The organism is Nonomuraea sp. NPDC048892, from assembly GCF_040649735.1.
In the GTDB taxonomy this organism is placed as follows: Bacteria; Actinomycetota; Actinomycetes; order Streptosporangiales; family Streptosporangiaceae; genus Nonomuraea; species Nonomuraea maheshkhaliensis.
On the sequence record NZ_JBEZFZ010000005.1, the window covers coordinates 57,672 to 113,780 of the forward strand.

At 71.9% G+C, this 56,109-nt stretch carries 47 protein-coding genes and 2 pseudogenes (2 of these 49 running past the window's edge); 29 read left to right on the forward strand and 20 right to left on the reverse strand.

Annotation, left to right across the window (positions count from 1 at the left end; translation table 11 throughout):
• On the reverse strand, window positions 1-484 hold the beginning of the coding sequence (locus AB0C28_RS17665; RefSeq protein ID WP_357862391.1) for a TOMM precursor leader peptide-binding protein. 629 nt of this gene lie to the left of the window's left edge; 484 of the gene's 1,113 nt are visible here — the first part of the coding sequence; the start codon lies at window positions 482-484; the stop codon falls past the left edge of the window.
• Between the two features lie 72 nt (window positions 485-556).
• The gene (locus AB0C28_RS17670) at window positions 557-745 is read right to left on the reverse strand and encodes a hypothetical protein (RefSeq protein WP_357862393.1); all 189 of its coding nucleotides are present in this window, start codon (window positions 743-745) and stop codon (window positions 557-559) included.
• Window positions 746-845: 100 nt separating this feature from the next.
• On the opposite strand from AB0C28_RS17670, the gene AB0C28_RS17675 reads away from it, so the two are divergent.
• Window positions 846-1,280 carry an HIT family protein gene (locus AB0C28_RS17675; protein WP_358075582.1) on the forward strand — a complete coding sequence of 145 codons (435 nt, stop codon included), beginning with the start codon at window positions 846-848 and terminating at the stop codon, window positions 1,278-1,280.
• On the opposite strand, the gene AB0C28_RS17680 is transcribed toward AB0C28_RS17675, so the two are convergent.
• Window positions 1,243-2,160, reverse strand: a complete 918-nt coding sequence (locus AB0C28_RS17680; protein WP_358075585.1) for an aldo/keto reductase — start codon at window positions 2,158-2,160, stop codon at window positions 1,243-1,245. The two genes, AB0C28_RS17675 and AB0C28_RS17680, sit on opposite strands and share 38 nt — an antisense overlap.
• Window positions 2,161-2,281: 121 nt before the next feature.
• On the opposite strand from AB0C28_RS17680, the gene AB0C28_RS17685 reads away from it, so the two are divergent.
• Window positions 2,282-2,797, forward strand: coding sequence for a helix-turn-helix transcriptional regulator (locus AB0C28_RS17685; protein WP_358075588.1), 516 nt, complete (start codon window positions 2,282-2,284; stop codon window positions 2,795-2,797).
• A gap of 87 nt (window positions 2,798-2,884) precedes the next feature.
• On the opposite strand, the gene AB0C28_RS17690 is transcribed toward AB0C28_RS17685, so the two are convergent.
• A complete protein-coding gene (locus tag AB0C28_RS17690) occupies window positions 2,885-3,349 on the reverse strand; it encodes a hypothetical protein (protein ID WP_357862401.1) in 465 nt (154 codons plus the stop codon).
• Window positions 3,350-3,598: 249 nt separating this feature from the next.
• On the reverse strand, window positions 3,599-4,615 hold the full coding sequence (locus AB0C28_RS17695; RefSeq protein ID WP_357862403.1) for an alcohol dehydrogenase catalytic domain-containing protein: 1,017 nt from the start codon (window positions 4,613-4,615) through the stop codon (window positions 3,599-3,601).
• Window positions 4,616-4,755: 140 nt separating this feature from the next.
• Between AB0C28_RS17695 and AB0C28_RS17700 the strand changes: the two genes are divergently transcribed.
• On the forward strand, window positions 4,756-5,640 hold the full coding sequence (locus AB0C28_RS17700) for a helix-turn-helix transcriptional regulator (protein WP_358075591.1): 885 nt from the start codon (window positions 4,756-4,758) through the stop codon (window positions 5,638-5,640).
• A 42-nt stretch (window positions 5,641-5,682) separates the two neighbouring features.
• On the opposite strand, the gene AB0C28_RS17705 is transcribed toward AB0C28_RS17700, so the two are convergent.
• The 3 genes from AB0C28_RS17705 to AB0C28_RS17715 are packed head-to-tail and all read right to left on the reverse strand — an operon-like array spanning window position 5,683 to window position 13,117.
• Window positions 5,683-8,538, reverse strand: a complete 2,856-nt coding sequence (locus AB0C28_RS17705; protein ID WP_358075594.1) for a hypothetical protein — start codon at window positions 8,536-8,538, stop codon at window positions 5,683-5,685.
• Complete coding sequence (locus AB0C28_RS17710) at window positions 8,535-11,792, reverse strand: DUF6493 family protein (protein WP_358075597.1); 3,258 nt, start codon at window positions 11,790-11,792, stop codon at window positions 8,535-8,537. Before AB0C28_RS17710 ends, AB0C28_RS17705 begins: the two co-directional genes overlap by 4 nt.
• Window positions 11,789-13,117, reverse strand: a complete 1,329-nt coding sequence (locus AB0C28_RS17715) for an SWIM zinc finger family protein (RefSeq protein WP_358075600.1) — start codon at window positions 13,115-13,117, stop codon at window positions 11,789-11,791. Before AB0C28_RS17715 ends, AB0C28_RS17710 begins: the two co-directional genes overlap by 4 nt.
• Before the next feature lie 198 nt (window positions 13,118-13,315).
• Here AB0C28_RS17715 and AB0C28_RS17720 point away from each other — a divergent pair, with 198 nt between their 5' ends.
• The 3 genes and pseudogenes from AB0C28_RS17720 to AB0C28_RS17730 all read left to right on the forward strand — a co-directional run bounded on the left by AB0C28_RS17720 (window position 13,316) and on the right by AB0C28_RS17730 (window position 17,555).
• Window positions 13,316-16,339 carry a BTAD domain-containing putative transcriptional regulator gene (locus tag AB0C28_RS17720; RefSeq protein ID WP_358075603.1) on the forward strand — a complete coding sequence of 1,008 codons (3,024 nt, stop codon included), beginning with the start codon at window positions 13,316-13,318 and terminating at the stop codon, window positions 16,337-16,339.
• Between the two features lie 147 nt (window positions 16,340-16,486).
• A pseudogene (locus AB0C28_RS17725) lies at window positions 16,487-16,663 on the forward strand (NAD-binding protein); the annotation flags it as partial.
• 49 nt (window positions 16,664-16,712) lie between these two features.
• Entirely contained in the window at window positions 16,713-17,555 is an 843-nt protein-coding gene (locus tag AB0C28_RS17730) for a hypothetical protein (RefSeq protein ID WP_358075606.1), read from the forward strand.
• Between the two features lie 16 nt (window positions 17,556-17,571).
• On the opposite strand, the gene AB0C28_RS17735 is transcribed toward AB0C28_RS17730, so the two are convergent.
• The gene (locus AB0C28_RS17735; protein ID WP_358075610.1) at window positions 17,572-18,582 is read right to left on the reverse strand and encodes a LacI family DNA-binding transcriptional regulator; all 1,011 of its coding nucleotides are present in this window, start codon (window positions 18,580-18,582) and stop codon (window positions 17,572-17,574) included.
• Window positions 18,583-19,161: 579 nt separating this feature from the next.
• On the opposite strand from AB0C28_RS17735, the pseudogene AB0C28_RS17740 reads away from it, so the two are divergent.
• From AB0C28_RS17740 to AB0C28_RS17760, 5 genes and pseudogenes are all read left to right on the forward strand, one after another.
• A pseudogene (locus AB0C28_RS17740) lies at window positions 19,162-19,353 on the forward strand (extracellular solute-binding protein); the annotation flags it as partial.
• Window positions 19,354-19,436: 83 nt separating this feature from the next.
• Window positions 19,437-19,904, forward strand: coding sequence for a hypothetical protein (locus AB0C28_RS17745; protein ID WP_358075613.1), 468 nt, complete (start codon window positions 19,437-19,439; stop codon window positions 19,902-19,904).
• 32 nt (window positions 19,905-19,936) lie between these two features.
• Complete coding sequence (locus AB0C28_RS17750; protein WP_358075616.1) at window positions 19,937-20,557, forward strand: sugar ABC transporter permease; 621 nt, start codon at window positions 19,937-19,939, stop codon at window positions 20,555-20,557.
• On the forward strand, window positions 20,554-21,396 hold the full coding sequence (locus AB0C28_RS17755; protein WP_358075618.1) for a carbohydrate ABC transporter permease: 843 nt from the start codon (window positions 20,554-20,556) through the stop codon (window positions 21,394-21,396). The genes AB0C28_RS17750 and AB0C28_RS17755 overlap by 4 nt, the downstream gene beginning before the upstream one ends.
• A 57-nt stretch (window positions 21,397-21,453) precedes the next feature.
• Entirely contained in the window at window positions 21,454-22,896 is a 1,443-nt protein-coding gene (locus tag AB0C28_RS17760; protein ID WP_358075621.1) for a sulfatase-like hydrolase/transferase, read from the forward strand.
• Between the two features lie 32 nt (window positions 22,897-22,928).
• On the opposite strand, the gene AB0C28_RS17765 is transcribed toward AB0C28_RS17760, so the two are convergent.
• The 3 genes from AB0C28_RS17765 to AB0C28_RS17775 all read right to left on the reverse strand — a co-directional run bounded on the left by AB0C28_RS17765 (window position 22,929) and on the right by AB0C28_RS17775 (window position 27,253).
• Window positions 22,929-25,145: a glycosyl hydrolase family 28-related protein gene (locus AB0C28_RS17765; protein WP_358075623.1), complete on the reverse strand. Its 2,217-nt coding sequence runs from the start codon at window positions 25,143-25,145 to the stop codon at window positions 22,929-22,931.
• A 66-nt stretch (window positions 25,146-25,211) separates the two neighbouring features.
• On the reverse strand, window positions 25,212-26,240 hold the full coding sequence (locus tag AB0C28_RS17770; RefSeq protein WP_358075626.1) for a LacI family DNA-binding transcriptional regulator: 1,029 nt from the start codon (window positions 26,238-26,240) through the stop codon (window positions 25,212-25,214).
• 119 nt (window positions 26,241-26,359) lie between these two features.
• A complete protein-coding gene (locus AB0C28_RS17775; RefSeq protein WP_358075629.1) occupies window positions 26,360-27,253 on the reverse strand; it encodes an AraC family transcriptional regulator in 894 nt (297 codons plus the stop codon).
• Window positions 27,254-27,413: 160 nt separating this feature from the next.
• Here AB0C28_RS17775 and AB0C28_RS17780 point away from each other — a divergent pair, with 160 nt between their 5' ends.
• Together AB0C28_RS17780 and AB0C28_RS17785 are read left to right on the forward strand one after the other, a co-directional pair.
• Window positions 27,414-27,731 (forward strand): antibiotic biosynthesis monooxygenase, encoded by a 318-nt coding sequence (locus AB0C28_RS17780; protein WP_357862435.1) that lies wholly within the window; start codon window positions 27,414-27,416, stop codon window positions 27,729-27,731.
• Window positions 27,732-27,868: 137 nt separating this feature from the next.
• Window positions 27,869-28,879, forward strand: a complete 1,011-nt coding sequence (locus AB0C28_RS17785) for an alpha/beta hydrolase (protein WP_358075632.1) — start codon at window positions 27,869-27,871, stop codon at window positions 28,877-28,879.
• Window positions 28,880-28,932: 53 nt separating this feature from the next.
• On the opposite strand, the gene AB0C28_RS17790 is transcribed toward AB0C28_RS17785, so the two are convergent.
• The gene (locus AB0C28_RS17790) at window positions 28,933-29,934 is read right to left on the reverse strand and encodes a LacI family DNA-binding transcriptional regulator (RefSeq protein WP_358075635.1); all 1,002 of its coding nucleotides are present in this window, start codon (window positions 29,932-29,934) and stop codon (window positions 28,933-28,935) included.
• A gap of 371 nt (window positions 29,935-30,305) precedes the next feature.
• On the opposite strand from AB0C28_RS17790, the gene AB0C28_RS17795 reads away from it, so the two are divergent.
• The 3 genes from AB0C28_RS17795 to AB0C28_RS17805 are packed head-to-tail and all read left to right on the forward strand — an operon-like array spanning window position 30,306 to window position 31,840.
• On the forward strand, window positions 30,306-30,503 hold the full coding sequence (locus tag AB0C28_RS17795; protein ID WP_357862440.1) for a hypothetical protein: 198 nt from the start codon (window positions 30,306-30,308) through the stop codon (window positions 30,501-30,503).
• Between the two features lie 52 nt (window positions 30,504-30,555).
• Window positions 30,556-30,939, forward strand: coding sequence for a peptidase inhibitor family I36 protein (locus AB0C28_RS17800; protein ID WP_358075638.1), 384 nt, complete (start codon window positions 30,556-30,558; stop codon window positions 30,937-30,939).
• A 22-nt stretch (window positions 30,940-30,961) separates the two neighbouring features.
• Window positions 30,962-31,840, forward strand: a complete 879-nt coding sequence (locus AB0C28_RS17805) for a hypothetical protein (RefSeq protein WP_358075641.1) — start codon at window positions 30,962-30,964, stop codon at window positions 31,838-31,840.
• On the opposite strand, the gene AB0C28_RS17810 is transcribed toward AB0C28_RS17805, so the two are convergent.
• Window positions 31,821-32,759, reverse strand: a complete 939-nt coding sequence (locus AB0C28_RS17810; protein WP_358075644.1) for a helix-turn-helix transcriptional regulator — start codon at window positions 32,757-32,759, stop codon at window positions 31,821-31,823. The genes AB0C28_RS17805 and AB0C28_RS17810 overlap by 20 nt on opposite strands.
• A 135-nt stretch (window positions 32,760-32,894) precedes the next feature.
• On the opposite strand from AB0C28_RS17810, the gene AB0C28_RS17815 reads away from it, so the two are divergent.
• From AB0C28_RS17815 to AB0C28_RS17830, 4 genes are all read left to right on the forward strand, one after another.
• The gene (locus AB0C28_RS17815; RefSeq protein WP_358075647.1) at window positions 32,895-33,620 is read left to right on the forward strand and encodes an alpha/beta fold hydrolase; all 726 of its coding nucleotides are present in this window, start codon (window positions 32,895-32,897) and stop codon (window positions 33,618-33,620) included.
• A 267-nt stretch (window positions 33,621-33,887) separates the two neighbouring features.
• On the forward strand, window positions 33,888-35,312 hold the full coding sequence (locus tag AB0C28_RS17820; RefSeq protein ID WP_358075650.1) for an MFS transporter: 1,425 nt from the start codon (window positions 33,888-33,890) through the stop codon (window positions 35,310-35,312).
• 226 nt (window positions 35,313-35,538) lie between these two features.
• Window positions 35,539-36,693, forward strand: a complete 1,155-nt coding sequence (locus AB0C28_RS17825; protein WP_357863189.1) for an FxsB family cyclophane-forming radical SAM/SPASM peptide maturase — start codon at window positions 35,539-35,541, stop codon at window positions 36,691-36,693.
• Between the two features lie 10 nt (window positions 36,694-36,703).
• Window positions 36,704-38,029, forward strand: a complete 1,326-nt coding sequence (locus AB0C28_RS17830) for an HEXXH motif domain-containing protein (RefSeq protein ID WP_358075653.1) — start codon at window positions 36,704-36,706, stop codon at window positions 38,027-38,029.
• Here the strand turns inward: AB0C28_RS17830 and fxsT are convergent.
• A complete protein-coding gene (gene fxsT / locus AB0C28_RS17835) occupies window positions 38,017-40,521 on the reverse strand; it encodes an FxSxx-COOH system tetratricopeptide repeat protein (protein WP_358076475.1) in 2,505 nt (834 codons plus the stop codon). The two genes, AB0C28_RS17830 and fxsT, sit on opposite strands and share 13 nt — an antisense overlap.
• A gap of 186 nt (window positions 40,522-40,707) precedes the next feature.
• Here fxsT and AB0C28_RS17840 point away from each other — a divergent pair, with 186 nt between their 5' ends.
• The 4 genes from AB0C28_RS17840 to AB0C28_RS17855 all read left to right on the forward strand — a co-directional run bounded on the left by AB0C28_RS17840 (window position 40,708) and on the right by AB0C28_RS17855 (window position 47,606).
• The gene (locus tag AB0C28_RS17840) at window positions 40,708-40,857 is read left to right on the forward strand and encodes a hypothetical protein (RefSeq protein WP_358075656.1); all 150 of its coding nucleotides are present in this window, start codon (window positions 40,708-40,710) and stop codon (window positions 40,855-40,857) included.
• Window positions 40,858-41,053: 196 nt separating this feature from the next.
• On the forward strand, window positions 41,054-42,955 hold the full coding sequence (locus AB0C28_RS17845; protein ID WP_358075658.1) for a tetratricopeptide repeat protein: 1,902 nt from the start codon (window positions 41,054-41,056) through the stop codon (window positions 42,953-42,955).
• A 183-nt stretch (window positions 42,956-43,138) separates the two neighbouring features.
• Window positions 43,139-44,584, forward strand: coding sequence for an MFS transporter (locus AB0C28_RS17850; protein WP_358076478.1), 1,446 nt, complete (start codon window positions 43,139-43,141; stop codon window positions 44,582-44,584).
• Window positions 44,585-44,636: 52 nt separating this feature from the next.
• Window positions 44,637-47,606: a P-loop NTPase fold protein gene (locus AB0C28_RS17855; RefSeq protein WP_358075661.1), complete on the forward strand. Its 2,970-nt coding sequence runs from the start codon at window positions 44,637-44,639 to the stop codon at window positions 47,604-47,606.
• Between the two features lie 173 nt (window positions 47,607-47,779).
• On the opposite strand, the gene gdhA is transcribed toward AB0C28_RS17855, so the two are convergent.
• Window positions 47,780-49,120: an NADP-specific glutamate dehydrogenase gene (gene gdhA / locus AB0C28_RS17860; RefSeq protein ID WP_358075664.1), complete on the reverse strand. Its 1,341-nt coding sequence runs from the start codon at window positions 49,118-49,120 to the stop codon at window positions 47,780-47,782.
• Between the two features lie 268 nt (window positions 49,121-49,388).
• Between gdhA and AB0C28_RS17865 the strand changes: the two genes are divergently transcribed.
• Complete coding sequence (locus AB0C28_RS17865; RefSeq protein ID WP_358075667.1) at window positions 49,389-49,676, forward strand: DUF3040 domain-containing protein; 288 nt, start codon at window positions 49,389-49,391, stop codon at window positions 49,674-49,676.
• A 26-nt stretch (window positions 49,677-49,702) separates the two neighbouring features.
• Here AB0C28_RS17865 and AB0C28_RS17870 read toward each other — a convergent pair whose 3' ends face one another.
• Window positions 49,703-50,134 (reverse strand): hemerythrin domain-containing protein, encoded by a 432-nt coding sequence (locus AB0C28_RS17870; RefSeq protein ID WP_357863152.1) that lies wholly within the window; start codon window positions 50,132-50,134, stop codon window positions 49,703-49,705.
• Window positions 50,135-50,326: 192 nt separating this feature from the next.
• On the opposite strand from AB0C28_RS17870, the gene AB0C28_RS17875 reads away from it, so the two are divergent.
• Window positions 50,327-50,701: an STAS domain-containing protein gene (locus tag AB0C28_RS17875; protein ID WP_357863149.1), complete on the forward strand. Its 375-nt coding sequence runs from the start codon at window positions 50,327-50,329 to the stop codon at window positions 50,699-50,701.
• 67 nt (window positions 50,702-50,768) lie between these two features.
• A complete protein-coding gene (locus tag AB0C28_RS17880; RefSeq protein WP_358075670.1) occupies window positions 50,769-51,569 on the forward strand; it encodes a hypothetical protein in 801 nt (266 codons plus the stop codon).
• 46 nt (window positions 51,570-51,615) lie between these two features.
• On the opposite strand, the gene AB0C28_RS17885 is transcribed toward AB0C28_RS17880, so the two are convergent.
• A complete protein-coding gene (locus AB0C28_RS17885) occupies window positions 51,616-52,275 on the reverse strand; it encodes a response regulator transcription factor (RefSeq protein ID WP_357863143.1) in 660 nt (219 codons plus the stop codon).
• Window positions 52,272-53,429 carry a histidine kinase gene (locus AB0C28_RS17890; RefSeq protein WP_357863181.1) on the reverse strand — a complete coding sequence of 386 codons (1,158 nt, stop codon included), beginning with the start codon at window positions 53,427-53,429 and terminating at the stop codon, window positions 52,272-52,274. Before AB0C28_RS17890 ends, AB0C28_RS17885 begins: the two co-directional genes overlap by 4 nt.
• 380 nt (window positions 53,430-53,809) lie before the next feature.
• Here AB0C28_RS17890 and AB0C28_RS17895 point away from each other — a divergent pair, with 380 nt between their 5' ends.
• Window positions 53,810-54,649 (forward strand): alpha/beta hydrolase, encoded by an 840-nt coding sequence (locus tag AB0C28_RS17895; protein ID WP_358075673.1) that lies wholly within the window; start codon window positions 53,810-53,812, stop codon window positions 54,647-54,649.
• A 95-nt stretch (window positions 54,650-54,744) separates the two neighbouring features.
• Here the strand turns inward: AB0C28_RS17895 and AB0C28_RS17900 are convergent, their stop codons facing one another.
• A complete protein-coding gene (locus AB0C28_RS17900) occupies window positions 54,745-55,491 on the reverse strand; it encodes a TetR/AcrR family transcriptional regulator (RefSeq protein ID WP_358075676.1) in 747 nt (248 codons plus the stop codon).
• Between the two features lie 65 nt (window positions 55,492-55,556).
• Here AB0C28_RS17900 and AB0C28_RS17905 point away from each other — a divergent pair, with 65 nt between their 5' ends.
• Window positions 55,557-56,109: the 5' portion of an SDR family NAD(P)-dependent oxidoreductase gene (locus AB0C28_RS17905; RefSeq protein WP_358075679.1), read on the forward strand. 290 nt of this gene lie beyond the right edge of the window; 553 of the gene's 843 nt are visible here — the first part of the coding sequence; its start codon is at window positions 55,557-55,559; the stop codon falls past the right edge of the window.

Below are 56,109 nucleotides of genomic sequence, written 5' to 3' on the forward strand. Positions count from 1 at the left end.
CGATCCGCAGCGCTCCGATGCCGCTCGACACCAGTCCCGCCGCCACGGCGGAGCCGGTGCCGCCCACGCCGAGCAGGCTCACCCGGGCCGCCTTGATCCTGGACTGGACCTCGTGCGGTGACGTACGCGGCGTGGTGTCGATCCAGCTGAAGAAGTGGCGCGCCGATTCGTGCCGGGCGAGGTCGCGCTCGGTGAGGTTCTCCGGCACGGGCGCTCCGGCGTCCTCGATGAAGCCGCCCTCGATCAGGCCGGCGACGACGTCGCGCACGCTGTCGTCGTCCACGTCGGGACGGGTCGCGGTGAAGTCGGCGCAGATCTGGTCGACCGTCCTGGTGCCGTCCATGAGGGCCACGATCGCGGCGATGCTGCCCTCGTCGTCGTCGGCTATCTCGGAGGCCACCCCGAACTGGGACAGTCCGATGACGATGCGGTTGCCCGGCAGCAGGAACGGCTGGTGAACGCGTTTGACCCTGGGCAGGCGCACTCGTCACCTTCTCCTTCCCATGAAAAGCGGAACCGGCCGGATCTTCTCCGGCCGGTTCCGTGTGTCAGTAGATCAACCGCTCTGTCCGCCGCGGTTGATGGTGGTCTCGATCTTCTCGAGCTTCCTGATCTTGACTTCGAGCTTCTTCTTCTTCATCGACATCTCCTCGCTCTCGACCTCAAGCCGGGGAGACTCCCCGTACGACGACCGGCGAAGGACACGAGAAACAACGTGAGTCCCGCTCGCCACTCTTGTGAGCAAGATCCTGACACCTGCACGATATGGCCGTCAATGCCGTAATTTTTCGGACAACCGCAGTGGAAACGGCGGGCGGCGCGACCGAGTGAGAGGAAGGCCCGACATGGCCGGCACCTGTACGTTCTGCGGCATCATCGCCGGCGACATCCCGGCCGAGATCGTCCACTCCGACGAGCACGTGGTCGCCTTCCTCGACATCTCGCAGGCGACCCGCGGCCACACCCTGGTCGTCCCGCGAGAGCACTGCCGCGACCTGACCGACATCGGCCCGGACCGCGCGGGCCTGCTGATGCGCGGCGCCGTACACACCGCCGACCTGCTGCGGCGCGCGCTGGAACCGGGTGGGATGAACATCTGGCACGCCACCGGCGCCACGGCCTGGCAGAGCGTGTTCCACTTCCACCTGCACCTGCTGCCCCGTTACGCCACCGACGACCTGCGGCAGGCTTGGACGCACCGGGAGCTGCCGCTGTCGTCGCTGGCCCCCCTGGCCGACCAGATCAGGACCGCGGCGGAACAGCGGCCGGCGCAGAGCTGAACGGCGCCCCCGTCCGCGTCGAACGCGGCCAGGGAGGTCGGCGGCGCCCGACCTGGGCAGGTGTACCGCCCACCTCCTTGGCGATCTCCCGCACCACGTCCACGATGGCGAAATTGCGTTCGGTGAGCGAGCCGCCGGCGATGGTGACGCTCCTGCGGGTGCCGTCGCCGGCCGCCCGGTCCGCGGCGGTCACGTCGCCGGAGCTGTACTTGCCGGTGAGCACCCCGCCGGCCAGCGGCGAATACGGCACCACGCCCAGCCCCAGCTCGCGCGCCATGGGAATCAGGTCACATTCGCCGGTACGGTCGATCAGGCTGTAGCCGATCTGCAGCGCGACCAGCGGCGCCCAGCCACGCAGGTCGGCGATGGCCTGCATGCGCGAGATCTGCCAGGCCGGGACGTTCGACATCGCCACGTACAGGACCTTGCCCTGCCGGACCAGATCGTCCATCCCGCGCATGATCTCCTCGACCGGCGTGGTGTAGTCCCACACGTGCAGGTAGAGCAGGTCGATGTAGTCGGTGTTCAGCCGGCGCAGGCTGCTCTCCACCGACGCGAACAGGTTCTTGCGGTGCGGCCCGCCGGAGTTGGGGTCGCCGGGCCGGCGCAGCGTCGTGTACTTCGTCGCCAGCACCAGGCGCTCGCGGTCGTCGCCGACGAACTCGCCCAGAATGCGCTCGGAGCTGCCGCCGGTGTACGTGCTGGCGGTGTCGATGAAGTTGCCGCCGCGCTCGACGTACCGGTCGAACAGCTTGCGCGCGTCGTCCCGCTCGGCGCCCCAGCCCCACTCGGTGCCGAACGTCGCCGCGCCCAGCGCCAGCGGCGAGACCCGCAGCCCGGAGCGGCCCAGCAGCCGGTAGGTGTCGAGGGTGAGGGACATCGTGTCCTCCTGAGCTCGTGATCCGTTGTCGAGCTCCGAGTCTGCGACGGCCCTGAGCAGGGGGTAAGGGAAGGAAATGCCTGGGAAGGATTTTCCCACCCTCGCGGCAAAATCGAAGGCGATGACCGGCACCGTGGACACGACCCAGGAGCTGGCCGCCTTCCTGCGGTCCCGGCGCGAACGCCTCGACCCGCGCGACCTCGGTTTGCCGCCGCGCCGGCAGGCACGCCGGACCCCGGGGCTGCGCCGCGAAGAGGTCGCCGAGCTGGCCGGGGTCAGCATCGACTACATCGTCCGCCTGGAGCAGGGCCGCGGGCTGCGACCCTCGGCCGGCGTGGCGGAGGCGCTGGCGCGGGCGCTGCGCCTGGCCCCCGACGAGCGCGCCTACCTCTTCAACCTGTCCCGGCAGCGGCCGAGCGACGCGGGCGAGCCCGCCACCACCGCGCCGCCGCCGCTGGCCCAGCTGGTCGCCGACCTGTCACCGCGGCCGGCCATGCTGATGAACCACCGCTGCCAAGGCGTCGGCAGTGCTCCGCCTTTCAGGACGCTGTTGCCCAATTCGGTGGGTCATGCGGTGAGTGCCAGGTCGAGGCGCGCGGAGTGTGAGACTCGGGTCGCGCCGGGGGTGTCTCGGTGAGCCAGGCGTCTAGGCGGATGAGGTTGATCGCGGCAGCTGACAGCGCGTTGGCCAGGTGGGTCTTGTTCAGGCCGAGGTATCCGCCGATCAGACGGTCTCGTCCAGCTGGGCAGCCAGTTGTTCCAGGCCGCCCTTGATGAGCCGACCGTAGTCGTCGTCGCCGAGCGCGCCGATCCCGTCCCGAGCCTGCTGGAGGTGCGCACGGGCGCGGTCGAGCTCGCCCAGCTTGCGGTAGCACTCGGTCAGGTTGAGGTGCAGCGACGGATACAGGCCGGCCACCGACAGCGGCACCCCGGCCTGGGCCACCCGCTCGTCCGTGATGGAGCCGACGGCGGCGAGCGCGCGCAGATCCCAGATCAGCTCCTCGCGCACGTCGTCCTGCACGTCGGCCATCGAGTGGGCGAGGACGCAGACGTGCAGCGGATCGCCCTGCTCGCCGCCGATGTCGTCCCAGATCCGCGCGAACAGCTCGCGGGCGTCGTCACGGCGGCCCTGCTGGTGGTTCAGCTCCACGCCCTGGGCGATCCGGGCCATCGTCGGGTCGGCGGTCATGCGCGGCTCCTTCACGGTCGCGGAACGGTCGCGGCACAGCCTACTCGGGCCTCATTCAGCCCGACGATCTTTCACCGACCGGCGGACGACCCCACCGGCCTGCCGTCCCGTCCCGGCGCCACCGGGCCGCCCGATCCGGTGCGTTCGGGCCGGTCTCCGGTGGTGCGCGCCGAGCGGCAACGGGCCTGGTCGGCTCGGGCCGGTTGCCCGTGGCGAGCACCTGGCGGCAACGGACCTGGTGCTCGCGGGTCAGTTTCCCGTGGTGAGGACCACGCGGTAGCGGGCCTGGTTGTCCACCACGCGCTGGTACGCCTCGTTGATCTGCTCCAGCGGACGCTCCTCGGTGATGGGCCGCACGCCGGTCAGCGCGGCGAAGCGCAGGGTGTCCTCCACGTCCTTGGCGGTCCCGGACGGGTGGCCGTGCACCGACTTCGAGCTCGGCAGGATCTGGAACGGGCTGACCTCGATCGGCTCGGGCGTGGCGCCGACCACGAGCAGTTCGCCGTTGTACTTCAGCCCGTCGATCGCCGCGCTCATCGCGGCGGAGCTCATGGCCGTGGCGAGCACGACCTGTGCACCGCCGAGAGCCTGCAGCGCCTCGGCCGGGTCGTTCGCCGTGGAGTCGATGTAGTGGTGCGCGCCGAGCCGCTTGGCCAGGTCGGCCTTCTCGGTGCCGCGCGAGATCGCCACCACCTCGAAGCCCATCTTCGCGGCGAACTGGATGCCCAGGTGGCCGAGCCCGCCGATGCCGAGCACCGCGACCAGGTCGCCGGGGCGGGCGGAGCTGCGGCGCAGGGAGTTGAAGGTCGCGACGCCCGCGCAGCCCATGGGCGCGGCGTCGACCGCCGAGAACCCTTCGGGGATCCGGGCCAGCGCCGTGGCCGGGACGATCGTGGCATCGGCGTATCCGCCGGCGTAGTGCCAGCCCGGCACCTTGACCTGGGCGCAGTGGATGAAGTCGCCCGCGCGGCAGGCGTCGCAGGACCCGCAGTTACCGCCGAACCAGCCGACCTCGACGCGGTCGCCGACCGTCCAGCCGGTCACGCCCGCACCGAGGGCGTCGATGCGGCCGGCGATCTCGTGGCCGAACACGGCCGGCCACTCCACGGGGTAGCCGCCGTTGACGAAGTAGTGGTCGGTGTGGCAGACGCCGACGGCCTCGACCTTGACGCGGACCTCGCCGCGCCCCGGCTCGGGCAGGTCAGCCTCGACGAAGGTGAAGCCGCCGCCGACCTCGGTCACCTGGGCGGAACGAATCTTGGTCATGATGTACCTCGCTGCTCTGTCGTGTTGACACTCATCAGTTTTCCCTCGTCAGAGGCCCTTATGAGGGTCACCATCGGCCCTGCGCGACCTAGGACTCTCAGACCCAGGCACGACGGCGGCCCGCTTGGCACCATGGGGGTATGAGCGTCAATCGTGAGCTGGCCGACTTCCTGCGTCGTGCCCGGAGCAAGGTGGATCCGGCGCGGGCCGGGCTGCCGCCCGACGACCGGATCCGGCGCGTCCCAGGACTGCGCCGGGAGGAGGTCGCGCTGCTGGCCGGCGTGTCCACCGACTACTACACGCGGCTGGAGCAGGGGCGCCGCATCACGCCGTCGGACCAGGTGCTCGACGCCGTCGCGAACGCGCTCGACCTCGACGACGCCGGCCGGACGTACCTGCGCGAGCTGGTCGGCGCGACGACGCGCACCACGCGCCGGCGCGCGCCGAGCGTCCAGCGGGTGCGGCCCGGGCTCTACCAGCTGCTCGACAGCCTCGACGGAAATCCGGTGCTCATCCTGGGCAGGCGGACGGACGTGCTCGCCGCCAACCGGCTGGCCCGCGCGCTGTTCACCGACTTCGACGCGATGCCGCCCAGGGAGCGGAACTACTCGCGCTGGATGTTCCTCGACCCGGCCGCCCGAGACCTGTTCGTCGACTGGGAGGAGCACGCCCGCAACTGCGTCGAGAGCCTCCGCCTCGACCTGGCCGCCAACCCCGACGACCCGCTCGCCCGCGACCTGCTGGCGACCCTGTCGGAGCACAGCGGGGAGTTCCGCGCCTGGTGGGACGCCCACGGTGTCTACCAGCGCACGTTCGGCAGCAAGACCCTGCGCCATCCCGTCGTCGGTGAGCTGACCGTCGAGTTCGAGACCTTCACCATGCCGGGCGACAACGACCAGACCATGTTCGTCTACACCACCGAGCCGGGGACGGCGTCCCGCGAGGCCCTCAACCTGCTCGCTAGCTGGACCCTGACCAGACCGGGGACAGACCCGGCACCCGCACCCCCACCGCCAGGACGGTAGGGGCCGGGTGGTGGCCGGCCCCCTTCGCGGGAGCTGCGCCGGTCAGGGATTTCGGGTCAGGAACTCGTGCAGGCTGCGGCAGGCCCTGGTCAGCGAGGTCGAACCGCGTCTCTTCGCGTGGGCGGCCACCTCGGCGATCTCGCCGCGCGCTCCGGCCCAGGTTGCGATGGTGGTGGCCAGGACGACGGCGTCGGTGTGCGGGCGCTGGGCCCGTTCGCCCTCTCCCGGGAGGAAGGCGGCCAGGAAGTGGCGCAGGATCGTCCAGACCTCGGCGTGCGCGCCCTGCCTGGCGGCCAGCTCCAGCGAGGGCAACGCCGGGCCGGCCGGAAAGCGGGTGCGCCGGTCCAGCAGTCCCAGCAGCCGGCCCGTCTCGGCGGCGGGCAGCGCGTCCTTGGCCGCCAGCCGCAGCAGCGGGGGCACCGCCTCGTCGCCCTCCAAGGTGAGGAAGTAGGCCAGGATCAGGGCGGTCGCCGGTCCCGACGTGCCTTCGGCCTGGGCCAGGGCATGGAGGTCGTCGATCGTGAGCTGGGGCAGGTGGTAGCCGTCGATCAGGCCGATCGCCAGGTGGGCCGCTGCCAGCTCCCGGTGATGAGGCGTCATACCGGGCCAGAACTCCCGTGACCCGCGCCGGAACGAGATCGTCCTGGGCGCAGTCAGCAGGGTGTCGAGGCGGGCGAGGCCCGTGGGCGGGATCGGCTCCCAGCTCACCTGGACGCTGCCGCGCCGGTCGCGGGCGTCTCCGCCGTAGGTGCCATCGCCTGGGGACCAGGTCAGCTCCACCCGTGGGGACGGCGGCGCGCCGCGCCCGAACCAGTGGGCCACGGTCGCGGCGGCGGCCGTCCCGATGGCTCTCGCGCGTTCGGCCAGGTCGGGGGAGGGGCCGGGCGGGACGCGCAACAGGGCCTGCTGCAGGTCCAGCGGCAGCGGTTCGCGGCCGGACGCCGCGCACACGATCAGGCGATCGAGCAGCGTCTCCGGGCCGAGGTGGCCGTCGGCGCGGGTGGGGGTGGCCAGCAGGAGCGGGGGCAGAGTGCCGGCCTTCGCCGCGCGCAGCAGCTCGTCGAGGCGGGACAGCAGGAAGAGGTCGGGGTGGGCGCACCGCCGCGACGGCGGGAGACGGCTCCAGGGGGCGGACGCGGGCCGGGTTCGCGGGTCGTAGAGATCCTCTGGGGCGGCCTCTGGTTCGTGCGGATCGGTCCTGGAATCGGCCGTCCGCAGGAACTGCTCCTGGAAGGAGTCGGGCATCTCGTGCAGCGGGAAGAGCGGGCGCAGGCCGGGGAACAGCTCGTACGCGGTGACCGCGACGTTCATCATGCTGTCGTACAGGGTCTGGCCAAGATCGCCCAGGCCGGCCTGAGTCGCGCCGGTCCGCTGGTCGGACGTCGTCCCCCAGGACGAGGCGCGCCGCCTCGGCGGACGCGCGTCCGGCGGGCCCGGATCCTCGCCGGGATTGACGAGTTCCCTGGCCAGCGCGGTGCACCAGTCACGAGGCGAACGCCACTCCGGCATGTCGTAGAGCACCGGCCGCAGCTCCTCGCCGAACTGGCGGGCCAGCGTCCGCTTCAGGGCGGCCGGGTCGGTGTACGCCTGCCGCGTGACCGCCGCCAGCCACGCCTCCACACCGATCCACCCGGCCTCCGCCGACCGGCCGCTCTCCGCACCTGAACCGGAGAACGAGCCGAGCTCCGCGTCCACGTTCGGGAACGGGCCTGGGACGGTGGTTTCGGGCAGGCGGCCGGGGGTGAAGTCGCCGGTCCAGCCCTCCGCGAAGCGCTCGAAGAGCCGGCGGGCCGAGGCGGGGGGCAGCAGTTCGGCCGCCTCCAGGATCGGGGCCGCGTCCGTGAGGTGGGCGGCGTGCTTGAGGGTGAGGGTGACCGCGCGGTCGCGTACCTCGTGCGCGGCGTGCCCGTAGGCGTGGGTCAGCGCCGTGACGTGGTCGGACACCCGTTCCGGATGCTCGCCGAGGTGACGGTCGAGCCAGGTCAGGCCCTTCACGGCGAGCCCGGTCTCCTGGCGGAAGGTCATCGCCTCGACGGCCTCGGCGACGTCCGCGGGATCGAGCCGAGCCCCGCGCACCTGCCGCCAGGCCAGCTCGGCCACCGGGCCCGGCGCGACGGGCAGCAGCCGCAGGTAGTCGCGCAGCCGCCCGGCCGACTCCTGCGGCGTGGGCGCGACGAGCGTGTGCAGCCGGACGAAGAAGCGCAGGTCGCGCACGTCGCCGCCGCGCAGGAACCGGCTCACGCAGCCGTCGATGACCTGCTCGCGCGGCAGCGTGCGGGCGGTCAGGGCCAGCCAGTGGGACGGCTCAGGGGTGAGCGTCTCGCCGGACAGGGCCCGGCCCGCGCCGGCCGCATCGAAGATCTTCGGCAGCAGGTGCGGTGTCAGCGGGTCGCCGGGCACGCCCGCCGCCGACAGCCAGGCCGCCACCAGCGGCTCGTGGTCGGGCGGAATGACGTCGGCGTCGCGCAGCAGCTCCAGGGCCAGCGGCACGATCCGGTCGTCGGTACGGCGGACGCGGCGCGCCAGCCGTACCGCGAGATCGGCACGCCAGGACGCCGGGCGGCCGGAGATCGCCCGCACCACCCGGTGCGGGCTCGGCGCGCCGGCCCAACGGGGGAGGTTGAAGTCGCGCCGCATCAGCCAGGTGGCCGCCCCGGCCGGCCCCGGCAGGGTCGCCGCGCCCACCATCATCAGCACCTCGGCCGCGACGGCGTCCAGGTCGAGCGTGTCCCAACCGGCGGGCCGGTTGGCGCGGAGCACGGCGAGCAGGCCGGGCGCGTCGGCGGCGACGGCGGCCCGCTCGGCGTCGGTGAGCCGCGGTAATCGCCCGGCCAGCCCCTCGGCGTCGTGGTCGAGAACGAGAGCCCTGATCTCTGTACGAACGCCGTCAATGGTCATGACGTGGCCTCCGTGAGCTGGGCGTGCAGGCGGCGGCATTCGTGGGCGAAGCGGCTCGTGCGCCGGCTTCCCGTGAACGCGGCCACGGCCGGGATCTCCCCGCGCGCGCCGGTCCAGCCGGCCACGTCGGCGGCGAAGGCGACGAGCTCGGTGTGGGTCACGCTCGCCCGCTGCCCCTCGCGCGGCAGCAGCTCGGGCAGCAGGACACGCAGGATGCGCCACACCTCGTGGTGGCCGCCGGCGTCGGCCAGCTCGGTCAGGACCGCGATGGCGGGACGGGTCTGCAGCCAGGTGCGGCGCAGCACCAGCGCGAGCTGGCGGCCGATCGCCTCGGCGGGCAGCTCGCTCTTGGCGGCCATGCGCAGGATCAGCGGGATCATGTCCGGCACGCCGCTGACGAGGAGGTAGGCGAGGATCACCGCGGTGGCCTCGCCGAGCGGGCCCTGGGCGAGCTCCAGGTCGGCGATCTCCACCGGAGCCGCCCACGTGCCCCAGTGGCCGCGCAGCAGATAGGGGAGCAGGTTGACGGCCACGATCTCGCGATGCGAGGGCACCATGGCGGGCCAGACCCCGATCGTGCTGTTGTACTGGTCGAACAGCCATTCGGACGGCTCGCGCAGCAGCACCTCGTCGATCAGCCGGTGGCCGGTCGGGGCCGTCACCCGCAGCACGGGCCGCAGCCTGACCTCGGTGAAGTGGTCCGGCTCCGTGTCGCCGAACTCGACCATGGTCGCGCCGACCATGTGGCGCCACACCAGGCCGCACTCGGGGTCGGCCAGGCCGTCACCGGCGAGCCAGCGGGCGGCCGAGCGCGCCGCCTCCGAGTCGACCTTGGCCGCCCGGTCGGCCGCGGCCTGGTGGCGGCCCCTGGGCAACCGCAGCAGCGCCTGCGCCAGGTCGGACGGGACCGGCTCGACACCCGCGGCGGCGCAGGTCTCCAGCCGGTCGACCAGCACGTCGGGGTCGAGATGGCCGCTCATCCAGGTAGGCGTGGCCAGCAGCACCGGCTGCAGGGCGCCGTCGCGGAGGGCTGCGAGGAGCTCGGCGTAGCGGTGGAGCAGGAAGTCGTGCGGCGGGGGGACCTGGTTGGGAGAGGGCAGGTAATTGCGCCGCCGCCACTCCTCGTGCTCGGGCAGCGGCTCCGGCATGAAGGAACGCAGCCGGGGCGGGACGAAGACCACGGTCACCTGCACGAGCGGTTCGTCCGCGCCCGGCGGGGGCACCGGGCGGCCTGATCGCATCGCCTTGATCCTGGCGGGGTCGACGCCGAGCTCGGCCATCCGCTCATAGGCGATGTCCAGGACGCGGGACGGCATGGCCTTCGCGGAGCCGTCGTAAAGGCCGCGGGGCCCCGCCGGACGATCCGGACGCGGGTCGCCATGGCGGTCCTCGTCGTGCTCCGGCGGCAGCTCGGTGCCGGTGGAGTCGGTGCCGGTGGTGCCGGTGGTGCCGGTGTCGCTGGAGTCGGCGTAGGTGGAGTCGGCGTCGGTGGGGGAGGGCCCCAGGTCGATCCGGCCGTTGGAGAAGGGGACCTGCCGCCCGCCCTCGCGGGCCACCGCATGAGCCGGGCCGTCGTCGCTGGTCCAGGTGATGAAAAAGGCACGCAGCGGGGCGTCGTCATCGAGGTAGCGGCCGGGCCGGTAGAAGCCGCCCACGGTGATCCGCCGGGGCGACGGCTCGTCGCCGGGTTCCTCGCCACGGGTGAGGACGCGCACCCGTACGGAGTGGTTCGCCGAGTCCCAGAACCTCTGCGGCCTGACCGGCGGCCGCGGCGGCGCGCTGCCGGGGTTCACGAGCTCGGCGGACAGCGCCGACTGCCAGTCGCCGGGGTCGAGGCGCATGTCCTTGCCCCGCCAGCCGTACACGTGCGGCTGGATCTGCTCGACGTGGAACCTGAGCCGGCGGCGCAGCTCCTCCCTGTCGGCGGCGGCTCCGGCGACGAAGGCCGCCAGCCAGCGCTCGCGGCCGGCCCAGCCCTCGACGCGGCCGGGCGCGAGCGACGGCTCGGGGAACGGCTGCGGCTCGGCTAGCTCCGGCAGCGGCGGGAACTCCTTCTCCTCCGGCAGCGCCTCGGCCGGGGCCTGTCCGCCGAACCGCTCGGCCAGCCTCGCGCCCAGGCCGGGGGCCAGGTGGCGGAGGCCGTCGAGGATCGCCTCGGCGTGGCCGGCGAACGCCTCGGCGTGCTTCAGGCTCAGCTCGACCGCGCGGTTGCGCACGTCGAAGGAGTCGTGCGCGTACGCCGTGGTCAGCGCGGTCACGAAGTCGCCGGCCGCCTCCGGCGTGGCCCGGAGCGCCTGGTCGAGCCAGCGCAGCCCGGTGACGGCGAGTTTGGCCTCGGCCCTGAAGGTCAGGGCCTCGACCGCCTCGACCAGGTCGGCGTGGTCGAGCGGCGCCGCGCGCACCTGCCCAGCGGCCAGTTCGGCGACCGTACCGGGGGCTGACGGCAGCAGCCGCAGGTAGTCGCGCAGGCGGGGAGCAGTCTCGGCGGGCGTGGGGGCGAGCAGCGTGTGCAGCCGGACGAAGAAGCGCAGGTCCTGCGCCTCGCCGCCGCGCAGGAAACGGCGCACGCAACTGTCGAGCACCTGGTCTCTGGGCAGCTCGCGGGCGGCGGTGGCCAGCCAGTGCGACGGCCGCGGCTCCAGCCGTTCGTCACGGAGGGCCCGGCCCGCGCCGTCGGCGTCGAAGACCCGGGGCAGCAGCACGCCCGTCAGCGGGTCACGGGCCACGCTCGGTGCGGCCAGCCAGGCGGCCACCAGCGGGTCGTGGTCGGGCGGCACGGCGCCGGACTCGCGCAGCAGCGCCAGGGCCAGCGGCGCGATGCGGTCATTGGGCCGGCGGATCCGCCTGGCCAGCCGGACCGCGACGTCGCGGCGCCACTCCAGGGGGCGGGTGCCCGCCACCCGGCACACCTGGGCGACGTCGATGGCGGCGGCCCAGCGGCGGTTGACGTCGCGGCCGGTCATCCAGGTCACCGCGGCGGCCGGGCCGCCGATGACACCGACACCGGTCAGCAGCAGCGCCTGGGACGCCGTGTCGAGCGCGTCGCCGATCTGCCAGGAGGACAGCTCCTCGAAGTCGTCGGGGTGCTCGGCGCGCACCCGCTCGGTGTGGGCGCGGCGCAGCTCCTTGACCAGGCCGGGTAAGTGCCCGCCCAGCTCGGCGCGTTCGGCGTCGGTGAGTGTGACCAGCCGGTCGGTCAGGCGGATGACCTGATTAGCGGCGACCAGGTCGCGGATCTCCGTCCAGAGGGTCATCGGGAGACCTCCACGGCGGCGCGGGCGACGATCCGGGCGGCCAGCACGTGTTTGCACGGCCCGCGCGAGCCGCGATGGTCCCACCACCACTCGCAGGTGCAGGAGCCGTCGGCCAGGGAGACCTGGCGGGTGCCGCCCGAGGTGCTGACGGTGGCCGACTCTCCGTCGAGCCGCACGGCGCCCGCCTCGATGAGCTTGCGCGCCTTGGCCAGCCGCGGGTTGAGCAGGCTCACGTCGTCCTTGTCGTACGGCAGCTCGCGGTGGAAGTGGGCGGCCTCCGACAGGTCGTAGCCGACCCGGCCGGCCACGCCGAGCTGGGTCAGCGCCGCCCGCACCCGGTCGGCGGGCAGGCCGGCGCGGTCGGCCAGCAGGCCGATCTCGACCTCGGGCTCGAAGTTGAGCAGCATGCCCACCACGTCGGCGTCGGCGTCGGCCTCGTCGGTGGCCAGGTCGTCGAGCACCGCGCCCTCGCCGGAGAAGCCGCGCCAGCGCGCGGGCGACAGGGTGAGCGTGTAACGCATGCCGGGCAGCTCGAGCTCCCAGGCGCTGGAGGAGGCGTCGGCGGGCCCGTACACCCGCAGCGACTTCGCGAAGCGCAGTAGCGGCAGCAGGGTGGCCAGCCGGTTGGGGCTCGCGAGCTGGACCGAGCCGGCGATCCGACGGGGCGAGACCTTCAGCTCGCGGCCCGCCTGCGCCACCCACACCGTGTCCTTCCTGGGCAGCCCGCGCAAAAAGCGCACCGCCGCCATGCCGGCCAGCTCGCCGCGCTGGTCCATGCCGGAGGCGATGACCTGCACCTCGGCGAAGCCGCGCAGCCAGCGCTCGGGCAGCGGCACCTTCTTCTCCACCACCGCGCCGTCCATCGTGGTCACGACCAGCTCGTCGAGGCCCACCCCCAGGTGCAGCGGGTCACGCGCGCCGATGCGGGCCAGCGCCTCGCGCAGCGGCGCGTTGACGTCGACGTTGGTGGTGCCCCGGTCGAACACCTCGCCGTCGAGCGCGCCGCTCAGCAGGTCGAGCCGGGCGTAGACGCCGCCGCAGGCCGAGAACGACTCGAACCGCAGCCGGTCGCCGTTGCACGTCACCACGGGGTCGCGCACCCAGCCGGGCCGCGACTGCGGCTGGTGGTAGCGGGCCAGCGCCACGTCGGCGACGCCGAGCAGGGCCGCCGCGGCGGGAGCGGCCTGGGTCACCACGCCGCTGAAGAACCGGGGGGCCACGGCCGGGCCGGACAGGGCCCGCCCGCCGGAGGTCGCCAGCCCGAGCCGGCCGTCGACGAGGGAGGAGGGCGCGGCGTACGTGTACGCCTGCGTCGATGAGGTCATGGCCGGGACAGTAGATCAACGCACCGACAAACCGGCTCGCCGCTGATCAGAGGCACTTTCATGGGCCACCGCGCGGGACGTTCACGGTGGTGTGCGACGGCACTCGACCCCGGGCCTTGACGGCCGCCATGACCGCGCGCTACTAGTGATCGAACTCTGTCGGGGGAGCCACACATCCACTCAGTGGAGGCACGGGCCATGGCTGGAGCGATGTTCGGCATTCTGGGCCCCGTCCAGGTGCGCGCGGCGGACGGGCGGGAGATCGCGCTCAAGGGCAAGGAGCACGCGGTCCTGACGACGCTCCTGCTCAACGTCAACGCGCCCGTCTCCAGAGACCGGCTGATCGCCGCGCTGTGGGAGACGGCCCCGCCCTCCGCCGTCTCCAACCTGCAGACCCACGTCGCCCGCATCAGGAAGGCGCTCGGGTCCGACGTCCGCCTGTTCACCAGGGGCTCCGGATATCTGCTTGAGGCGGACGAGGAGGACGTCGACCTGCTGGTCTTCGACCGTGAGGTGCGCCGGGCGCGGGCCGACGCGCGGCGGGGCGACCTCGTCGCCGCGGCACGCGGGTTCCAGGGGGCACTGGCGTTGTGGCGAGGGCGTCCTGCCGAGGGCGTCCAGGTGCACGACTGGATGCGCGAACGGGTGGCCGAGCTGGAGGAACGGCTGGCCGAGACGCGCCTGGACGACGCCGAGGCCAGGCTGGGGGCCGGCTCGCCCGCGGAGGTGATCGGCGACCTGCGGGCGTTCGTCGCCGAGCAGCCTCTGCGCGAGCGGGCCTGGCACCTGCTCATGCTCGCGTACGTACGGGCCGGCCAGCGCCATCGCGCACTGGAGACCTACGAGCGGGCGCGCACGCACCTCGTCGCAGAGCGGGGCGCGGAACCCGGCCTCGACCTGAGGCGGCTGCACGCCGTCACCCTGGCCGACGAGCTGAGCGCAGCCGAACCCGGACCGCGCACCACGGTCTGCCAGCTCCCGCCCGACCACGCCGACTTCGTGGGCCGGCGCGACGAGGTGGCCGCGGTCACGCGGAACCTGCTCTCGGCGCACGGCACATCCGCCGGCACGGCCGTGCCCGTCAGCGCCATTTCCGGCCAGGGCGGCGTGGGCAAGACCACGCTGGCCGTGCACGTCGCGCACCGGCTCAGGCACGAGTTCCCCGACGGCCAGTTCTACATCGACCTGCGCGGGTGCGAGCGGCATCCGCTCGACGCGGCCGAGGCGCTGGGCCGGTTCCTGCGCGCCCTGGGCCTGGACAGCTCCCGGCTGCCGGCCGACCTGGACGAGCGCGTCGAGCTCTACCGCGAGACCCTCGCCGACCGGCGCTACCTCATGGTGCTCGACAACGCGGCGGACGAGGCCCAGGTACGCCCGCTCATCCCGGGCACGCGCGGCTGCGCCGTACTGATCACCAGCAGGCAGCGGCTGGCCATGCTCCCCGCGACCCGGCGCATCGACCTGGACGTCCTGCCCGTCGCGGACGCGGTCGAGCTGCTGGGGAACATCATCGGCGCCGAGAAGGTCGTCGACACGCCCTCCGAGGCCCGCACCCTGGTCCGGCTCTGCGGCGAGCTGCCGCTGGCCGTGCGCATCGCCGGCGCCAAGCTCGCCGCGCGCCCCCACTGGGACCTGGGCCACCTGATCACCCGCCTGAGCGACACGCGCGGCCGGCTCGGCCAGCTCTCCCACGGCTCCCGCGAGGTCCGGGCCAGCATCGCCATCGGCTACCAGAGCCTGCCGTCCCAGGCGCAGCGGATGTTCCGCCTGCTGGGCCTGCTGGAGGCGCCCGACTTCGCGATCTGGGCCGGCGCCGCGCTGCTCGACACGTCCGAGCCGGAGGCCGAGCAGCTGATGGAACAGCTCGCCGACGTCCGCCTGCTTGAGGTGGCGGGTCACGGGCCCGGCGGGCAGGTGCGCTTCCGGTTCCACGACCTGATCCGGGCGTACGCGCGGGAGCGGGCCGAGGCCGACGAGCCGGACGGCGCACGTTCCGCCGCTCTCGAACGTGCCTTCAGCTCCTGGCTCGACCTGGCCAGGCGAGCACACCGGCGGCTGTGTGGCGGTGACTACCGGATGGTCCACGGCGACGGGATCGTCTGGCGGCTCGACGCGAAGGCCGCGGGAGGCGTGGTGGCCGACCCGCTGGCCTGGATCGAGGCCGAGGCGGCGAGCGTCGTGGAGGGCGTGCGCCAGTGCGCGGCGCTGGGGTTCGACGAGCTCTGCTGGGACCTGGCCACCAGCACTCTGGACCTGTTCCAGACCAGGAACTTCCACAACGAATGGCGCGTCACGCATGAGACCGCGCTGCGCAGAGCCCGCGTGTCGGGCGACCTGCGCGGGCAGGCGGCCATGCTGCACGGGCTCGCCCGGCTGTGCTTCGCCCTCGACGACCGGACCGGGTGCGGCCTGGCCCTTGAGGAGGCCCTGGAGCTGTTCGGCAAGGCCGGCGACCGGCACGGGCACGCCCTGGCCCTGGTCAACCAGGCCGAGTTGCACCGGCTCCAAGGGCGCGACGCCGACGCGCTGGCCTGCTACGAACAGGCCGGCGAGGGCCTGGCACGGGCCGGCGACCGGAGCACGGAGATCACCGTCCTGCGGGGCATCGGCCGGATCCACTTCCGCATGGGCCGGCTGGAGCAGGCCGGCACGTTCGTCCGGCGGGCGGTGCGGATGGCGGACGAGATCGGCGACGTGCGTTCGCGCGAGTTCACCAGGATCGTGCTGGGGGAGATCGTGCTCGCCCAGGGCGACCCCGCCGCCGCGGAAGGCCACTTCAGCCAGGCGCTGGCCGTGCTCGGCGCGCTCGGTTTCCCGAGCGGCGTCGGCTACGCCTCCCTGGGCCTGGCCGAGGCGCGGCTCGCCCGGCAGGATCTCGCCGACGCCGAACCCCTCCTGCAACGGGCCGTGGCCATATATCGCGATATGGGCGACAAGGTAGGGCAGGCCCGCGTGCTGTTCACCCAGGCCGAAGTGTGGCGCAGGCAGCGGCGTCTGGACGCGGCGGCCGCGCTGCTCGACGAGATCGTCGCCATGTGCGCGTCCATCCAGGCCCCGAGCCGCCAGGGCCTGGCCCTGCGCCTGCTGGGCGACGTGCACCGCGACGCGGGAGACCTGTCCGCCGCCGTGGCCGCCTGGCGCCGCGCCCTCACCCTCCTGGAGGCCACGTCCGCACCGGAGGCCGGCGAGGTCGCCGCGCTGATCGAGCAGCACACCGCCTGACCGTACGGCGCGCACAAGGCACCGTGACGAACGGGCCAGGGAACATTCGTTCAATCCACCACCGCGCACCGGCGGCGACACTGGGGGCCCACGACCGGGCACGACCGGCCACGATGCCGGTCGAGCCACAGAGACGAGGGCGGGTTCATGCGGATTCTCATTTCCGGCGCCAGCATCGCCGGCCCCGTGCTGGCGTACTGGCTGACCAGGCACGGCTGCTCCGTCACCGTCGTCGAGCGGGCACCGGCCCCGCGCAGGACCGGCGGCCACGCGGTGGACCTGTTCCGGCCCGCGATGGACATCACGGAGAAGATGGGCGTGCTCCCGCGCGTCGAGGAGCGGGCCACCGGCACGACGCGGATGACCCTGCGCGGTGAGGGCGCGGCGTCCCGTCCGGGTGGACCTCGGCAAGATTTTCCGCGTCGCGTCGGGCCGGTACGTCGAGATCATGCGCGACGACCTGAGCGAGATCTATTACGACGCCACGCGCGACGACGTCGAGTACGTCTTCGACGACTCGATCACCGCGATCTCGCCCGACGCCGAGGTGCGGTTCGAGCAGGCGCCGCCGCGCCGCTTCGACCTCGTCGTCGGCGCGGACGGGCTGCACTCCAACGTGCGCCGCCGCGAGGCACGGGCGTTGTTCCTGTTCCGGAGCGAGCGCGAGCTCGACTACCACCGCCACGACGTGCCCCGCCAGAAGGAACTGCTGCGCGGCGCGTTCGAGGGGCTGCATCCCGACGTGGACCGCTGGCTGGACGAGCTCGGCCGCACCCCGGCGTTCTACTTCGACTCGATCTCCCAGCTCCGCATGGACACCTGGTCGCGGGGGAGGGTGACGCTCGTCGGCGACGCGGGCTACTGCCCCGGGCCGGCCGTCGGCGGCAGCACCAGCCTGGCCGTCGTCGGCGCGTACGTGCTGGCGGGGGAGCTGGCGCGGGCGGGCGGCGATCACGAGCGCGCCTTTCCCGCGTACGAGCGCGCGATGGCCGGGCACGTGCGCGGCAGCCGCGCGGCGGCGCTCAGCGCGGCCAAGACCCTGGTGCCCACCTCCCGCCTCGGCGTCTCGGCGCTGGCCCAGGGCATCCGCCTCATCTCCGCCCTGCCCGCCGGCCCCAGGCGCGCCCTGCTCCGCCTCACCACCAAGAGCGGGCGCGTGTACGAGTCCATGACCCTGGACGACTACCCGTCGTCACTCAAGACGTCCGGATCCTGACCCCGCCGCAGGATCGTCAACCGGCCGGCGGCGCGGCGGTGGAGGCGCGGTAGACCATGGAGACGGGCAGGACCTCCTGCGCCGACGCGCTCCGCTCCGCGATGCGATCGAGGAGCAGGCGGACGGCGGCCGCCCCGGCGTCGTAGAACGGCATCCGCACGGTCGTCAGCGGCGGGATCGTACGGGCCGCGACCGGATGATCGTCACAGCCGACCACCGAGCAGTCGTCGGGGACGCGCCGCCCCCGCTCGTGCAGGGCGTTGAGCACCCCGACGGCCATGAGGTCGTTCTGTACGTAGATCGCGGTGATGTCGGGCGCTCGGTCGAGCAGCCGGTGCGTGGCCGCGTAGCCGCCCTCGACCTCCCACGCGCCGTCCTCGACCAGGAGCGGATCGTAGGCCAGGCCATGCCCGGCCAGCACCTCCCGGTAGACGGCGGTGCGCTGCTGCGCGCTGTGCCGCCGCAGCAGGCCGGTCACCGTGGCGATCCGGCGGTGGCCGAGCGCGAGCAGGTGGCGGACCGGGAGCGCCGCGCTGTTCTCGGCCTCGATGGTGACGGACGAGACCCCGCCGCCGGCGATGTCGTGCAGGCTGACGCAGGGCGGCCCGCCGCGCAGCAGCCGTCCGACCTCCTCGTCCTCCTCGGTCGCGGGGGCGTTCATGATGATGCCGTCGACTCGGCGTTCCATCAGCACGCGCAGGTAACGCACGCAGTCGGAGCCGTCGGGATCCAGGCTGCTGAGGATCACGCTGAGGCCGTGCCGGCGTGCCTCGCGCTCGATGCCGACGAGGGACAGCGCCGGCGTCGAGTTGCTGAAGTCGACGGTGATCACCCCGAGCGTCAGCGAGCTGCGTGACTGCAGGCTGCGGGCCAGCGCGTTGGGGATGTAGCCGATCTCCTCGGCCGCCTCGATGATGCGCTGCCGGGTGGCCGGGGTGACGGCGCCCTTGCCGTTGAGCACCTTGCTCACCGTCTGGAAGCTCACGTTGGCGCGCGCGGCGACGTCCCTGAGCGAGACACTGGCCACGGTCTTTACCTCCGAAGGGCGAACGTTCGCCTTCGGATCGGCCCAGGTCCGGAGCATCCGGCCATGCCCTCATGCCCCCATTCCCCCCATCCCCCCATCCCCCCATCCCGCCCCCTCGTCTCAGTTCCCGCGCCTCGATCCCGGCGGGAAGGAGAGGACCCACCATGACCGATCTCGGCCGCCGGCGATTCCTCGGACTGTCCGGCGCCGCCCTGGCGGGCGTCCTCGGCGTCTCCGGATGCAGCCGCAGCTCGCAGCAGGAGGCGGCCACCACGGCCGGCGCCGACGTGATCCGCTGGTGGGATCACTTCCAGCCGCTCAAGCCGCTGTACGAGCGCATGTTCGCCGAGTACGGCAAGGCCCACCCCGGAACCCGGGTGGAGCACGTGGTCTACAACCCGAGCGAGATGGGCCAGGCGCTGCAACTGGCGTTCAAGAGCAACCAGATCGCCGACGTGCACACGGTCGCCGGCCTCGGATCGTCGGAGGCGTCCCTGGTCGCCGGCGGCTGGTTCTCCCCCCCTCGCGAACCCCGACGCGATCCGGGCGAAACTCCCCGCCGACAGCCTGCTCGAAGGACTGCACGTCTTCGACGGCAAGCTCTACACCTCTCCCGTCTTCACCCCCCGCCAGTACGCCACACTCAACTGGTTCAACCGCGACCTGGTCGAGAAGGCGGGCGGCGATCCGGACGCGGGCCCCGCGACGTGGGACGAGTTCCGCGCTCTCGCCGCGCGGATCACCAAGGACGGCGGCGGCCGGGCGTACGGCTGGATCCAGGGGCTGCAGTTCCAGGAGCGGATGCAGACCCACGTCACCGAGCTGGCCATGTCGGCCGGAAGGGCCAGCTGTTCGTGTCCGGCAAGTCCAAGCACGTCGAAGCGGCCTCCGAGCTGCTGGCCCAGTGCACCGGGCCCGAGTTCAACCGGGCGCTGGCGAGCTACATGGACCAGGTGCCCCTCGACCTGGAGGCCGTGGCCACGGCGGACGTGCACCCGACGTACAAGCGGGCGGTCGAGCTGTTCGGCCGGAACGTCCGGCTCGCGCCCAGCCCCGTCTCCCGCAACCCCGCCGTCACCCAGGTGATCAGCGAGACGAAGGAGCAGAGACCCACGCTCGGCGAGATCACCCAGGGCATCCTCAGCGGCGAGATCACCGACATCGGCAGGACGCTGCGCGAGCACAACGGCAAGCTCGCCGCCGAGCGGGAGCGCGCCACGCGGGTGGTGTCGGGCAAGGGGGTGCGGGTGAGTCTCGACGACTGGGCCTTCCCGAACTGGAAGCGCGGCGAGGACTACACGGCGGAGATGTACCGGCAGTGACGAGCACCTCGACACAAAAGGCGACACGAACCGTGACACCAAAGGCGACGGTCCGCCGCCGGGGGCTCTCCGCCAGACTGTGGTCGGAACGCTGGTCGTACGTCTTCCTGCTGCCCACCGTCGTGCTGTTCGGCATGTACACGGTCTGGCCGATCGTCTCCGGCCTGTACTACTCCCTGCTCGACTGGAACGGGCTCGGCGCCGAGCGGCCCTTCATCGGCCTGGCCAACTACCGTGAGGCGTTCGGCGACCCGCTGTTCTGGAAGTCGCTCGGGGTCACCCTGCTGATCATCGCGATGACCGTGCCGCTGCGGGTCGGGCTGAGCCTGCTGGTCGCGCTCGTCCTGAACAACCCGCGGCTGCCCCTGGCCAAGCTGTTCAGGACCGCGCTGTTCGTGCCCGTGGTGACGACGACGGCGATCATCGGCGTGGTCATGGGGTTCATCTTCGACCCCGCCGGCGGCCCGGTGAACCAGCTGCTGCTCGGCCTCGGGATCGTCGATCAGCCCGTCGACTTCCTGGGCGACCCCGCCACCTCCCTGTGGACGGTGATGGGCGTGCACGTGTGGAAGTGGTTCGGGATCACGCTCGTCTTGGCCGCGATCCAGGCCGCCGGCCTCCGCTACGCGAACCGCGTCAGGAGCAGCTCATGAACGTCTCCGCCGTCCGCCGCCGGTTGGGGATCTGGGCCCAGGTGGCCGTGCTCGCCGTCGTCTGCGTGGTGTGGATCTATCCGCTGCTCTGGATCGTCTCCGCCTCGCTGAAGGACTCGCTGGGGGTCTTCTCCGGCGGGCTCGGCCTGATCCCCGGCTCGCCGCACTTCGAGAACTACGCGCGGGCCTGGCGGGACGCCGACTTCGGGCTCTACACGGTGAACAGCGTGCTCGTCACCCTGAGCACGGTGGTGCTGGTCGTCCTGCGCTGCGCCCTGGCCGGCTACGTCATCGCCCGCCGCGACTTCATCGGCAAGCGCGTGGTCGTCGGCGTGCTGGTGGCGACGTTGTTCGCGCCAGGGGGCCTGACGATCATCCCGGTGGTGGAGCTCAGCGACCTCCTGGGGCTGCTGAACTCGCGTACGGGCATCGTCCTCGCCCTCGCGGGCGGCGGCCACGTCGCCGCCGTCCTGCTCTACGCCGGCTACTTCGCCCGCATCCCGCGCGAGCTCGAAGAGGCGGCGATCATGGACGGCGCAGGCTTCCTGCGTACGTTCTTCCGCGTCGTGCTGCCCCTGGCCGGCCCGGTCACCGCGACCGTCAGCGTGATGACCTTCCTGGCGGCTTGGAACAACTTCCTGCTGCCGCTGGTGTTCACCTTCAGCCGCCCGGACCTGCGCACGCTCTCGGTGGGCATGCTCGCCTTCCGCGGCACCAACTCCACCGACTGGTCCGGCCTGGCCGCCGCGGGCACCATCTCGCTGATCCCGCTGCTCCTCGTCTTCCTCGCCCTCCAGCGCTACTTCGTCGAAGGCGTCGCCGGAGCCGTGAAGTCCTGACGCGCCGACCCCGCCGGAGCCGTGCGGCCCCGGCGCGCTTCACCCGGATTGAGAGTCATGAACGCACCGAACATCCTGCTCATCTGCACCGACCAGCAACGTTTCGACGCGCTGGGCGCGTACGGCAACGACGAGATCCACACGCCCCACCTCGACCGGCTGGCGGAGCAGGGCGTGCTGTTCGAGAACTGCTACGTCAACAGCCCCGTCTGCGGCCCCTCCCGCGCCAGCCTCATGACCGGCCGCTACGTGCACGCGCACGGAGCCTGGGCGAACGGCGTCGGCCTGCCCGCGCACGAGCGGCTGTTCTCGCGCACCCTGGCCGACCACGGCTACGACTGCGGCCTGGTCGGGAAGTTCCACGTCGGCGGGGCCTGCTCGGACGGCCGGCTCGAACCGCGGCTCGACGACGGCTTCCGGGTGTTCCGCTGGGCCCACGACTCCTATCCGGGGTCGTCCGAGAACGCCTACCACCGGTGGCTGCGCGCCGTCCGGCCGGATTTGTACGACTCCGCCGCCCGGGCCGGCTCGGGCACCGGCTTCGACGCCCTGCCCACCGAGTTCCACTACAGCCGGTGGATCGGCGACGAGACCATCGACTACCTGCGGCGCTCACGCGACACGAGCAGACCCTTCTTCTTCGTGGCGAACTTCTTCGACCCGCACCACGGATTCGGCGCGCCGAAGGAGTACGCCGACGCCTACCGGGGCAAGTCTCTGCGGCGTCCGGTCACCCGAGACCAGGAGCTGGCCGGCAAGCCCCCCGTGCTCACCGAGGCGTCCCACCGCTCCTACGCCGGCCACGCCCGCGGCTACGTCGAATACACCGAGTCCGAGCTGCACGACGTCAAGGTCAACTACTACGCGATGGTGAGCCTCGTGGACGACGAGGTGGGCCGGATCCTCGCGGCCCTCGACGAGACGGGCCTGGCCGAGAACACCCTTGTCGTCTTCACCAGCGACCACGGCGAGATGCTCGGCGACCACCAGCTCATGCTCAAGGGCCCGATGATGTACGAGTGCGCCGTCCGGATCCCGCTCATCATGCGCTGGCCGGCCGGGCTGCCCGCCGGCGAGCGGCGGGCGGAGCTCGTGCAGTGGATCGACCTGGCGCCCACGTTCCTCGCGGCGGCCGGCGCGCCGCCGCTGCCGCGCGGGCAGGGGCTGGACCTGCTGCCGCTGGCCCGTGGTAAGCGGGACGCGCCGGTCAGGGGCTGGGCCCTGTGCGAATACCGCAACAGCGGTCATCCGTACGCGGAGCCGGTGCACACCACGATGCTCAGGCGGGACCACTGGAAGATCGTCGTCTACCACGGCGCGCCGTCCACGACCCGGGCGCGCACCGGCGAGCTGTACGACCTGGAGCGCGACCCGGCGGAGCTGGACAACCTGTGGGACGACCCGGCGCACGCGACCGTCCGGGCCGGGCTGCAGGAGTCGCTGCTCGACGTCCTGGTCGCCACCGAGGACCGCAGCCGGCCACGGCTCGGGGACTGGTGAGGACGCGTCCGCCGCGCGTCCTCACCGGCCGGTCACCCGATCTCGATCAGGGTGAACTCGATCTCGGGGACGCTCCGCCCGCTGCGGTGGTCGAACACAGCCGCGCCCCACTGGGTGAACTCGGGCGTCTTGTCCCGGTAGCCACGATTGCCGCGCAGCGTCACCCGCCGGCTGTCGCGCACGCTCACCCCGTACGGGTGCGGGCCGAGCACGGTGGCCACCCGGAAGAGCACGGAGTTGGCCAGCAGGATGTCCCGGCAGCGCTCGATCTCGACCGCCTGCGAGCGCCAGCCGTAGATGTGGTCCTCGGTCTGCAGGCCGAGGAAACGCCACCCCGACACCCTGCGCAGCACCACCTCGCGGGTCTCGTGGTGCTCGATGGAGAGCTCGTACAGGCGGGCGGGCACGTCGGTGTCCTCGACGAGCAGGCCGTTCTCGGCCCAGCCGTTGATGCTCCACACGTTGACGAACGTGCCGCCACCGCCGCGCACCCAGATGCCGTACTTGTGCGCGCCCCTGTAGGTGTAGCCGGGGTCGCCCGAGGGGGCGTCCGCCGGATGCCACTTGACGAACTGGGTGGTGATGTCCGCCAGATAGGAGTCCGCGCCTGAGCGCCAGAGGAGGTTGACCGCGCCCGGGGTCTGCCGGGCGGTGTCCAGGCCGAGGCCCGTGACGGTGTTCCGGCCGCCGCGCGGGGTCGACACCAGCGCCCGTGGCGCGCCGGGGTCGGTGAAGTGCGGGTGGCCGTCGACGGCGAGCAGCCAGGTCTGCCGGGGGTGCAGGCCGATCAGGTTGGACGTGCGCCGCAGCTTGAGCGTGTCGGAGAGAACGTACCGGCCGATCGGGACGAACACCGTGTCGTGCCGGTCCACGGCCGCCTGGAAGACGGCCAGGTCGTCCTCGCCCTTGCCGATGGTGCGGCCCATCTCGGCCGCGACGTCGGCGACGCTCACCCACGTCCTGACCGGTGGCGGCGGCGGGGTGTCGGCGCGCAGGTTCGCCCGGACCCTGGCCGTGGGGGCGCCCGCCGTGAAGTCGGCGTGCACGCCTTCGCGCCTGGTCTCCCTGCCGGTCAGCGCGCGTTCGACGCGCAGGCCGTACGTCAGCTCGCGGACCAGCGCCGACGGCTTCCCGACGGCGGTGCGGGCGCCGCTGCCGGCCAGCAGGAGCAGGTCCCGGGTGGCCGAGGTGGTGCAGTTGAGCAGCGTGAGCTGGTTGCTGCGGCGGATCCGGTCGTCGTCCGCGCCGGGGATCGACGCGCTGTCGTTGAGCACCACGGCGACGTCGCCGACGTCCTGGAAGTGGGAGTCCTGGACGTAGAGGTGCTGCCACTGGCCGGGCACCGACTCGAACGCCCGTGGCGTGCGCGCGACGATCGCCCTGACGACGACGAGCTTGGCGTCGTTGTTCATCACCACGGCGGCCCGGCGCTGGCCCTCGAACCGGCAGTCGAGCAGCGTCGTCTGCCAGCCGGCCGAGGCAGCGAAGGCGTTCAGGCCCACCTCGCCGCCGCGCACCCGTACCCGGTGGATCAGGTTGGCGTTGTGGTCGATGCCCGCGCGGCCGTCGCCGGCGTCGATGTCGAGGTCCTGCAGCAGGCAGAGCTGCGCGCCGCCGAACCGCACGGCGATGGCGTCAGGGTTGCCCGGTTCGATGGTGATGTCCAGGTTCACCAGCGCGGTGCCGAACGTGTCGTTGTTCGCGTACGTGACGGGGCCGCCGACCGGGCGCCGGCGGAAGGCGAACACGTCGCGCGCCGTGCCCGAGGCGTAGCCGGGGGAGTCCGCCCCGAGGACGAAGCGGGGCCGCCGCCGGCCGTAGCCGATCACGCGTACGGAGTCGTGCACGTTCACGGGGGCCGACAGCCGGTACGTGCCCTCGGGGACGAGCACCACGCCGCCGCCGTCGCCGGGCGGGAAGTCGCGGGCGCCGCCGAGTATGTCGCCGAGCCCGTTCGCGATCCCGCGCCGCGACGCCTCGTCCACGGCCGCCTGCAGCGCCGCCGTGGCGTCCCCCGTACCGTCGGCCGGGGCCTCGAAGCCCGGCCCGCCGAGCACCACGGCGTACGGGTCGGGCGGGAGCGCGGTGAAGACCGAGGTGAACGTGGTCGGGTCCAGGTGATCAACGGGGCCGACGGGCCCGGCTGGCGCGGTCGGGTTCAGCCCACCGGCCGATGCGGCGGTTGCCGGGAGCAGCGGTAATGCGGCTGTGCTCGCGGCCAGCGTGACGAAAGCGCGACGAGAGTACATGGCTGGTTCACCCCTTGAAGCCCGGCCCGTTCCTCGATGTGCTGCGGCCGGGTGAGAACGAGACGATCAGGACGCGGGAGGCCGAGGCCCGGCACCGGGTCCGGCGGCGGCGAGGGTGGAGCCCTCGATGAGTTCGCACGGCAGCAGCTCCTGGGGGGTGCCGCCGTTCTCGATCACCCCGGTCAGCAGCTCGACGGCCCTGCGGCCCATCTCGCGCCGGGGGATGAGGAATCCGGTGAAGTCGATGTCGGAGCGGACCGGCCGGGTGGCCGAGCCGAGCGTGACCACGGACAGGTCGGCGGGGACGGAGATCCGGTGCCGCGCCGCCGCCATGAAGGTGACAGCGTCGGCCTGCTCCTCGAAGAACGCGACCGTGGCGCCGGTCGCGAGCACCGCGTCCACGTCCGGCGCGCCGCCCGCCTTGACGCCCTCGACGCCGAGTTCCGTCACCGCGTCCAGGAAGCCGCGATGGCGGTCGGCCCAGGACTCCGCGCCCGTCCCGGCTCCGACGTAGACGAGCCTGCGGTGCCCGAGCGCCACCGCCCGCCGTACCAGGGCGCCGGCGGCGGAGGCGTAGTCGGCGCCCACGTACGGCACCGGCCCGCCCGCGTCGTCGCGGCGGCCCACCGACACGAACGGGATCTGGTCGGTGATGAGCCGCGCCAGGTCGTCACGGTCGACCGTGTGGCCGAGCAGCACGCACCCGTCGGCCAGGCGCACCCGGCTGTCCTGGTCGAAGATCCGCCGCCGGCGGCCCGAGGCCCGCGCGCTGGTGAACAGCAGCAGGTCGCAGCCGGCCTCCTCGGTGCACTCCTCGATGCCGACCAGGAACGGATGGTAGAAATCGGCACTGGTGGCCGGGAAGACCGCTTCGTAGGTGAAGACGCCGAGGATGCGGTTGCGGCCCTCGGCCAGCCGGCGGGCGGCCGGGTCGGCGATGTAGCCGGTCTCCTTGATCACCCGGATCACGCGCTCCCTGGTCTCGGGAGAGATGCGCACGGCGCCCTCCGCGCGGTTGTTGAGCACCAGCGACACGGTGGTCTGGCTCACTCCCGCCATGCGGGCGATGTCCTGCTGCGTGAGACGTCTCGCCACGGCTCCCTCTCCTCGCTCAAGGGCGTCAGCTGGGAGTCTGCGACCTCACCGAGCCCGGCGTCAAGAGTGAAAGCCCAGTAATAATTCGCATTACCATGATCATGGCGAGGGCGACGGGGTCACTGCGCGGGGGCGGCGGCGTCGTGCAGCCGGGCGGCGTCGTGGCTGGGCGGGACGCCGTACTGGCGCCGGTATTCGCGGCTGAACTGGGACGGGCTGTCGTAGCCGACGCGGTGCGCGACGGCGGTGACGTCGTGGGCGCGGGAGGCGAGCAGGAGCCGGGCCCGCTGGAGCCGGATCTGCTTCTGGAACTGGATCGGGCTGAGCGCGGTGACGGTCTGGAAGTGGCGGTAGAACGCGGAAGGGCTCATGCCGGTCAGCCGGGCCAGCTCCTCGACGCGGAAAGGCTCGGCGTAGTGGTCCTGGATCCACCGCACGGCCCTGGAGACGTGGCTGAGGCTGCTGTCGGCCAGGCCGAGCTGGCGTACGGCGTCGCCCTGCTCCCCGGTGAGCAGCCGCCAGAGGATCTCGCGCTTGACCAGCGGCGCCAGCACCGCCTGGTCGCCTGGGTCGTCCAGCAGGTTGACCAGGCGGATCAGCGCGTCGAGCAGGCCGTCCGTCATGCCGGCCACGGCGATGCCCGGCAGCGCCCCCGCCCGGGGGCGGGGCAGGCCGCGTGAGCCCGCCTGCAGCAGCAGGTCGGCGATGGCCGGCGGCTCCAGGACGAGCGCCAGCCCCAGAGCCGGGCGCTCCGGGCTCACGTCCACGAAGGAGCCGCTGACGGGCAGGTCCACCGAGGCCACCAGGTAGCTGCCCGGGCGGTATTCGAGGACCCGGTCGCCCACCGTGAGTTGTTTGGCGCCCTGGGCGAGGACCGCCAGCACCGTGCCGGACATCGAGGGCGACGGCGGGCCGTCGCGCTCGACCCGCGCGATGTACAGGCCGTCGATGGCGGTGGCCTCGTCGGGCCGGACGTGCCGGGCCAGCGCCGCGCGGAGTTCGTCGAATCCCATGCTCTGGATTTCATCACACCCTTGGCGTGGAGGATCGGGCAAGAAGTGAGGAGGTTCATTCTACCGTCTGAGCAGCTCAAGCGGTGAAATGGAATCACACAGTCGGGCGGCGGAGAATCGCCTTGCTGGAGGAAAGTACATCCCGAGAAGGAGCATCGCCATGAAGGTCGGATACGGGTTCAACGCTGCCATGACCGCCAAGCCCGGCATGGGGGAGCGGCTGGTCGAGCTGTTGCTGACCGGTCTGAACGAGGGCAACCCGGCCGCGAGCGAGCACTGCCTGGTCTACCTCGTCAGCCGGTCGGCCTCCGACCCCGACGTCGTCCACGTCACCGAGGGCTGGAGCAGTGAGGAGGAGCACCACCGGCTCTTCGCCGGCCAGGCCGCCCAGGACCTCGTCGCCCAGGTCCAGGAGCTGGTCGCCGCGGAGCAGCCGTACACGGACTACGTCCCGGTCGGCGGCAAGGCCACCTTCTGACGCCGCCCCGGCTCAGAGGCCCCGGCTCAGGGAGCCGCACCACCTCGGAGCCCCCGCGCACAACCTGGGTGCCCTGCGCGCCACCCGAAACCCCGCATCACCCGAAACCGCGCAGCACCCCGCAGAAAGGAACCCCCATGTCCCGCCCCGCTCTCGACCCTGAGCTGAACACCCTGCTCGCCGGCATGCCCCTCGTCCAGGAGATCACCCCGGAGCTCCTCACCGACCTGCGCGGCATGACCGCGGTCCCGGTCGAGCCGCTGCTGGCCGGCCGGGCTCTGAACCGGCGCGAGATCACCGTCCCGGTCTCTGGCCCGGTCTCTGGCCCGGTCCCCGGTCAGGAGGGCGCGCGGATCCCGATGACGATCCTGACCCCCACAGATGCCGGCGCCGAGCCCGGTGACCGTGCCGGGGCGCCGTGCGTCTACTGGATCCACGGCGGTGGCATGATCATGGGCGACCGGTTCTCGCAGCTCGACATCCCGCTCGAATGGCTCGACCGGCTCGGCGCCGTCGTGGTCACCGTCGACTACCGGCTCGCCCCCGAGGCCGGGGGCACCACCCCCGTCGAGGACTGCTATCAGGGCCTGCTGTGGCTGGCCGAGCACGCCGCCGAGCTCGGCATCGACCCGGACCGCATCGTCGTCGCGGGCGCCAGCGCCGGCGGCGGGCTCGCGGCGGGCGTCACGCTCATGGCGCGCGACCGTGGCACGCCGGCGCTCGCGGCCCAGGTCCTGATCTGCCCCATGCTCGACCACCGCAACACCACCGCCTCCAGCCGCCAGTACGCAGGCGACCCAGGCGTGTGGACCCGCGAGACCAACGTGTTCGCCTGGAAGGCCCTGCTTGGTGACCTCCCTGACGACCAGGTGCCCGCCTACGCCTCACCCGCCAGGGCGGACGACCTGTCCGGCCTGCCCACCACGTACGTCGACGCAGGCTCGGCCGAGGTCTTCCGCGACGAGGACGTGGAGTACGCCACCCGCATCTGGGCCGCGGGCGGCCAGGCCGAGCTGCACGTCTGGGCCGGCGGCTTCCACGGCTTCGACGCCCTCTTCCCCGAGGCCGCCCTGTCCGCCACCGCCCGCCGCACCCGTACCGACTGGCTCACCCGCACGCTCACCCGCCCCGAGCCCGCCCGCGACTGACCACCGCCGGGCGAGGAGCACCGGTGAGGGCTGCGTCCGACCCCAAAGCGCCCTCAAACGGGCAGCGGCCGGCGCACGCCCTCGGTCGACTCCCGCGCGTCCAGCCGGTACGGCGCCAGCCGCACCTCGAACGGCAGCGGCTCCGCCGCCCCGATGCGATCGGCCAGGCACCGGACGGCCAGGGCGGCGATGGCGGCCTTGTCGGGGATCACGGTGGTGAGGGACGGCGTGCTGTAAAGCGCCTCCTGCGACCCGTCGATACCCGCCACGGCCACCTCCCCAGGACAGTCCACCCCGGCTTCGTACAGGGCCCGCTGCGCCCCGATCGCCAGCAGGTCGCTGAAGCAGAAGACCGCGTCGGGCCGGACGCCGGCCGGCAGGGCGAGCAGGGCGCGCATGGCGAGCAGGCCGTCGGGGCGGTCGAACCGCCTGACCGCGGGCGCGAGGCGCGGGTCGTACGTCAGCCCGGTCTGGTGCAGCGCCTGATGGAAGCCTTCCAGGCGCTGCCGGGAGGAGGCGGACGGCGTGGTCGTCACCCCGATGGCGGCGATCCTGGTCCGGCCCAGCCCGGCCAGGTGCGCGGTCACGTCACGCGCCGCCGCGACATTGTCGATCATGACATGGTCGGCGGTGATCCGGTCGCGCTCGTAGCCGCGTTCGCCGAGCAGCACCAGCGGGATCTCGTGGGTGACAGGGGCCAGCTCGTCGAGCGAGACGTGCAGCGGGGAGAGGATCACGCCGTCGAGCAGGTCGGCCCCGACGCCGGTGGCCAGGCGCAGCTCCTCCTTCGCGTCGCCCGCCGTCTCCTCGATGAGGACGGTGAGGCCGAGCCGGGGGGCCTCCGCGCGTACGTGCTGGGCGAGCTCCGCGAAGCAGGGCGTCGTCAGGCTGGGGACGGCGAGGGCGATCAGCCCGCTGCGGCCGGTACGGAGCCGGCGCGCCGACGGGTTGGGCCGGTAGCCGAGCTCGTGCACCGCCCTGTTCACCCGGTCCCGCGTCGCCGCCGACACGTTCTGCACCCCGCGTACAACGTTGGAAACGGTCTTGATCGACACGCCCGCGCACCTTTGAGATCGACCGCGGCTTCCTGCGCACGGGCACCTTCCAGGGCCGCCAGTACGCCGTCCCGCAGGGCCGCGGCATCACCGGCTACGCCTACGACTCCGCCCTGTACGCCAAGGCCGGCGTCCCCGCGCCGCAGCCGGGCTGGACCTGGCAGGACTTCGAGCGGGCCAACCAGGCCATCGCCGCCCTCGGGCTGAAGGGCCCCGACGGGCGGCCGGTCACGGGCGCCAACGACGGCGGCGGCAACGAGGACATCTTCGAGACCTGGCTGCGCAGCCGAGGCGGGCAGCTCTACGCCGACCAGAGCCGGCTCGGGTTCACCGAGGACGACCTCACCGAGTTCTGGACGTTCTTCGACCGGATGCGCAGGCAGGGCGCGGTCGCCTCGGCCGAGGACACCGCACAGGCCGGTAGCACCGAGACCAGCCCCATGGGCCGCGGGCTGACGGCCGCCGACTTCACCTGGGACGCGCCCTTCCCCGGCTACACGACGCTGCTCGGCGGGGACATATCGCGGGAAAAGTCCGAGCCGGCCCCGTACCAGTGGCGCAGGTCGTGATCACCTGTCATGATCTTGGCGAATCGTAACTGGGTCGGGAACGAGGTCGTTGATGAAGAGAACGTCGGTGCGCCGGGCGGGTGTCGTGGCGCTGGCATTGACCAGCCTGATGACGGTGGGCGCCACCGCGCAGGCCGACGCCCAGCGGCTCGCCAGTTCCTGCGGCCTCAGCTTCTGCCTGTACGAGCACGACGACTACGCCGGCGCCGAGCAGGAGTTCCTGTTCACCTCCAACAACACGTGCGCCAACGTGACCACGCTGAACAACAAGGCCAGCTCCATGCGGAACCCGTCGGCCGGCCGGATTCGGTTCTACAACAGCGCCAACTGCTCGGGCTCCTACGGCTACGCCGCCGCGCCGCGGTCGTCGGACAGCGACCTGACGAACAACGACTTCGACAACAAGACGAGCTCCGTCAAGCGGGTCAGCCCGTAACGTCCGAGGTCACAGGGGTCCGGTGAGCGAGAGGTCCGCCCGGCGGCGGAGCGCTGTCGTGGTGCTCCTGGCCGCCCTGGCGGCGGCGTGCTCGCCGCCGCCACCCCCGCCACCACCCCCGCCGCCACCACAGGTGCCGCCTCCGGGCGCGCAGGCGCGGGCGATCTCCTTGCCGTTCGATCGCTACAACTTCACCCCGGCCGACATCTCGATCATCGAACGCGCCGAGGACCTCCTCGTCCGCGACTGCATGCGGAGCAGGGGCCTGGCGTGGGAGACGCTGCCGCCCCCGGCCGAGGACGACCTGGAGCCGCCCAACCGCCGCCGCTACGGCATCGTCGAACCGGAGATCGCCCGTCTGTACGGCTACCACGTCGCCCCCGAGCGCCCCTCCGTGGCCAGGCGGAGCGCGGCGAGCGAGAGCCGTACCGCGAGCCTGTCGGAGCAGGAGCGGCGGGCCGCGTACGACGAGAGCGGCGGCTGCCTGCGGCAGGCGCGGGCGCGCATCGAGCAGGGGGCGCCCGAAGTGGACTCCGCGCTGTTCAACCAGCTCATCACGCGGACGTTCGAGCAGTCGCGGCGGGAGGCCGCGGTCGTCCAGGTCTTCCGGGCGTGGAGCGCGTGCATGCGGGCCGGTGGGTGGCGCTACGACGACCCGCTGGCCGCCATCACCGACCAGCGGTGGCTGGGCGGCGGCCCGGCCACGGACGAGGAGATCCGCGCGGCGCGGGCGGACGAGCGGTGCAAGGTGAGCACGGGTCTCGTCGCGGTGTGGGCGGTGGCCGAGAAACGCCTTCAGGAGGACGCCGTCCGCGTCCATCCTGAGACGTTCGAGGCCCTGAAGGCGGCCAAGGACCGGCAGTTGGAGACCGCCCGCACGATCATCGCCGAGGCCCGGTGACCGCCGGCGACGGAGCCGGCCGGCTCAGGTCGCCCGCCTCTCGCGGCGTTTTGCCGGGAGCGTCGCGGTCCTGAGCCCGTCGCCGCGAGTCGTCGCCGTCATGCGAAGGCTGTGTGACGGCGGCGAGGAGGGTCAGCTTCTCGGCGTCGTCGCTGCCGGGGTCCGGGTGGTAGATGACGAGCGTCCGGCCGCCGCCGACGCCCAGCCGCTCCCGGTTCAGCCGAAGCAGGCCGAGCTGGGGATGGTCGATCTCCTTGGCCGCGCCTTCGCACGCGTTCACGTCGTGGCGAGCCCAGAGCCGGCTGAACCGGGGGCTGGCCAGGGAGAGCTCGCCGACCAGCTCGATGAAGCGGGGATCGTCCGTGTCGGTGCCGACGGACGCGCGGAACCCGGCGACCATGCCCGCGCCGGCGCCCTCCCAGTCGGGGTAGAGGGCCTGTTCGGCGGGATCGAGGAACGTGTCGCGCAGCCGGTTCGCCCCCGGCACGAGGCGCGGTGACAGAGCGGTCGCCAGCGCGTTGACGGCCAGGACGTCGAGGTAGCGGCCCTCGACGTACGCGGGCAGCGCGAGCGTGGCGACGAGCTTGGCGACGCCGGGAGGAACGCTCTCCTTGCGCGGCCGGCGCCGCCGCCGGCGGGGTTCGGCGGCGGCGAGACTCAGCAGGTACGCCGTCGCGGCCTCGTCGAGCCGCAGCACGCGGGCGAGCGATTCGAGCACCTGCACGGACGGGTTGCGGTCGCGGCCCTGCTCCAGACGCAGGTAGTAGTCGGCGCTGATGCCCGCCAGCATCGCCACCTCCTCCCTGCGCAGGCCCGGCACCCGGCGCACACCGTGGACGGGGATCCCGGCCTGCTCGGGGGTGACGAGCTCACGCCGGGCCCGTACGTAGTCGCCCAGCGGGTTCGCTCGCTCGCTCATCCCTCCACGGTATGTGCCGGGACCGCGTACGTGCCTGGTCCTGTCACCCCCAGGATCGCGGCGGCCCTGGCTGTGCGCGGGGCCGGCGGGCAGCGTGGCCGGCGAAGGACGTACGAAATGAGGAGAGAGACCACTATGTCGACATATCTGCTGGTACACGGCGCCTGGCACAGCGGGGAGTGCTGGAAGCGGGTGGTCCCGCTGCTGGAGGCGGCCGGGCACCGGGTGTTCGCGCCGTCGCTGACCGGCTACGGCGACAGGGCGCATCTGCTCGGCCCCGAGGTGGGGCTCGACACGCACGTCGCCGACGTCGTCCGGCTGATCACCGACGAGGACCTCACCGAGGTGGTGCTGGTGGGGCACAGCTATGCCGGGCTGGTGATCTCGTCCGTGGCCGGGCAGGTCCCCGGCCGGATCGCGGAGCTGGTCTACCTCGACGCGATGGTCCCCGAGGACGGGGAGAGCGCGGCCGATGTTATGCCCGTGACGCGGCAGCTGATCGAGCTCGCCGCGGGATCCGGGGACGGCTGGCGGGTGCCGCCGATGCCCGAGCTGCCGCCGCCCGCGGGCCTGTTCGGGGTCACGGACCCGGAGGACGTCGCCTGGCTGCGGTCGATGCTGTCGGACCAGCCGGTGCGCTGCCTCACCGAGCCGGTCCGGCTGGGCGGGCCGGCCGCGCGGGCGATCCCCCGTACGCACATCCACTGCACCGTCGGCAAGCCGGAGGGGGTCGTCCGCCGTCCCGTTCCCGAGGTGCAGCCGAACGGCCGCCCCGCCCAGGTGTGGGAGCTGCCGACCGGCCACGACTGCATGATCACCATGCCGGCGGAGCTCACCGACCTCCTGCTCAAGCTCGCCTGAGCACGGGCGCGCGGCGGCGGCCGGCCTCCACGGCGCATCCGCGCCAGGACCCCGCCGCCCGACCGCCCGAACGCCCGCCGCGCGAACGCCGGGCACCCGACCGTCGGCTGCCCGGACACCCGCCGCGAAGCCGCCGGGCGCCCATGTGTGACCATGGTCGGCGAACAGCCGAGCCGGCCGGACGGCCTCGTGACCCCGACGCGAGGCTGCCGCGACCGGCACCCCGGAGAGAACATTGACGCACTACGCCCCCCGCCCCCAGCTCGCATGACGGCCGCCACCGAAGGATCCGCACCCCGGCGGGTGGCGCTGATCGTGGCCGTCGCCTTCTTCATGCAGAACCTCGACATCACGATCATCAACACCTCGCTCCCGCAGATGGCGCGGACCTTCGGCGTGGACGTCGTCAGCGTGAACGTCGGCATCACCGCGTACGTCGTCGCCGGCGCGGCCTTCATCCCGCTCGGCGGCTGGTTGTCGGACCGGTACGGCGCCAAGCGCGTGTTCGCCATCGCGATCGTGATCTTCGGCCTGGCCTCGATCGGCTGCGCGGCCTGTACGGAGTTGTGGCAGTTCGTCCTTGCCCGCGTCATCCAGGGCATCGGCGGCGCGTTGATGATGCCGGTCGGCCGCATCATCGTGCTCAAGAACGCCGGCAAGGCCGACCTGCTCCGCGCGACGGCGCTGATCACCTGGCCGGCCCTCATCGCCCCGGTCATCGCCCCGGTCGTCGGCGGCGCGCTGACCACCTGGTACGGCTGGCAGTGGATCTTCCTGCTCAACGTGCCGCTCGCCCTGGTGGGCACCGCGCTGGTGCTGGCGTACGTCCCGGGTGTGCGCGAGCCGGACCCCAAGCCGCTGGACTGCGTGGGCACGGTCCTGATCGTCACGGCGCTGAGCCTGACGATCTACGGCCTGTCCGAGCTGGCGCAGCCGTCGGCGCTCGGGCTGGACCTCGCCCTGCTCGCCGTCGGCTGCCTGGTGGGCGCGGTGGCCGTGTGGTGGTTCCGCCGGGCCGCCCACCCGCTGATCGCGCTGGGGCCGCTGCGGGTGCCGACGTTCGCCGCCACGACCCTGCACGCGGGCAACCTCATCCGGCTGGCGATCAGCGCGACCCCGTTCCTGCTCCCGCTCATGCTGCAGGAGGCGTGGCGGCTGACGCCGCTGGAGGCGGGCCAGGTCGTGCTGGTGTACTTCCTGGGCAACCTGGTCGTGAAGACGGTGACCACACCGCTGATGCGGCGGCTCGGGTTCCGTACGGTGCTGGCAGGCAACGGCGTGGCGGTGGCCCTGTCGATCGGGGCGCTCGGGCTGGTGGACGCCGGCACCGGGTTCGCCGTGGTCGCCCTGGTGGCGTTCGCCGCCGGGGTCACCCGGTCGATCGAGTTCACCGGGATCAACACGCTGTCGTTCGCCGACATCGGTCCCGCCGACCGGGCGGCGGCTTCGACGTTCTTCAGCATGACGCAGCAGATCTCGGTGGCGCTGGGCGTGGCCGCCGCCGCGATCGTCCTCCAGGTGTCGCACGGCTCGGCGGCCACCCCGCTCACGCAGGAGGACTTCTCCCTCGCGTTCGTGCTGACCGGCGCGGTCGCACTGGCCGGCGCCCTGCTGATGCTGCGCCTCCGCCCCGACGCGGGCCACGAGGTCACCGGTCACCGACCCAAGAGCAAGGTGGCCACCAGTGGGTAGTGACTCTCCGGTGCCGACCGAAAACGGTAAATAAATGCCGCGCAAACCGGTCGCGGAATATGCGGGAATTTGCCGGGGGTAGCAAACTAGTTCTCCCCATCGCATGGCGTCTCGGATAGCATCGTCATTCACTCGGATATTTCCGGCGGTGCGGGGTGTAACAGGATTGACGTACCAGGGGGAGGATCCAGCGGGAGAGTGGCCCGACACTCTCGACGTGGCCCGAATGCTGAAGGACGGCTGGCGTCCCCGCCCCTTCCGGCAGTTCCTGCTCAAGGTGCACAGCCGCTGCAACCTCGCCTGCGACTATTGCTACGTCTACACGCTCGCCGACCAGAGCTGGCGCTCCAAACCCATGGTCATGGCCCCCGACCTGGTCACGGCCGTCGCCGGCCGCATCGCCGAGCACGCCACCACGCACAACCTGCGCTCGGTCCGGCTGATCCTGCACGGCGGCGAACCGCTCCTGGCCGGCCACGCCTACCTGCGCAAGGTCGTGGAGACGTTACGCGCCGCGGCTCCGGCCGGCCTGCACATTGACGCGGTCGTGCAGACCAACGGAGTGCTCCTCGACGAGGCCGCCCTGCGCACGTTCCGCGAGCTCGACGTGCGGGTGGGCATCAGCCTCGACGGCGGCAGAGGGGCCAACGACCGCAACCGCCGCTACGTCGACGGCCGCAGCAGTTACGACGCCGTCGCCGACGCGCTGACATTGCTGCGCGCCCCGGAGTTCCGTCCGCTCTACACCGGTCTGTTGTGCACGGTGGACCTGGCGAACGACCCCGTCGAAACATATGAGTCGCTGGTGCAATTCGAGCCGCCGATGGTGGATTTCCTGCTGCCGCACGGCACCTGGGAATCGCCGCCGCCGTATCGATCATCCGACCCGACGAATACGCCCTATGGCGACTGGCTGATCGCCGTTTTCGACCACTGGTACGGACGCAGCGGTGAAACGGTCGTCCGCCTCTTTCAGGAGATCGTCACCCTGATGCTGGGCGGCGCGTCGGCCAGCGAGGCGGTCGGGCTGACGCCGTCCACGCTGGTCGTCATCGAGACCGACGGCACGATCGAGCAGACCGACTCGCTCAAGGTCGTGCGGCACGGCGCCCCCGTCACCGGCCTGAACGTGGTCGACCACCCCTTCGACCTGGCCCTCACCCACCCCGGGATGGTGGCCAGGCAACTGGGCGCCGACGCGCTGAGCGACACCTGCCGCGACTGCCGGTTCGGCCGGGTGTGCGGGGCGGGCCTCTACCCCCACCGCTACCGTCCCGGCACGGGCTTCCTCAACCCGTCCGTGTACTGCCCGGACCTCTACCGGCTGATCGAGCACATCCACAACCGTCTCGTCGGCGACCTCCGCCGCGCTTCTCGTTGAAAGGATCCGCATGCCCCCCAGCGATCACCGCCTGCCTCGCCATGCCCTGTCCCGGCTGGCCTCGGGGGGCGGCGGCGCGGACGCCGTACGCCACCTGGCCGCCCCGCAGCGCAGCAAGCGCCTGCTCAACGTGGTGGGCACGATGCGGATGGCCGCCGAGGTCGGCCATCCGCACGCGCGGGCCGCAGAACACGCCTACGACGTGCTCGCCGAGATCGAGAAGAAGAGCCCGGCGGCGGTACGCGGCACGCTGGCGCATCCGGCGGTGGGCGCCTGGGCCGCCCTTGCCGTCCGTTCGCTGGAGGTGGGCGATACTCCGGACGGATCCGGCGATCCGGCCCGGCTCGGCGCGGTGGCCGCCGCAGCCGCGCTCAAGTCGGGCATGCCGTGCGAGGTCCAGGCGCCCGTCTCCGGCGGCACGATCATGCTGCCGTCCCTCGGCCGGCTCGAACTGGGCGACGCCCAGGACGACGGGCTCGCCGACCTCGTCGTACGCGCCGACGGCCGGTTGGAGGCCGGGGAGCTCTGCCTGCGTCCCGGCGCCGGGGAACAGCGCGGTTGGCGTCCGCTCCGTCGGCTGGAGACCGCCGACGCCGGGCTGCGCGTGCTGGTGGACGACCTCGACACCTTCCGCTGGAGCGACACCGCCGAGGTCGGCGGACGCCTGCTTGAGCCGGAGCTCCAGACGTGGCGGGCGAGCCTGGACGCGGCCTGGACGATGCTGCGCGCCCACCACTGGACGATCGCCGAGGAGACCCAGGCCCTCGTCACCGTGCTCACCCCGATCAAGGGGCCGGCCCAGGGCATGAACAGCGCCTCCTCGGGCGACCTGTTCGGGACGATCGGCATGTCCACGCCGCCCGACGGCCGCTGGCTGGCCTCGACGTTCGCACACGAGGTCCAGCACGGCAAGCTCAACGCGATCCTGGACCTGGTCCGGCTGCTGGAACCCGACGAGAGCGACGAGCCGAACCGCTTCTACGCACCCTGGCGCCCCGACCCGCGCCCCCTGTCAGGGCTGCTCCAGGGCGCCTACGCCTACCTGGGCGTGTCCGGGTTCTGGCGGCGGCAGCGGGCGCACGAGAGCGACCTGCGGCCGCACATCGAGTTCGCCCACTGGCGGGTGGCCACGCACCTGGTGACCGGCACCCTGCTGGACAGCGGCCTGCTCACCACGGAGGGCGAACGGTTCGTCGGGGCGATGCGGCGCACCCTGACCCCGTGGCTGTCGGAGCCGGTGCCTCCCGCCGCGCTGGAGATCGCGCGGCAGGAGGCCGAGGCCCACCTGAGCACCTGGCAGGCCGCGAACGGGAGCGCTCCCGTTCACAGGCTGTAGGAGTCGAAGTCCCAGTTGAAGCGCTTGCCGTCGGCGGCGTGCAGCCGCTCCGGGTGGGTGGGCGACAGGGTGGTCTCGTACGCCGCCATTGTCCGGTCGTACAGCTCCGTGGCCTCGTCGATCCGCCCGATGGCCCGCAGGTCGATGGAGAGGTTGACGGCGGCCGAGAGCGACAGGCCGTTCTTGGGCCCGACGAAGTCGCGCACGCCGGTCAGAGTCGCCCGGCCCAGCTCGGCCGCCCGCTCCGGCTCTCCGAGCTCCGCCAGGTCGCCGGCCAGGTTGATGGTGCTGCTGAAGGTGTAGACGTGCGCCGCGCCGAGCCGGTCGAGCAGGCCCTCATAGGTCTTCTCGTCCAGCTCCATCGCCTTCTTCGCGTCGCCGCGCAGCCGGTAGAGCAGGGCGAGGTTGAGCTGGCAGCCGTAGGTGAACGGATGATTCGCGCCGTAGGTCTGCAGGTGACGCTGGTGCGCGTCCTTGGCCAGCGCCATGGACTCCTCCAGGCGGTTCAGCTGGCGCAGGGTGTTGCTCAGCGCGACCGTGGCGGCCATGGTCTCGGGGGAGTCGGGGCCGTAGAGCTTGTTCAGCCTGGTGTGGACGTCCTGGATGAGCTCATTGGCATCGTCGAGGTGTCCCATCCGCCGCTTGGCGATCGACAGGTCGCGGGCGGTGGCCAGCGTGAGCGGATGCTCGATCTTGAGCTCTCTCACGCCGTAGGCGTACGCCTCCTCGCCCACGTCGCACGCCTGCTCGTGATGGCCGGACAGGCGCACCACCCGGGCCAGGTTGTTCCAGAACGACTGCAGGTCCCACCTGTTGACCCCGTGCCGGGCGCTGCTCTGCTCCACGAAGGCGAGCTGCTGCAGCTCCAGGGCGGTGTCGTAGCGGCTGAGCAGGGCGTGGTCGAGGGCCAGGTTGTTGATGGCGCGCAGGGTCGTCTGGTCCTTCGCCCCGTATTTGGCCTCGATCGCGGCCAGCGATGCCGCGTCCTGTTCCAGGGCGTCCTGGAAGCGGCCCTGGGTGCGCAGGTTGGCGGCGTAGGTGAGGGAGATGCGCAGCGTCTCCTCGTGGTCGTTCCCGAACACCTCGCGCATCAGGTCGAACGTCCTGTCGTTGAGGTTGAACGACTCCTTGTTCGCACCGAGCTGCCACAGCACGTTGCCCAGGTGTCGGCGCAACCGCAGCACGAAGGGACTGCGGTCGCCCGAGATCGCGGTCCAGCTCTGCTGGAACTCCTCCGCCAGCGACCGCGCGGAGCGCCAGTTGGCCACGCGGTAGAGGTGGCGCACGACGTTGAGGGCGAACTCCTGCACGCGCTCGTCGTGGCACTGGGTGAGACCGGACGGGCGCACATGGGGCAGCAGGAAGGTGTACTCCTCCTGGGTGGAGATGTCCTCAGGGTCGGGAGGAGCGCCGGCGGCCAGCAGCAGGTGCACCTCGTGCCGGAACTTGTCCTGCTCCTCGGGTGTGAGCGAGTCGCGCAGCAGCGCCTGCACCAGCCGGTGCACCTGCACCGTGCCGGTGTCGGGCTCGATCCGCAGCAGCGAGAAGCGGGCCAGCTCGGCGAACGCCTGACTGCGGGTGAGCGGATTGGACAGCACCGTCCCCATGCGCTCGGCGCCGCTGTCCCTGCCGCGCTGGAAGACGAAGCGCGGGATCGGGTCAGGGCCGAAGAAGGCCAGGCAGCGAAGCACCTCGGCCGCCTCGGGCATCCGGCTCTCGACCTGGTGCACCGAGAGCTGCCAGGCGGCGGTCATCGTGTGCGGGTATTCGGTGGACTTGCCGAGCTGGAGCAGATCTCCGGTCTGCTCGGCGAGCAGCCGGACGTATTCGTCGGTGGCCATCCCGGTCGTGTCCTGGACGGCGGCGGCCTGCTCCAGCGCCAGCGGGAGATTGCCGAGCTCGTGCGCCAGGTGCACGGCCTCACTCTCGGGCACGTCGCGGCGCAGGCGCTTGCGCAGGAAGGCGACGCTCTCGGTGGTGGAGAAGACGTCCACGGACACGGTCTCGGCGACGCCGCTCCACCTGCTGTTCCTGGAGGTGATGAGCACGTGGCCGTCCTGGCTGCCCTGCGGGATGAAGGGCCGGATCTCCTCAGGATCGTCCGCGTTGTCGAAGATCAGCAGCCACCGGTCCACCGGGTCGCCGCGCTGCAACGCGTCGCGCACCGAATCGGCCGCCTCCTCGATGCCCATGCTGCCGGCGGACGGCAGCTTGAGATCCTCGGTCAGCCCGGCGAGCGCGCTCGGAATCAGCAGCGGCTGGTCGGCCGCGACCCACCAGACCAGGTCGTAGTAGCCGCGGTAGGCCCAGGCGTATTCGATCGCGAGCTGCGTCTTGCCGACGCCGCCCAGACCCTGCAGCGCCTGTGGCAGGGGCACGACGGCGGCCGTGTTGGTCTCCGTCAAGCTTTTCCGCAGCCCGTTGAGCAGGGTTTCGCGCCCGGTGAAATGTCTATTCCGACCTGGGATTTTCCGGCCCCAGATGGGCGGCATCCGGGGCACCGCCGGAGTAACGGCCTGCTCGTTCACGTCGCCTCGCCTTCTCAGTCCCACTGAATTTCGATCCTACGATTGATTCTGGCGAAGGGTAGCCACAGAATCACTATTAAGGCGTTATCCGACGCGTCTTGGATTCAATCCCGCTTTACGGGCGGCCGTAAAGCGGCGACGGGAGGCTGTATGGGCGGCGAACACGCGACCGGCGTCATCGACGTGGACGAGGCGACCTTGGAGGACCTCAGGGACCTCGATCTACCTGTGCTTACGCGAGCACTGCAGCGGATCTCCAGTCCGAGCGCGACGGTCGCGGGTTTCACGTCGGCGACCTGACCTGACGTTCGGAAGTAGTGCCGGCCCGGCTCGCCCGAGATAACAATGTCCATGGGCGCGGGCGGCGCCGGTGGATGCGCGGTACGGTGAGGTCAGGTTTATCTGTCTGCAACCGGGCGACGATGCCCTGCTAATCCGGTGATGCGACGGTGAACGAATTGTTCGGTCCTCCCGACACTAGGCGGCGGAGCGTGGCATGACTTCCAGCGGCAAGGGCCTGGACCCTTTCGTCGGGTTGCAACCATTCCGCCGCGAGGACGTCGCCAGATTCCACGGGCGGGATGACGAGATCGGCGCGCTCACCGAACGCTGGCAGTCCCATCGCCTCACCGTCCTGCACGGCCCGCCGGGCGTCGGGAAGACGTCGCTCGTCGCGGCCGGGGTGCTGCCCAGGCTCGACCTGTCGCGGTTCGACGTGCTGCCCATGGGCGCGGTGAAGCCGCCGCCCTTCGTGCCCGCGGCCGTCATCCCCCAGGGCGGCGACCCGCACGCGTTCGCGTTGCTGGCCTCCTGGTCGCCGTACGAGAACCCGATCCGGTTCGCCGGCCTGACCATCTCCTCCTACCTGCGCTGGCACCACTGGAGCCCGGACCACCGTCCGATCATGGCCGTGCTCGACCAGGCCGACGAGGTCTTCACGGCCTTCCGCCGGCCGTCGCGCGGCCATACCCAGCTGCTCGACCAGCTCAGCGACGCGCTCGCCGCCTCCGAGGACGACCTGCCGCTCCGGCTGCTCGTCGTGGTCGGCGACGAGCAGCTCGAATCGTTGCGCCGGCACGACGGCCTGCGGGCCCACCTGGCCAGGGGCGCCTCCTTCCGGCTCGGCCCGCTGAGCAGGAAGGCCGCGCTGGAGGCGTGCCGCCGCCCGCTCGAAGCGGTGGGTCACGAGTTCGAGCCGGGGGCCGACGAGGCGTTCGCCGACCTGCTGCGGGGCGAAGGGGCGGAGCCGGCGGCCACCGTCGAGCCGCTGCACCTGCAACTGGCCTGCACCGCGCTGTGGGACTCCGTCCGCGACCGCTCCGCGCCCATCGGCGCCGGCGACCTGGTGGACGTCGATGACGTGCTGGGCTCGTTCACCCATCGGATGGTCCACGAGGTGGCCCGCGACCACTTCCGCGGCGACACCGACAAACTGCTCGCGCTGCTACGGCCGATCGCCCGTCAGGACGACACCTGCGAGGAGCTGCCGCAGCCGGTCGCGCAGGCCCTGACCGAACGTCATGTGCTGCGCGCCAGCGAGAAGTGCCGCTACGAGATGCCCAAACGGCTGGTGGAGCCCTTTCTGCGACGCGCCGCCGGCGTTCCCGCCCCGATGGTGGCCGACCGGCTGGCCGTGGCCACCGCCGCGCTGCACAAGGGCTGGTTCGACGTCGCCGAGCGGTACGCCCGCGACGAGATCGGCCAGCGGCCGGACAACAGGGCGCGGGCCCGGGCCGAGTCGCTGCTGGGGGATCTGGCGTACCTGCGCGACGACGTCGACTCCGCTCTTGAGCACTATCGGACGGCGGCCCGCCACTACGACGCGACGCCGGGATCCGAGCAGATCGTCGCCACCCACCTGACCGCCATCGGCACGATCCTGCTCGATCGCGGCGCCTACCAGGACGCCGTCACCCAGCTGGAGTCGGCGGCCAGGCGCAGCAGGGAGCCCGCCATCAGGACCGAGCTGGCCTGGGCGCTGTGGTACGTCGGCAGGGAGAGCGGGGCGGTGGACGTCCTCGACAGCGCCATGCGGCAGAGTGGTGAGCGGCCCGAGATCCTGCGGGCCAGGGGCGAGATCCTGTCCGACCTGGCCAGGCCCGAGCGCGCCCTGAGCGACCTGCGCAAGGTCGAGCCGCACGAGCAACCCTCCACCCAGGCCGCCTACGCGCTGGCGCTGGCGCTGAGCGGCGACGTGCGCAAGGCGGTCGAGGCGGTGCCCCGGCTCGACGTGGACAGCGACGCGGCGACCCTGCTGCGGGCGGCGCGGGTGATGAAGGAGGCCGGGCGGGACTCGGAGGCGTCGCGGCTGGCCTGCCGGGCGCGGGACAGCAGGGGCAGGCGACCGCTCCCGCCGCAGTTGACCGCAGCGGCCGACCGGCTGATTGGCACGGCCTGACGAAAAAATTGGCCGGAGTTTGTCACAGGCGTGACTGGTGGTGCTCTATTATCATATCGAACTTCGGCTTTCAACCGATGTGCCATTTGGGAATCAGAGGCCGCCAACGTCCGTTTTCGCGATATAAGCGGTCGCGGGCGTGGAGCGGACTTCGTGCGTGGTTTTATAGATAATTCGTCCTTTGTGTGGTCTTGGGTGGGATCGACCCTGTCCATGCTGGGCAGCCGCACCATCGGCGTGACCTACCCGCTGCTGGCATATGGTCTCACGCAGTCACCGACGTCGATCGCTTGGGTCATGTTCGCGTCGACGGTTCCTGGTCTGTTGTGGTATATCCCGGCCGGGGCGTGGATCGACAGGATCGGCCCGCGCCGGGTCATGGTGTGGAGCGAGTTCGGCCGTGGCCTGCTGCTCGCGGGGATCGTGTTCGCACTGGTCACCGACACTCTTGAGCTCAAGTTGCTGCTGGTCGTCGCACTGGCCGAGGGAACGCTCTCCGTGCACTCGTCGGTCGCGGAGACCGTGCTGATCCCGTCCACCGTCAAGCCGGACAAGGTGGAGAACGCCTTGGCTCTGCATGAGGCGTCCGTGCACGGCATGGTTCTGGCCGGTCGTCCCTTGGGTGGGCTTCTTTACGGATTTAGCCCCATTGTCGCATTTGCTACAAATGCGGTGATGTTGTTCGCGGCGGCCGCGACACTCAGCGGGCTCCCTCGCGATATCAGGGGGAAAGGAAAGCCGCTCGGGAAGATTTTCGGGGAGATGCGTGGCGGTCTGACCGAATTGCGGAGGAATCGCTTCCTTCGTTCTTCGACGCTCATCACGGCGTTCATCAACTTCATGGTGCAGGGCATGATCGTGGTATTCCTGTCGGAGGCCACGGACGACCATCTCCCCTCCGCCCTGGCCGGCGCCATCCTGGCCGCGTCCGGCATCGGCGGCGTCATCGGGGCGATCACCTCGCTCCGACGGGGCCGGGCCGACCGGCGGCTCCGGCACCGGCCCGTGATGCTGGTGCACCTGTGGGCCTGCATGGTGGCGCTGGTGATCCCGCTCGTCTTCCTCCAGGCGTGGTGGTCGTTCGCGGTCGCGCTGCTCATCATCGGGCTGGCCGGAGGGCTCAGCAACGTCACCATGCGCACGGTGCTCTATGAGGCGCCGCTCGACGAGGTCGCTCGTGTGGCCGCGGTGTCCCGCCTGGGCAGCTACAGCGCCGTCGCGCTCGGGCCGTTGCTGGCCGGTCTGCTGGTCGGGTGGGTCGAGTCCTGGGTCGCTCTGCTCATCCTCTGCCTCCCCATGGGTGTGCTGACCCTGGCCATGACCACGATGCCGGGGTTCAGGAGCGCCCTGGTGTCCGTGCCGAGGCTAGAGACCACGATGCGGGAGATGGAGACAGCCCTGCGCCACGCGGAGGCGGCCGTACTCACGGCGGAGGTCGCGCTGGGCAGGGCCGAAGGGGTCGTGCGGCGGATGGACGACTCCCCGTACGGCGACGAGGGCGCCGAGCCGCCCGTCACCGAGCCGCACGACGCTGGGCCGAACGTCGCCTCGTCGTTCGTTGCCGAACCGCACGTCGGTGGGCGCGTCGCTGGGCAGCAGATCTCCGCTTCGCAGGCTGTCGCCACATAACCGATCGGTGACGAATGGTGCGGCAAGCGCCACTTTGGGTTGCAATCGGAGCATGGCGAGGAGACTTGGTCCGCTGCTGCGCTCATGCGCCAGGGTCGGCCTCACCGCGGTGATCGCCGCTGGGCTCATCGCGGCCGGGTTCCCGGCGCGGGCCGCGCCGGAGTTCCTGGACGAGGACCAGCTCTCCATCCCCCTGGAGCGCCTGCCCACCGGCACGTGGCCGGTCGTCGTGGTCAATCCGGGGCCGGCCGTCGATGTCGAGGTGCGTGTCGCGGGGCGGCTCGCCGACGCCATCGCGGTCAAGGGCGCCACCAGGGCTCGCGTTCCGGCCGGGGGCGTGGCGACGTTCACCGTGGTACGCGGCACGCGCCCGCACGCCGGCACAGGTCAGCTGGTTCTCATCTCGGCGGACGGCGTGGACCGGTTACGGGTGGCGGTCACGGCGCAGTCGTCCCTCCTGGAGCGTTTCCCGTTCCTGCCGTATGCCGGCGGCTTCCTGCTGCTCGTGGCCTTCGTGGCGGCACCGCTCACGTGGCGGCGTCACCGGCGCGCCCAGTCCCAGCCCCATGAACAGCCCCAGCCCCAAGAGCAGCCCCAGGAGCAGGAGGAGGCGGAGCCGGCGGAGGCGGAGATCGGCGGGGAGGGTGTGGCGCCGTCGCCGGCCGCCCGCGTGCCCGCCGCCTCGGAAGGCTTCACGCACAGCGACGAGCCCGTACGGGACGACGAGCTCAACCGCGCGGCCTACGTCCGCCAGCTCGCCAGGCTGGCCCGCGAGGCGACGCCGCCCATGGTGATCGGCGTGTTCGGCGAGTGGGGCACCGGCAAGACCTCGATGTTGCTGCAACTGCGCGAGCAGCTCGAAGAGCTCGACAAGCAGGCGGAGGAGCTTGGTGAGGACGCCAAGTGCGCCTTCGTCTGGTTCGACCCCTGGCGGCACCAGCACGAGGACAACCCGGTGCTGCCGCTGCTGCACGCCATCGTCAACGACCTCGGCCTGCGGAACAGGGAGAACGTACGCCAGACGCTGCGGACGATCTCCGATGTGCTCGGCTCGCTCGTGCTGTCGGCCACGCTCAGGGTCAGCCTGCCCGACGTGCGCCAGTCGATCGAGGACTACGACGGCCAGCACTTCCGCATCCGTTCCGAGCGCACGCGGCTGGACGAGTACCTCGGCTCCCTCATCGACGCCGCGCTGGCCGCGAAGGGCAGGGAGCGCCTGGTCGTGTTCGTCGACGATCTCGACCGCTGTGATGCCGACCGGATCACCGGCCTGCTGGAGTCGCTGAAGCTGCACTTCAACCGGCGCAACTGCGTGTTCGTGCTGGGTGTGGCCAAGGGCCCGCTGATCGCGGCCGTACGGGAAAAGTACGGGGACGAGCCGGTCGGCGACTACCTGGATAAGATCATCCAGTTTCCCTTTGAGATGCCACGGATGTCCGAGGCGGACTTCAAGCGCTACCTGGACCGCCTGCTCGCGGGCAAGGAGATCGAGCCGGCGAGCGGGATGTTGAAGTGCGCGCTGCCGCGCAACCCGCGTTCGATCAAGCGCTTCGTCAACGTCCTCATCCTCCAGGACCGCGTCGCCAGGGAGGCGCGGGACCGCGCTGGGGACGACGGGCAGGAGCGGCACGGCCGCGTCACCACGGGGACGTCCCACGGCCGCTACGACGTCTCGATCCTGGCGGCGGTGCTGCTGCTGCGGGACCGGGCGCCGGAGACGTACGCGCGGCTCACCGAGGAGCCGGCGCTGCTGCGCCGGCTGGCCGGGTCGGCGGAGCAACCGGCGGACGCGACGGTCGCCGGCATCGCGGGCGAGCTGCGCGGCCTCGGGGAACGGGTGCCGCACGACGCGGGCTCCTACATCGACCTGGTACGCGACTCGCCGCAGCCGAGCGACGTGATGGCCGCGGAGTCGCAGGACGACGGGCGGTCATCGGTCGCGCCCTGGATCAGCAGGCAGGAGGAGCTGCCGCTGCGGGGCCCGCTGGACGACCTGGCCGGGCTCGTACGCGAGCGACTGGACCGCAGGGTCGGCGACGACGGCGCGCTGATCGACCCGGTGGTGCGCTTCGGCGGCGAGGCCGAGCCGCGCGCCCGGGGGCTGGACGAGATCCTCGGCTCGCGGACCGGCAAACTGCTGCTGACCGGCGCGGCGGGGACGGGCAAGAGCGTCCTGGCGGCCAGGCTGGCGCGCCGCCTGTCGGAGCGGCGGGACGGTCGCGTGCCGGTGTTCCTGCCGTTCGCGGCGCTGAAGCCCGAGCACACCGCCCACGTGCCGCCGCCACGAGCCGGGCAGCCTGCGACGGCCGGGCACTCCACCTACGAACGGGCGCTCACGCACGCGCTGGCGGCCGAGTACGGGCTGTCGCTCGCGGACGCCAACGCCATGCTGGTACGGCGGCGGCTCATTCTGGTGCTCGACGGGCTGGAGGCGCTGAACCTCAGCACCCGCGCGGACTTCCTGGCGTGGGCGGAGCACACCGAGCACGACGTGATCATGACCGGCAGGGTCGGCTCGGCGCCGGGGTTCGAGGCGGTGGAGGTGGTCGGGGTGGTCGCGGCCGAGGCGATCGCGCGGCTGGAGACGCTGCTCGCCACCCGTCGGGTCGATCCAGGCCGCCTGCTCGGGCTGACCCCCGAGCTGCTGGGCTCGCCCGCGCTGTTGGCGCTGCTCACCGGGGCGCCGGAGTGGATCGACGAGCTGCCGCCGGAGCCGGTCCGGTTCGTGCCCTGGTACGGCGAGCGGGCGCTGGCGGCGACGGCGGTGCCCGGGGTCGAGGCCGGGATGGTCGCCGAGGGGCTGTGTGAGATCGCCGCCGAGATGACCAGGCGGCGGACGGAGACGTTCCTGGGCGACGACCCGGACGTCAGGGCGACGCTGCGGCGCGCGGGCGTCCGGCCGATGGACGTGTCACCGCTGCTCCAGGCTGCGGTCGGGGCGGGGTTGCTGCGGCAGTGTGAGCCGCACGTCTTCCACTTCGTGCACCGGCAGGTGCGCGAGCACCTGGCGGGACGGTGCTGAAGGCGGCCTTCCCCGGACTCTCCAGAGGACGTTGAACGGAGCCGAGCGACGCTGAACGAAGGTGCGGGGCGGACGGCCGGAGTGGGGCGGTGCTGGATGAAGGGGTGGGCGGCCGGAGCGGGGCGGCGTTGACCCGGTCCGGTGCCGGTGCGCGCGGGACGGGAGAGACCCGCTCAGACCAGGCCCAGTGCCAGCATGGCGTCCGCCACCCGGCGGAAGCCGTCGATGTTGGCGCCGGCCACGTAGTTGCCGGGCATGCCGTACTCGTCGGCCGTCTGCAGGCAGCGCCCGTGGATGTCGCGCATGATCTCCTGAAGGCGGTGCTCGGAGAACTCGAACGTCCACGAGTCGCGGCTGGCGTTCTGCTGCATCTCCAGCGCGCTGGTCGCGACCCCGCCCGCGTTGGCCGCCTTGCCCGGCCCGAAGGCGACGCCCGCCTCCAGGAACACCTTGATGCCCTCCGGCGTGGTCGGCATGTTGGCGCCCTCGCCGACCGCGAGGCAGCCGTTGTCCACCATGAACGCGGCGTCGCGGCCGGTGATCTCGTTCTGCGTGGCGGACGGCATCGCCACCTCGCAGGGCACCTCCCACACGCTGCGATCCGGGCCGAAGGTGACGTGCTCGCCCCGGCGGGCGGCGTAGGTGTCCAGGCGGCCGCGTTCGTGCTGCTTGATCCGCTTGAGCAGATCCAGGTCGATGCCCTTCTCGTCGAGCACGTAGCCGGAGGAGTCGGAGCAGGCCACCACGACGCCGCCGAGCTGCTCGACCTTCTCGATCGTGTAGATCGCCACGTTGCCGGAGCCGGACACCACGGTCCGCCGGCCGTCGAATGACGTGCCGCGCGCCTTGAGCATCTCCTCCACGAAGAAGGCGCATCCGTAGCCGGTGGCCTCGGTCCGCACCTGCGCGCCGCCGTACGCGAGTCCCTTGCCGGTGATCACCCCGGACTCGTAGCGGTTCGTGATGCGCTTGTACTGGCCGAACAGGTAGCCGATCTCCCGCCCGCCGACGCCGACGTCACCCGCGGGCACGTCGGTGTACTCACCGATGTGCCGGTAGAGCTCCGTCATGAAGCTCTGGCAGAAGGCCATCACCTCGCGGTCGGAACGGCCCTTGGGATCGAAGTCCGAGCCCCCCTTGCCGCCGCCGATGGGCAGGCCCGTCAGGCCGTTCTTGAAGATCTGCTCGAAGCCGAGGAACTTGACGATGCCCAGGTAGACCGACGGGTGGAAGCGCAGCCCGCCCTTGTAAGGGCCGAGCGCGCTGTTGAACTCGACCCGGAAGCCCCGGTTGATCTGCACCTCGCCGCGGTCGTCCATCCAGGGCACCCGGAAGATGATCTGCCGTTCCGGCTCGCAGATGCGCTCGATGATCTTCGATTCGGCGTACTCGGGGTGCTTGCCGAGAGCCGGGCCGACGCTTTCGAGCACCTCGCGGACCGCCTGGTGGAACTCGGCCTCTCCAGGGTTGCGGCGCAGGACGTTGTCGTAGATCGACGACAGCTTTTCGTGCAAGGTGCTCTCCCCACTGGCTTGGTGCAATGGCCCTCACTTTACGGTTTTGCATGTTGTGAGAAGTACGCGCCCCGGTCTGGCCGATCAGTCAGCCGTCCCCGCCGGCGCCGGAGGTTCGTCGGTTACCCGCGTACGGGACGCGTTTCCGGCCGGATCTGGAGGGCACCCACCTCGCATAGGGCGCGATCTGCTGAAGGGAGCGGCGGGCGGCCTCGCCGATCCTGCCGCCGAGCCGGTCGGACGCCCGTGACGGCGATGGAGCTGGGCGATGGAGCTGTCGGACTGGGAACGCCGCGTTCTGGGCGAGATCGAACAGGATCTCCGCCGTGAGGACCATGCGTTCGTCCGCCGCGTCGAGTCGTTCGACGCCTCCTGCCGCAGGAAGGAGAGGCGGCGCTCCGGCCGGGGCGAGGTGTGGTGCGTCCTGCTGGTGGTCATCGTGCTGGCCACGCTGCCGATCCTGCTGGTCCTGCTGGCCGGCCACGCCGGCGCCCCCGCGGTGCCTCCCGTGCCCGCGCCCGGCCTCACCTGGGGAATCGTCGGCCCGCCGATGTGACGTCCGACGCTTTGGAACGCCGGGGTTCAGGGACGGGCCTTGGCCAGGGCGCGCAGCTCATGTTGCCGGCGTTGCCGGAACAGCTTGCCCAGGTCGCGCAGCCGCCGTTCGTCGGTCGTGCGGGCCAGCAGCGGCAGGAGCGTGCTCTCCTCCTCCTGTACGTGACGATCGACCGTGAGCGCCAGGAGGGCGTGGACGCCGGCGAACTCCGCACTGCCGGGCTCGGCCCGCCGCAGCGCGTCCAGCAGCACCTCCGCCTCCTTGTGCTGCTCCAGGCCGTGATGGGCGTCGAGCAGGGGATAGACCACGTCTTCCTCGGCGCGGGCGTGGGCGGTGATCAGGGCGTGCAGCGCGCCCACGATGGCCCGCCGGTCGCCCTTGCCGGTGTTCAGCCTGGCGAACAGCTCCTCCACCTTGCGGTGGTCGGCCAGGATGAACGTGATGACGTCGTCAGCCATGGCCGCCCGCTACCCCGTTCACCCAGCGGCAAGCGCGGCCCTCATGGCGTCGGCGGACGACGTCGCGCGGCGGCGGCAGGGCCTCACATCCGCCGTCAGGGAAAAGTGAGCAGGCGATTGAGACGATCGGCCGGGGGTACGTGAGGGGACTCAGCGCACCGAGCGGTGCGCGTGCACCAGCGAGGAACCCTCATGAGACTGGATCTCAGCGTCAGCATGTCCGCCGGCGCCCCCGTCGTCTCCATCGGTGGAGAGGTCGATCTGCTCGTCTCCGACGATCTGTACGAATTTCTCGCCACGGTGATCAGCCAGCGCGGCCCCCGGCTGAGCGTGGACCTGCGGCGGGTGACCTTCATGGACTCCAGCGGCGCCTCCGCCCTCCTGTCCGCCCGCCGGTTGGCCCGCGCGCTCGGCGGGAACCTCACCCTGATCGGCCCCAGCGCACCGGCGGCACTGGTGCTGCGGACCGTCCTCCCCGACCAGCCCCTTGGCTCGGCCGACCAGGATCTCGGACCGTCCGATCAGGCTCTCGGAGCGGAGCCTTCCGGTGCGACCGGCTCGGGGTGATTTCGGGCGCCGCCGCTGGGTAGCACCAGGGGTCGCACGCAGGTTACCGACGGTGAGGAGCGGGCCGATGAGGCAGCCGGGCACATCCCTTGCGAGGTCGGCGCTGGCCGCCACCTTCGGCACGGCGGCGCGCCTGCGGCACGGACGGCCGCTGCACCCGGCCGGGCTCGTGCTGGACGCGCATATGCGGCTGCACGGCGCCCCGCGCCCGTGGGGGACTCCGTTCCTCGACCAGGCGATGGAGCTGCGTGGGGTCGCCCGCCTGTCCCGCTCCGTCGGGGTGCCCGCGCCGCTGCCCGACATCCTCGGCATCGCGCTCCGCTGGGAGCAGCAGGACGGCACCGTCGCCGACCTGCTGCTGGCCAGCACCGGCCGTAACCGGATCGGCCGGCGGGTGCTCCGGCCCGCGGGGCGGTGGACGGGGATGTACTCCAGCCTGTTCCCGTACCAGGTGGGGGAGCGGCGGTTGTTGCTGGGCGCGTTGCTGCACACGCCCGTGTCGCTGCCCGCCACGTTCGACGCGCTCGCGCTGGCCGCCGAGTTCGGCCCGGTCGTGCTCGAACTGCTGGTCGCCGCGCCCACGGGGCCGTGGCGGCTGTTCGGCCAGGTGCACCTTTCCGCGCCGGCGCGGCCTGACGCGGAGCGCCCGATGCGGTTCGACCCGATCAGGCATCCCATCCAGGGGCTGCGGCCGGCGGGCTGGCTGAACGAGATCCGCGGCGCCGCCTACACGGCCGCCCAGCGCGTGCCCGATGTGCCGGAGAAGACCGTACTCCACGCGGGCGCGGCGCCCCACGAGCCCGTCGCGGTCACCGGCTCAGCTCACCGTGCCGAGCCGGTGACCGCGTCGAGCCGACGGCCCAGGTGATCGCGGGGGACCAGGCGGCTCACGTGATCGTGCGGAGCCAGGCGGTTCAGGTGACCAGGCCGTTGCGGTAGGCGTACACCACCGCCTGTACGCGGTCGCGCAGGTCGAGCTTGGTCAGGATGCGCGACACGTACGTCTTGACCGTCTCCTGGCTGATCACCAGCGTCGCGGCGATCTCGCTGTTGGACTGGCCGTCGGCGATGAGCCGGAGCACCTCCAGCTCGCGCGGCGTGAGCGCCACGTTGTCCGGTGTGTCCTCCGTGGGACGGATCCGTGAGGCGTACCTGCCGACGAGCTTTCTGGTCACCTCGGGCGCCAGCAGCGCGGCGCCCGTCGCGACGGTGCGGATGCCGTGCAGCAACTGCGCCGGCGGGGCGTCCTTGAGCAGGAAGCCGCTGGCGCCCGCGCGCAGCGCCTCGTAGACGTACTCGTCCAGGTTGAACGTCGTCACCACGAGCACCTTGACGGGGTCGGCCACCCCGGCGCCGGCCAGCAGGCGGGTCGCCTCGATGCCGTCGAGCACCGGCATGCGCACGTCCATGACCACCATGTCGGGCTTGAGACGCCGGGCGAGCTCGACCGCGGCGCGCCCGTCGCCGCACTCGCCGACCACCTCAAGGTCGGGCTGCGCGTCGATGATCGTCGCCAGCCCGGTGCGGATCAGCGTCTGGTCGTCGCAGATCAGGACCCTGATGGGCGCGGTCACGACCGGCTCCCCACCGGGACGTGGGCCCGTACCAGGAAGCCGCCGCCCGCCTGCTCGTTCGCGCTGAACTCGCCGCCCAGGGCGTCGACCCGGTCGCGCAGCCCGGCCAGACCGCGCCCGCTCCCGCCCGGCGAGCCGGCTCGCGAGCCGGAACCATCGGTGCTGACCTCCACGCTGATCTCCTTCTCGCCGTAGCGCACGCGGACCACAGTAGGGGCGCCAAGGGCGTATTTGAGGGCATTCGTCAGAGACTCCTGGACGACCCGGTAGGTGACGAACTCCGCGCTGCCGGCCGGATCGGCGGCCTCGCCCTCCTCGGTGAACTCGACCGGCTGCCCGGCTTGGCGGGTCTGCTCCACGAGGGCGTGCAGGTCGCCGGCCGTCGAGGACTCCCTGGGTTCGGTGTGGTGGCCGGGGTCGAGCAGGTCGAGCATGTGGCGCAGGTCGGTGATGGCCCGCCGGCCGGTGTCGGTGACGGCGCTGAGGGTCGCGTCGAGGCGGTCGGGCGCGGCGGTCAGGTAGCGGGCGGCCTCGGTCTGCACGACCATCGCGGTCACGTGGTGGGTCACGACGTCGTGCAGTTCGCGGGCGATGCGGGTGCGTTCGGCGGTACGGGTGGCCTCGGCGACGTGGCGGCGGCGTTCGGCCTCGGCGGCCCTGGTGCTGCGCAGCCAGGAGCCGACGCCCCACGCGAGCACCAGCAGGAAGTAGAAGATCACGTACCCTTCCAGCCGCTCCGTCGAGCCGAGCTGGTTGAGCGCGATCGCCAGCGGCACGTAGGCCACCGAGAGCAGGACGGCGGCGACGCGCCGGCCACGTTCGAGATGGGCGCCCGCGCTGATGAGCGCGATCGGCAGCGCGATGCTGGTGAACGTGTGGTAGGCGCGGATCTCGTCAATGGCGAAGCCGACCGTCACCAGGACGAGGCACACGGCCGGCCACCGCCGCCGCACCGCGAGCGGGAGGCACTGCAGGGCGATCACCACGTACGCCAGCGCGTCGATTGGACGGACCGGCAGGTCACCGACCTGCGTCCCCTTGCCGTGCAGCACGGGAACCAGCGCGGCGGCGCCGAGCAGCAGCGCGAAGGAAAGGTCGCGGAGCACGACGTCAGACCGCTGCCACAGGTCGGCTAGCCGCCGGAATACGATCACCGCACGAGCGTAGCGGCCGGGCAGGACCGGCGACCACCGCGGCGAGGGACCGAGCTCACGACCCTGCCACCGGTGCGGAGTGGCCGCCGCGGCGGCCACGAGTTGCTGCAACAGCCGCATGACGACTCCCTTGTGCTGATCCCTCGCCCCGGCCGCGGCATGAGCGCCGCGGTCTCGTCGAGAACGGTAGGAAATCGCCGCTCGCGAATCGTCACCGCGCGGTGGACATTCCGCGGTAGCTCGCACGGGGGATGGCTCCGCCGACTTAGGGGCCGAGTTAGGGGCCGAGTCAGGGGCCGAGTTAGAGGCGCGGCTTCCTGGAAAGGAGAAGTCCCTGGTCAGCGCGCGACAGGGGGACGAGCGCCGATGGGGGAGACGAGATGAGCCGTACAACTGCAGGGAAGACGGTGGCGATCATGGCCACGCTGACCGTGGCGGTCGCGACACATCCGGCCGCGGCGCACGCGCGCAGCCCACTACCCTGTCCGCCGGGCTCCACCAAGCCGACGGTGGTCCTGGTGCACGGCGCGTGGGCGGACACGTCGAGCTGGGGCGGAGAGGTGGACGCCCTGCGCAAGGCCGGCTACACCGCGCGCGCCATCGGAAACCCGCTGCGCAACCTCGACGACGACGCCGCCACCGTCGCGGCCTTCCTGAAGACCGTCTCAGGGCCGGTCGTCCTCGTGGGGCACTCCTACGGCGGCTCCGTCATCACGAACGCCGCCGCGAACGCCACCAACGTCAAGGCCTTGGTGTACGTGGACGCGGCCGTACCGGACAAGGGCGAGACCACCGCGCAGCTCAGCGGGTCGGGCTCCGCGCTCGGCGCCGCCCCCGACACCCTGTACGACAAGGTGTCCTACGCGAACGCGCCCGTGGGAGCCAGCGACCTGTACCTCAAGCGGGAGCCCTTCCTCCGCTCGTTCGCCTCGGACCTGCCCAGGGACACCGCCGAGCGCCTGTGGGCCACGCAGCGGGCCGCCTCGACGAACGCGTTCCATACGCCGTCACGGGCGGCGGCGTGGAAGAAGATCCCGTCCTGGTACTTCGCCAGCACCGGCGACCGGATCATCACGATCGAGTCGCAGCTGTCGATGGCGAAGCGGGCCGGCTCGAAGGTGACCAAGTTCGCCGGGGGGTCGCATCTGACGCTGGTCTCGCATCCGGAGGCGGTCGCGTCCGTGATCGGCTCGGCGGTCTGCTCGGTGAAAGGGGAGTAGCCGGTGAGGGCGGCGTAACCGCGAGCCGGCCGCCGTGCGCCCGCCGCCGTCAGCGTCGGAGTGCCGTCAGCGCCGGCCGCCGTCAGTGTCTGTTGCTATGCGCCTGCCCGGACTGCCGTTGGCGTCGGGCCGCCTCCGGCCAGCCGGTCCAGCAGCTCGCGCAGCAGGGCGTGCTCGCCGGCGGACAGCCCGGACGGGTCCTCGTCCACGAGGGCGAGCAGGGTCAGCGCCGCGCCGGCCCGCGTCGCGGGGACCGCCGCCCCGCCATGGGCGGGCCGTCCGGCGGCGGGCTGGAGTACGGCGGCCAGCGCCGCCTCGCGGACGCGGTCGGACAGCCCCATGTCACGCTCGCCCACGGGCTGGGTGATCAGGCTCAGGGTGACGCCGACGTTCGCGGCCAGAATCTGCTCGGCCGCGTCGCCGACGGGGACCGTGAGCAGTCCTTGACGGGCGGCCACGGTCAGCAGGTCGCGCAGCATGGCGTGCGCGGGCGCGGTGACGGCGCAGGGCTTGCCGGGCTCGGCGCGCCCGTAGAGCAGCGCGTAGAAGGCGGGGTGTTCCAGCCCGAACGCGACATGCCGGTCCCAGCCGTGACGGAGGTCGTCCAGCGGGTCGCCCGTGGGGTCGGCCGGCTGGACGTACTGGGTGAAACCGTGGTTGATCACCGCGTCGATCAGGCCCTGCTTGCTGCCGAAGTGGTGGTACAGGGTGGGCGCCTGAACGCCGGCACGCTCGCACACGGCGCGCGTCGACAGCGTGCCGTCGCCGGAGCCTTCGAGCAGTTCGGCGGCGGCAAGCAGCAGCCGGTCGCGGGCCTCGCCGCTCTGACCTCGGGTTCTCATGTCGCTATAGTATCTCGTATATCGCTACATTGATCTGTGTAGCGAATGTAGCAAGGGGGAGACTCATGAAGACCTGGTTCATCACCGGCGGCACGCCCGGCGGTTTCGGCATGGCCTACGCCGACGCGGCGCTGGAAGGCGGGGGTCGCGTCGTGCTGACCACGCGCCGCCCGGAGGAACTGCGCGGGTGGGCGGCTCCGTACGGCGACAGGGTGTTCGTCCTGCCGCTCGACGTCACCGACACCAAGCAGGTCGAGGCCGCCGTGGCCGAGGTCGAGAGCCGGTACGGAGCCATCGACGTGCTGGTCAACAACGCCGGTCGCGGCTGGTTCGGCTCCGTCGAGGGCATGGACGAAACCGCGCTGCGTTACGAGATCGAGCTGAACTTCTTCTCCGTGCTCGCCGTGACCAGGGCTGTGCTGCCCGGCATGCGCCGGCGGCGGAGCGGCTGGATCGTCAACATGTCCTCGGTCGCCGGCCTGGTCGGGATCCAGGGCTTCGGCTTCTACAGCGCGGCCAAGTTCGCCCTCGAAGGGATGACCGAGGTGCTGCGCCAGGAGGTGGCGCCGTTCGGGATCAAGGTGCTCGCCGTGGAGCCGGCGGCCTTCCGCACCCGGG

Excerpts from the sequence above, each read along its gene's own strand:
- AB0C28_RS17865 (WP_358075667.1), top strand. The coding sequence starts at position 49,389 with ATGGAGCTGTCGGACTGGGAACGCCGCGTTCTGGGCGAGATCGAACAG.
- AB0C28_RS17680 (WP_358075585.1), bottom strand. The coding sequence starts at position 2,160 with ATGTCCCTCACCCTCGACACCTACCGGCTGCTGGGCCGCTCCGGGCTG.
- AB0C28_RS17785 (WP_358075632.1), top strand. The coding sequence starts at position 27,869 with ATGTCCCGCCCCGCTCTCGACCCTGAGCTGAACACCCTGCTCGCCGGC.
- AB0C28_RS17845 (WP_358075658.1), top strand. The coding sequence starts at position 41,054 with ATGACTTCCAGCGGCAAGGGCCTGGACCCTTTCGTCGGGTTGCAACCA.
- AB0C28_RS17755 (WP_358075618.1), top strand. The coding sequence starts at position 20,554 with ATGAACGTCTCCGCCGTCCGCCGCCGGTTGGGGATCTGGGCCCAGGTG.
- AB0C28_RS17715 (WP_358075600.1), bottom strand. The coding sequence starts at position 13,117 with ATGACCTCATCGACGCAGGCGTACACGTACGCCGCGCCCTCCTCCCTC.
- AB0C28_RS17840 (WP_358075656.1), top strand. The coding sequence starts at position 40,708 with ATGGGCGGCGAACACGCGACCGGCGTCATCGACGTGGACGAGGCGACC.
- AB0C28_RS17765 (WP_358075623.1), bottom strand. The coding sequence starts at position 25,145 with ATGTACTCTCGTCGCGCTTTCGTCACGCTGGCCGCGAGCACAGCCGCA.
- AB0C28_RS17675 (WP_358075582.1), top strand. The coding sequence starts at position 846 with ATGGCCGGCACCTGTACGTTCTGCGGCATCATCGCCGGCGACATCCCG.
- AB0C28_RS17875 (WP_357863149.1), top strand. The coding sequence starts at position 50,327 with ATGAGACTGGATCTCAGCGTCAGCATGTCCGCCGGCGCCCCCGTCGTC.
- AB0C28_RS17690 (WP_357862401.1), bottom strand. The coding sequence starts at position 3,349 with ATGACCGCCGACCCGACGATGGCCCGGATCGCCCAGGGCGTGGAGCTG.
- AB0C28_RS17880 (WP_358075670.1), top strand. The coding sequence starts at position 50,769 with ATGAGGCAGCCGGGCACATCCCTTGCGAGGTCGGCGCTGGCCGCCACC.
- AB0C28_RS17705 (WP_358075594.1), bottom strand. The coding sequence starts at position 8,538 with ATGACCATTGACGGCGTTCGTACAGAGATCAGGGCTCTCGTTCTCGAC.
- AB0C28_RS17870 (WP_357863152.1), bottom strand. The coding sequence starts at position 50,134 with ATGGCTGACGACGTCATCACGTTCATCCTGGCCGACCACCGCAAGGTG.
- AB0C28_RS17820 (WP_358075650.1), top strand. The coding sequence starts at position 33,888 with ATGACGGCCGCCACCGAAGGATCCGCACCCCGGCGGGTGGCGCTGATC.
- AB0C28_RS17720 (WP_358075603.1), top strand. The coding sequence starts at position 13,316 with ATGGCTGGAGCGATGTTCGGCATTCTGGGCCCCGTCCAGGTGCGCGCG.
- AB0C28_RS17825 (WP_357863189.1), top strand. The coding sequence starts at position 35,539 with ATGCTGAAGGACGGCTGGCGTCCCCGCCCCTTCCGGCAGTTCCTGCTC.
- AB0C28_RS17795 (WP_357862440.1), top strand. The coding sequence starts at position 30,306 with ATGCGCAGGCAGGGCGCGGTCGCCTCGGCCGAGGACACCGCACAGGCC.
- AB0C28_RS17775 (WP_358075629.1), bottom strand. The coding sequence starts at position 27,253 with ATGGGATTCGACGAACTCCGCGCGGCGCTGGCCCGGCACGTCCGGCCC.
- AB0C28_RS17780 (WP_357862435.1), top strand. The coding sequence starts at position 27,414 with ATGAAGGTCGGATACGGGTTCAACGCTGCCATGACCGCCAAGCCCGGC.
- AB0C28_RS17810 (WP_358075644.1), bottom strand. The coding sequence starts at position 32,759 with ATGAGCGAGCGAGCGAACCCGCTGGGCGACTACGTACGGGCCCGGCGT.
- AB0C28_RS17760 (WP_358075621.1), top strand. The coding sequence starts at position 21,454 with ATGAACGCACCGAACATCCTGCTCATCTGCACCGACCAGCAACGTTTC.
- AB0C28_RS17855 (WP_358075661.1), top strand. The coding sequence starts at position 44,637 with ATGGCGAGGAGACTTGGTCCGCTGCTGCGCTCATGCGCCAGGGTCGGC.
- AB0C28_RS17895 (WP_358075673.1), top strand. The coding sequence starts at position 53,810 with ATGAGCCGTACAACTGCAGGGAAGACGGTGGCGATCATGGCCACGCTG.
- AB0C28_RS17815 (WP_358075647.1), top strand. The coding sequence starts at position 32,895 with ATGTCGACATATCTGCTGGTACACGGCGCCTGGCACAGCGGGGAGTGC.
- AB0C28_RS17710 (WP_358075597.1), bottom strand. The coding sequence starts at position 11,792 with ATGACCCTCTGGACGGAGATCCGCGACCTGGTCGCCGCTAATCAGGTC.
- AB0C28_RS17830 (WP_358075653.1), top strand. The coding sequence starts at position 36,704 with ATGCCCCCCAGCGATCACCGCCTGCCTCGCCATGCCCTGTCCCGGCTG.
- AB0C28_RS17695 (WP_357862403.1), bottom strand. The coding sequence starts at position 4,615 with ATGACCAAGATTCGTTCCGCCCAGGTGACCGAGGTCGGCGGCGGCTTC.
- AB0C28_RS17800 (WP_358075638.1), top strand. The coding sequence starts at position 30,556 with ATGAAGAGAACGTCGGTGCGCCGGGCGGGTGTCGTGGCGCTGGCATTG.
- AB0C28_RS17700 (WP_358075591.1), top strand. The coding sequence starts at position 4,756 with ATGAGCGTCAATCGTGAGCTGGCCGACTTCCTGCGTCGTGCCCGGAGC.
- AB0C28_RS17900 (WP_358075676.1), bottom strand. The coding sequence starts at position 55,491 with ATGAGAACCCGAGGTCAGAGCGGCGAGGCCCGCGACCGGCTGCTGCTT.
- AB0C28_RS17685 (WP_358075588.1), top strand. The coding sequence starts at position 2,282 with ATGACCGGCACCGTGGACACGACCCAGGAGCTGGCCGCCTTCCTGCGG.
- fxsT (WP_358076475.1), bottom strand. The coding sequence starts at position 40,521 with ATGCCGCCCATCTGGGGCCGGAAAATCCCAGGTCGGAATAGACATTTC.